At 58.8% G+C, this 56119-nt stretch carries 58 protein-coding genes and 5 pseudogenes (2 of these 63 only partly in view); 31 read left to right on the top strand and 32 right to left on the bottom strand.

Features of this window, described 5'->3' with window-relative positions; all coding sequences use genetic code 11:
* The 4 genes from RIdsm_RS26880 to RIdsm_RS26860 form a co-directional block, all read right to left on the bottom strand.
* Nucleotides 1–4, bottom strand: partial view of a hypothetical protein gene (locus RIdsm_RS26880; RefSeq protein ID WP_057816990.1) — the start only. The gene continues 1097 nt to the left of window position 1, outside the view; 4 of the gene's 1101 nt are visible here — the first part of the coding sequence; the start codon lies at nt 2–4; the stop codon falls past the left edge of the window.
* A 661-nt stretch (nt 5–665) separates the two neighbouring features.
* Nucleotides 666–1061 carry a helix-turn-helix domain-containing protein gene (locus RIdsm_RS26875; RefSeq protein ID WP_143100520.1) on the bottom strand — a complete coding sequence of 132 codons (396 nt, stop codon included), beginning with the start codon at nt 1059–1061 and terminating at the stop codon, nt 666–668.
* Between the two features lie 593 nt (nt 1062–1654).
* Nucleotides 1655–2080, bottom strand: coding sequence for a hypothetical protein (locus tag RIdsm_RS26870; RefSeq protein ID WP_057816988.1), 426 nt, complete (start codon nt 2078–2080; stop codon nt 1655–1657).
* A gap of 614 nt (nt 2081–2694) precedes the next feature.
* Nucleotides 2695–3336, bottom strand: coding sequence for a hypothetical protein (locus tag RIdsm_RS26860; protein ID WP_143100522.1), 642 nt, complete (start codon nt 3334–3336; stop codon nt 2695–2697).
* Between the two features lie 346 nt (nt 3337–3682).
* Between RIdsm_RS26860 and RIdsm_RS26855 the strand changes: the two genes are divergently transcribed.
* The gene (locus RIdsm_RS26855) at nt 3683–3928 is read left to right on the top strand and encodes a hypothetical protein (protein ID WP_057816986.1); all 246 of its coding nucleotides are present in this window, start codon (nt 3683–3685) and stop codon (nt 3926–3928) included.
* Between the two features lie 14 nt (nt 3929–3942).
* Nucleotides 3943–4239 carry a CcdB family protein gene (locus RIdsm_RS26850; RefSeq protein ID WP_236553266.1) on the top strand — a complete coding sequence of 99 codons (297 nt, stop codon included), beginning with the start codon at nt 3943–3945 and terminating at the stop codon, nt 4237–4239.
* Here RIdsm_RS26850 and RIdsm_RS26845 read toward each other — a convergent pair.
* Nucleotides 4236–4658, bottom strand: a complete 423-nt coding sequence (locus RIdsm_RS26845) for a hypothetical protein (RefSeq protein ID WP_144435875.1) — start codon at nt 4656–4658, stop codon at nt 4236–4238. The genes RIdsm_RS26850 and RIdsm_RS26845 overlap by 4 nt on opposite strands.
* 286 nt (nt 4659–4944) lie before the next feature.
* Between RIdsm_RS26845 and RIdsm_RS26840 the strand changes: the two genes are divergently transcribed.
* The 3 genes from RIdsm_RS26840 to RIdsm_RS26830 all read left to right on the top strand — a co-directional run bounded on the left by RIdsm_RS26840 (nt 4945) and on the right by RIdsm_RS26830 (nt 6231).
* Entirely contained in the window at nt 4945–5190 is a 246-nt protein-coding gene (locus RIdsm_RS26840) for a type II toxin-antitoxin system CcdA family antitoxin (protein ID WP_057817275.1), read from the top strand.
* Nucleotides 5190–5486 carry a CcdB family protein gene (locus RIdsm_RS26835; protein ID WP_057816984.1) on the top strand — a complete coding sequence of 99 codons (297 nt, stop codon included), beginning with the start codon at nt 5190–5192 and terminating at the stop codon, nt 5484–5486. Before RIdsm_RS26840 ends, RIdsm_RS26835 begins: the two co-directional genes overlap by 1 nt.
* 262 nt (nt 5487–5748) lie before the next feature.
* Complete coding sequence (locus tag RIdsm_RS26830) at nt 5749–6231, top strand: hypothetical protein (protein WP_057816983.1); 483 nt, start codon at nt 5749–5751, stop codon at nt 6229–6231.
* Between the two features lie 325 nt (nt 6232–6556).
* Here the strand turns inward: RIdsm_RS26830 and RIdsm_RS26825 are convergent, their stop codons facing one another.
* Both RIdsm_RS26825 and RIdsm_RS26820 read right to left on the bottom strand, forming a co-directional pair.
* The gene (locus RIdsm_RS26825) at nt 6557–7000 is read right to left on the bottom strand and encodes a hypothetical protein (RefSeq protein WP_057816982.1); all 444 of its coding nucleotides are present in this window, start codon (nt 6998–7000) and stop codon (nt 6557–6559) included.
* The gene (locus RIdsm_RS26820; protein ID WP_143100524.1) at nt 6997–7569 is read right to left on the bottom strand and encodes a hypothetical protein; all 573 of its coding nucleotides are present in this window, start codon (nt 7567–7569) and stop codon (nt 6997–6999) included. Before RIdsm_RS26820 ends, RIdsm_RS26825 begins: the two co-directional genes overlap by 4 nt.
* Nucleotides 7570–7726: 157 nt before the next feature.
* On the opposite strand from RIdsm_RS26820, the gene RIdsm_RS30825 reads away from it, so the two are divergent.
* From RIdsm_RS30825 to RIdsm_RS26790, 8 genes are all read left to right on the top strand, one after another.
* Nucleotides 7727–7852, top strand: a complete 126-nt coding sequence (locus RIdsm_RS30825) for a hypothetical protein (RefSeq protein ID WP_276509284.1) — start codon at nt 7727–7729, stop codon at nt 7850–7852.
* 15 nt (nt 7853–7867) lie between these two features.
* The gene (locus tag RIdsm_RS26815; RefSeq protein WP_057816980.1) at nt 7868–8260 is read left to right on the top strand and encodes a hypothetical protein; all 393 of its coding nucleotides are present in this window, start codon (nt 7868–7870) and stop codon (nt 8258–8260) included.
* A 479-nt stretch (nt 8261–8739) separates the two neighbouring features.
* Nucleotides 8740–9321: a hypothetical protein gene (locus RIdsm_RS26810; protein WP_057816979.1), complete on the top strand. Its 582-nt coding sequence runs from the start codon at nt 8740–8742 to the stop codon at nt 9319–9321.
* 66 nt (nt 9322–9387) lie between these two features.
* Nucleotides 9388–9954: a hypothetical protein gene (locus RIdsm_RS26805; RefSeq protein ID WP_057816978.1), complete on the top strand. Its 567-nt coding sequence runs from the start codon at nt 9388–9390 to the stop codon at nt 9952–9954.
* A gap of 135 nt (nt 9955–10089) precedes the next feature.
* A complete protein-coding gene (locus tag RIdsm_RS30275; protein WP_160325857.1) occupies nt 10090–10233 on the top strand; it encodes a hypothetical protein in 144 nt (47 codons plus the stop codon).
* Between the two features lie 284 nt (nt 10234–10517).
* Nucleotides 10518–12071, top strand: coding sequence for an IS21 family transposase (gene istA, locus RIdsm_RS26800; RefSeq protein WP_057822085.1), 1554 nt, complete (start codon nt 10518–10520; stop codon nt 12069–12071).
* A gap of 24 nt (nt 12072–12095) precedes the next feature.
* Entirely contained in the window at nt 12096–12878 is a 783-nt protein-coding gene (gene istB, locus RIdsm_RS26795) for an IS21-like element helper ATPase IstB (RefSeq protein WP_057822083.1), read from the top strand.
* Between the two features lie 197 nt (nt 12879–13075).
* Entirely contained in the window at nt 13076–13249 is a 174-nt protein-coding gene (locus RIdsm_RS26790; protein WP_160325921.1) for a hypothetical protein, read from the top strand.
* Nucleotides 13250–14007: 758 nt separating this feature from the next.
* Here RIdsm_RS26790 and istB (RIdsm_RS26785) read toward each other — a convergent pair.
* From istB (RIdsm_RS26785) to RIdsm_RS26775, 3 genes are all read right to left on the bottom strand, one after another.
* Nucleotides 14008–14778: an IS21-like element helper ATPase IstB gene (gene istB / locus RIdsm_RS26785; protein WP_151175226.1), complete on the bottom strand. Its 771-nt coding sequence runs from the start codon at nt 14776–14778 to the stop codon at nt 14008–14010.
* A 12-nt stretch (nt 14779–14790) separates the two neighbouring features.
* Nucleotides 14791–16320, bottom strand: coding sequence for an IS21 family transposase (gene istA / locus RIdsm_RS26780; RefSeq protein WP_151175227.1), 1530 nt, complete (start codon nt 16318–16320; stop codon nt 14791–14793).
* Nucleotides 16321–16476: 156 nt separating this feature from the next.
* Nucleotides 16477–16821, bottom strand: coding sequence for a hypothetical protein (locus RIdsm_RS26775; RefSeq protein ID WP_057821789.1), 345 nt, complete (start codon nt 16819–16821; stop codon nt 16477–16479).
* On the opposite strand from RIdsm_RS26775, the gene RIdsm_RS30425 reads away from it, so the two are divergent.
* Entirely contained in the window at nt 16820–17023 is a 204-nt protein-coding gene (locus RIdsm_RS30425; RefSeq protein ID WP_160325915.1) for a hypothetical protein, read from the top strand. The two genes, RIdsm_RS26775 and RIdsm_RS30425, sit on opposite strands and share 2 nt — an antisense overlap.
* Before the next feature lie 208 nt (nt 17024–17231).
* Here RIdsm_RS30425 and RIdsm_RS30820 read toward each other — a convergent pair whose 3' ends face one another.
* From RIdsm_RS30820 to RIdsm_RS26745, 7 genes are all read right to left on the bottom strand, one after another.
* A complete protein-coding gene (locus RIdsm_RS30820; RefSeq protein ID WP_276509283.1) occupies nt 17232–17357 on the bottom strand; it encodes a hypothetical protein in 126 nt (41 codons plus the stop codon).
* Between the two features lie 136 nt (nt 17358–17493).
* Entirely contained in the window at nt 17494–17727 is a 234-nt protein-coding gene (locus tag RIdsm_RS26770) for a WGR domain-containing protein (RefSeq protein WP_057821791.1), read from the bottom strand.
* Nucleotides 17728–18252: 525 nt separating this feature from the next.
* The gene (locus RIdsm_RS26765) at nt 18253–19884 is read right to left on the bottom strand and encodes an HIRAN domain-containing protein (protein WP_057821793.1); all 1632 of its coding nucleotides are present in this window, start codon (nt 19882–19884) and stop codon (nt 18253–18255) included.
* 135 nt (nt 19885–20019) lie between these two features.
* Entirely contained in the window at nt 20020–20439 is a 420-nt protein-coding gene (locus RIdsm_RS26760) for a ubiquitination-like system serine protease family protein (protein ID WP_057821795.1), read from the bottom strand.
* Entirely contained in the window at nt 20436–21641 is a 1206-nt protein-coding gene (locus RIdsm_RS26755) for a ThiF family adenylyltransferase (RefSeq protein WP_057821797.1), read from the bottom strand. Before RIdsm_RS26755 ends, RIdsm_RS26760 begins: the two co-directional genes overlap by 4 nt.
* Nucleotides 21601–21852 carry a multiubiquitin domain-containing protein gene (locus RIdsm_RS26750; protein ID WP_074940809.1) on the bottom strand — a complete coding sequence of 84 codons (252 nt, stop codon included), beginning with the start codon at nt 21850–21852 and terminating at the stop codon, nt 21601–21603. Before RIdsm_RS26750 ends, RIdsm_RS26755 begins: the two co-directional genes overlap by 41 nt.
* A gap of 96 nt (nt 21853–21948) precedes the next feature.
* Nucleotides 21949–22167: a hypothetical protein gene (locus RIdsm_RS26745; RefSeq protein WP_074940807.1), complete on the bottom strand. Its 219-nt coding sequence runs from the start codon at nt 22165–22167 to the stop codon at nt 21949–21951.
* A gap of 124 nt (nt 22168–22291) precedes the next feature.
* Between RIdsm_RS26745 and RIdsm_RS26740 the strand changes: the two genes are divergently transcribed.
* A complete protein-coding gene (locus RIdsm_RS26740; RefSeq protein ID WP_057821799.1) occupies nt 22292–22684 on the top strand; it encodes an antitoxin Xre/MbcA/ParS toxin-binding domain-containing protein in 393 nt (130 codons plus the stop codon).
* Nucleotides 22665–23411, top strand: coding sequence for an RES family NAD+ phosphorylase (locus RIdsm_RS26735; protein WP_057821802.1), 747 nt, complete (start codon nt 22665–22667; stop codon nt 23409–23411). The genes RIdsm_RS26740 and RIdsm_RS26735 overlap by 20 nt, the downstream gene beginning before the upstream one ends.
* 88 nt (nt 23412–23499) lie before the next feature.
* Here the strand turns inward: RIdsm_RS26735 and RIdsm_RS26730 are convergent, their stop codons facing one another.
* The 6 genes and pseudogenes from RIdsm_RS26730 to RIdsm_RS30810 form a co-directional block, all read right to left on the bottom strand.
* Entirely contained in the window at nt 23500–26886 is a 3387-nt protein-coding gene (locus RIdsm_RS26730; RefSeq protein WP_057821804.1) for a UvrD-helicase domain-containing protein, read from the bottom strand.
* A complete protein-coding gene (locus RIdsm_RS26725) occupies nt 26883–29537 on the bottom strand; it encodes a PD-(D/E)XK nuclease family protein (RefSeq protein ID WP_057821806.1) in 2655 nt (884 codons plus the stop codon). Before RIdsm_RS26725 ends, RIdsm_RS26730 begins: the two co-directional genes overlap by 4 nt.
* A 2-nt stretch (nt 29538–29539) precedes the next feature.
* A complete protein-coding gene (locus RIdsm_RS26720) occupies nt 29540–31717 on the bottom strand; it encodes a DEAD/DEAH box helicase (RefSeq protein ID WP_074940805.1) in 2178 nt (725 codons plus the stop codon).
* Between the two features lie 5 nt (nt 31718–31722).
* Nucleotides 31723–33030: an ATP-binding protein gene (locus RIdsm_RS26715; protein WP_074940803.1), complete on the bottom strand. Its 1308-nt coding sequence runs from the start codon at nt 33028–33030 to the stop codon at nt 31723–31725.
* Complete coding sequence (locus RIdsm_RS30815) at nt 33023–34648, bottom strand: tellurite resistance TerB family protein (protein ID WP_276509282.1); 1626 nt, start codon at nt 34646–34648, stop codon at nt 33023–33025. The genes RIdsm_RS26715 and RIdsm_RS30815 overlap by 8 nt, the downstream gene beginning before the upstream one ends.
* Before the next feature lie 109 nt (nt 34649–34757).
* A pseudogene (locus RIdsm_RS30810) lies at nt 34758–35030 on the bottom strand (TerB N-terminal domain-containing protein); the annotation flags it as partial.
* A 938-nt stretch (nt 35031–35968) separates the two neighbouring features.
* Here RIdsm_RS30810 and RIdsm_RS26705 point away from each other — a divergent pair.
* From RIdsm_RS26705 to RIdsm_RS26695, 3 genes are all read left to right on the top strand, one after another.
* Complete coding sequence (locus RIdsm_RS26705; protein ID WP_236553434.1) at nt 35969–36550, top strand: plasmid pRiA4b ORF-3 family protein; 582 nt, start codon at nt 35969–35971, stop codon at nt 36548–36550.
* A gap of 246 nt (nt 36551–36796) precedes the next feature.
* The gene (locus RIdsm_RS26700; RefSeq protein ID WP_057822070.1) at nt 36797–37627 is read left to right on the top strand and encodes a type IV toxin-antitoxin system AbiEi family antitoxin domain-containing protein; all 831 of its coding nucleotides are present in this window, start codon (nt 36797–36799) and stop codon (nt 37625–37627) included.
* Entirely contained in the window at nt 37617–38534 is a 918-nt protein-coding gene (locus tag RIdsm_RS26695; protein ID WP_057822068.1) for a nucleotidyl transferase AbiEii/AbiGii toxin family protein, read from the top strand. Before RIdsm_RS26700 ends, RIdsm_RS26695 begins: the two co-directional genes overlap by 11 nt.
* 166 nt (nt 38535–38700) lie before the next feature.
* Here the strand turns inward: RIdsm_RS26695 and RIdsm_RS26690 are convergent, their stop codons facing one another.
* Nucleotides 38701–39006, bottom strand: a complete 306-nt coding sequence (locus tag RIdsm_RS26690; RefSeq protein WP_074940799.1) for a hypothetical protein — start codon at nt 39004–39006, stop codon at nt 38701–38703.
* Nucleotides 39003–40358: an ISKra4 family transposase gene (locus tag RIdsm_RS26685; RefSeq protein WP_151175245.1), complete on the bottom strand. Its 1356-nt coding sequence runs from the start codon at nt 40356–40358 to the stop codon at nt 39003–39005. The genes RIdsm_RS26690 and RIdsm_RS26685 overlap by 4 nt, the downstream gene beginning before the upstream one ends.
* A gap of 127 nt (nt 40359–40485) precedes the next feature.
* On the opposite strand from RIdsm_RS26685, the gene RIdsm_RS26680 reads away from it, so the two are divergent.
* The 4 genes from RIdsm_RS26680 to RIdsm_RS26665 all read left to right on the top strand — a co-directional run bounded on the left by RIdsm_RS26680 (nt 40486) and on the right by RIdsm_RS26665 (nt 44543).
* Complete coding sequence (locus tag RIdsm_RS26680; protein WP_244955868.1) at nt 40486–41421, top strand: Mu transposase C-terminal domain-containing protein; 936 nt, start codon at nt 40486–40488, stop codon at nt 41419–41421.
* Nucleotide 41422: 1 nt separating this feature from the next.
* Entirely contained in the window at nt 41423–42304 is an 882-nt protein-coding gene (locus tag RIdsm_RS26675) for a TniB family NTP-binding protein (protein WP_038147410.1), read from the top strand.
* On the top strand, nt 42301–43092 hold the full coding sequence (locus RIdsm_RS26670; RefSeq protein ID WP_038147409.1) for a TniQ family protein: 792 nt from the start codon (nt 42301–42303) through the stop codon (nt 43090–43092). Before RIdsm_RS26675 ends, RIdsm_RS26670 begins: the two co-directional genes overlap by 4 nt.
* Before the next feature lie 95 nt (nt 43093–43187).
* Nucleotides 43188–44543 carry an ISKra4 family transposase gene (locus tag RIdsm_RS26665; RefSeq protein ID WP_151175244.1) on the top strand — a complete coding sequence of 452 codons (1356 nt, stop codon included), beginning with the start codon at nt 43188–43190 and terminating at the stop codon, nt 44541–44543.
* Nucleotides 44544–44572: 29 nt separating this feature from the next.
* On the opposite strand, the pseudogene RIdsm_RS30935 reads toward RIdsm_RS26665, so the two are convergent.
* From RIdsm_RS30935 to RIdsm_RS26650, 3 genes and pseudogenes are all read right to left on the bottom strand, one after another.
* Nucleotides 44573–44695 (bottom strand): annotated as a pseudogene (locus RIdsm_RS30935) (MerR family transcriptional regulator); the annotation flags it as partial.
* A pseudogene (locus RIdsm_RS26655) lies at nt 44696–45115 on the bottom strand (helix-turn-helix domain-containing protein); the annotation flags it as partial.
* A gap of 223 nt (nt 45116–45338) precedes the next feature.
* The gene (locus RIdsm_RS26650) at nt 45339–46037 is read right to left on the bottom strand and encodes a hypothetical protein (protein ID WP_057822020.1); all 699 of its coding nucleotides are present in this window, start codon (nt 46035–46037) and stop codon (nt 45339–45341) included.
* 667 nt (nt 46038–46704) lie between these two features.
* Between RIdsm_RS26650 and RIdsm_RS26645 the strand changes: the two genes are divergently transcribed.
* Together RIdsm_RS26645 and RIdsm_RS26640 are read left to right on the top strand one after the other, a co-directional pair.
* Nucleotides 46705–47148: a L,D-transpeptidase gene (locus RIdsm_RS26645; protein WP_338049636.1), complete on the top strand. Its 444-nt coding sequence runs from the start codon at nt 46705–46707 to the stop codon at nt 47146–47148.
* A gap of 427 nt (nt 47149–47575) precedes the next feature.
* Nucleotides 47576–48238 carry a L,D-transpeptidase gene (locus RIdsm_RS26640; RefSeq protein WP_074940853.1) on the top strand — a complete coding sequence of 221 codons (663 nt, stop codon included), beginning with the start codon at nt 47576–47578 and terminating at the stop codon, nt 48236–48238.
* 47 nt (nt 48239–48285) lie between these two features.
* On the opposite strand, the gene RIdsm_RS30615 is transcribed toward RIdsm_RS26640, so the two are convergent.
* Nucleotides 48286–48555, bottom strand: coding sequence for a hypothetical protein (locus RIdsm_RS30615; RefSeq protein WP_074940851.1), 270 nt, complete (start codon nt 48553–48555; stop codon nt 48286–48288).
* A 157-nt stretch (nt 48556–48712) separates the two neighbouring features.
* On the opposite strand from RIdsm_RS30615, the gene RIdsm_RS26630 reads away from it, so the two are divergent.
* Both RIdsm_RS26630 and RIdsm_RS26625 read left to right on the top strand, forming a co-directional pair.
* Complete coding sequence (locus RIdsm_RS26630) at nt 48713–51067, top strand: heavy metal translocating P-type ATPase (RefSeq protein ID WP_244955867.1); 2355 nt, start codon at nt 48713–48715, stop codon at nt 51065–51067.
* 66 nt (nt 51068–51133) lie between these two features.
* Complete coding sequence (locus RIdsm_RS26625) at nt 51134–51595, top strand: L,D-transpeptidase family protein (RefSeq protein ID WP_074940849.1); 462 nt, start codon at nt 51134–51136, stop codon at nt 51593–51595.
* On the opposite strand, the pseudogene RIdsm_RS26620 reads toward RIdsm_RS26625, so the two are convergent.
* Nucleotides 51506–51706, bottom strand: a pseudogene (locus RIdsm_RS26620) (ISKra4 family transposase); the annotation flags it as partial. The gene RIdsm_RS26625 and the pseudogene RIdsm_RS26620 overlap by 90 nt on opposite strands.
* Nucleotides 51707–51820: 114 nt before the next feature.
* Here RIdsm_RS26620 and RIdsm_RS26615 point away from each other — a divergent pair.
* The 3 genes and pseudogenes from RIdsm_RS26615 (at nt 51821) to RIdsm_RS30930 (ending at nt 53803) form a co-directional block, all read left to right on the top strand.
* Entirely contained in the window at nt 51821–53176 is a 1356-nt protein-coding gene (locus tag RIdsm_RS26615; protein WP_151175244.1) for an ISKra4 family transposase, read from the top strand.
* Between the two features lie 23 nt (nt 53177–53199).
* Nucleotides 53200–53454, top strand: a pseudogene (locus RIdsm_RS26610) (L,D-transpeptidase); the annotation flags it as partial.
* Between the two features lie 40 nt (nt 53455–53494).
* Nucleotides 53495–53803 carry a type II toxin-antitoxin system CcdA family antitoxin gene (locus tag RIdsm_RS30930; RefSeq protein WP_143100596.1) on the top strand — a complete coding sequence of 103 codons (309 nt, stop codon included), beginning with the start codon at nt 53495–53497 and terminating at the stop codon, nt 53801–53803.
* Between the two features lie 527 nt (nt 53804–54330).
* Here RIdsm_RS30930 and RIdsm_RS26600 read toward each other — a convergent pair.
* A complete protein-coding gene (locus RIdsm_RS26600) occupies nt 54331–55080 on the bottom strand; it encodes a hypothetical protein (protein WP_074940857.1) in 750 nt (249 codons plus the stop codon).
* 710 nt (nt 55081–55790) lie between these two features.
* Between RIdsm_RS26600 and RIdsm_RS26595 the strand changes: the two genes are divergently transcribed.
* Nucleotides 55791–56003 carry a helix-turn-helix domain-containing protein gene (locus RIdsm_RS26595; protein ID WP_057822028.1) on the top strand — a complete coding sequence of 71 codons (213 nt, stop codon included), beginning with the start codon at nt 55791–55793 and terminating at the stop codon, nt 56001–56003.
* A gap of 32 nt (nt 56004–56035) precedes the next feature.
* On the opposite strand, the gene RIdsm_RS26590 is transcribed toward RIdsm_RS26595, so the two are convergent.
* Nucleotides 56036–56119, bottom strand: partial view of a hypothetical protein gene (locus RIdsm_RS26590; protein WP_057822029.1) — the end only. Its footprint extends 168 nt past the window's final position; 84 of the gene's 252 nt are visible here — the last part of the coding sequence; its start codon lies beyond the right edge, outside the window; it ends in the stop codon at nt 56036–56038.

The raw sequence follows: 56119 nt of genomic DNA, 5'->3' as shown, positions 1-56119 counted from the left end.
ACATGGCGCTGACGATTGCAGCCAAGACATGCGCAATCCGGCAATAGTCCCGCCAAAGGGTGGGGGCCTGGCGTCGGTCGGGCACGCCCCAACGCGCCGGGTATTCGGTATCGCTAGAGCGTTCGATGCCTGTGGGCCCTGGGCGCCGAAAAACGACCCGCAGGAAGGAAACCTGCGGGGCGCTCCGAGATCCCGGCGCAAAGCCACCGGGTCTTTCGACCAGGGCAGACAGGATCAGGCGCCGCCTGTTCGGCGGAGAAAGATTGAGGCATTGAGGCCTGGAAGCCCCTGCCCGTTGGGAGCCCGAATATCGGGTCAGGCACCAAGGTCTCGCGACCGGATTCGATTGCTAAGCCGCCTGTTCGGCGGCGAATGTTTCATGGCGCGAGGGCTCTGGAGCCCCATTCCGCTGGCCACACTTGTTGTTCGAAGGTCACCGCGGTTTGCCACCACGATTTTCTAAGCCGCCTGTTCGGCGGAAAATCTGAAGGGCCCAGTCATGCGCCCCCTGCCTGGACAGCCGGTTCGGCGGGCCTTCCCTTGGCGAGTCACTCCGCTGCTGCAGACATTGATGATAGGGGGTCAGCCGCGATGACACGGAAGCCGAAATCGCAGAAGGCGCGATAAGCTGCTGATTATTATTGTTACTTTTTTGTCCTCGGGAGTCACGGCCAAGTCTTGAGCCAACGGGCAACTTCCGCGGGAACAAATCGCCAGGCCGTGCCGATCCGGCGGGCCGGCAACACACCCTTCCGGGCACGATCGAGGATCGTGCCCCGTGTCAGCGGACAGCGCGCCGCGACGTCGTCCGGTGTCATGAGATCCGCACGATACGCCTCGAGAAGGCCCTTCGGCGGCCGCCCGCCTTCGAACGCGAACACGTCGCCTTCCGCATAGCCCGTCCGACGCCCGTCGCGATGTGGCAACAGCAGGCCATCGCGCTCCGCGCGCCAGAACAACGCATCACTTCCGCATTGCCATCGCCGGATCAGCTGCTTGCGGCTGAGCAGCCGAAGGTCGTCACATCCTGAGTTTTTCGAACAGCACATTGGCTTCTCCACGTCTTTTCGTGGAGAAAGGTCCCGGCCAGGGAGGTTTCAAATTGCACGCGCAAAACACCTCCCGCAAAAAAGGCGGCTGGATTGCGGGTGCTTCCCGTTTCGCCCATATCGAGCGGCGCGCTACTACTGGCAGAATCCGCAGAAGTTCTTCATGGGTCCAATCCGAATGAACTCAAGTCGTTCGAATGACGAGCCGCCCGCAGTTTGCCCTGACCAGAGCTACCAGACAGCCCATGTTACTGCTGCCTGCCGCCAGGGTACGCGATGCGAGATGGTCCGCCATCCAGCGTTACGACGCAATGCCCTGCTTCGGGCCAAGGTTCCGTCGAAATCTTGTTCAACCGTGGAGTGCGGGCTCTTGAAACGTTTGATAATGGAAATCAGTCAGATTTGACCCTTCGGAGATTCTGGACGGGGGCGGAGGCCCAACGGGCGCCGTGGGTAAGGCTTGTATTCCAGACTCGTGCAAGTCCAATGAGACATAGCGGTAGCAGGGCCCCCATCGGCGGCCCCGCCCCTATGGTGGCTGATGTCAGACGAAACCAAGGTGCGGTTTCGCCCTTTTTACACAAATGATCCGGGCATTCCCGGGGTCACGATGCCGGGAATGAGGGAAAGACCTGGACGGGCAGGTTCGTGACGAGGCCGCGTTCCGAATATACCAAAAGCCGACAGTGTTTCCGTGCAATCCGACGATCGATCATTTGCTTATTGATGGAGACGCAGAAAGGGCGGCGCGTGCCATCCTGGGCGACAATATCGAAATGCCCTGTGGCGATGATCGACGGTTCGATCGTCGCCCGTTTCACGGCCCGAAACTCTTTAAGAACCTCTTCCGCGCCGCTTGGGACGAGAAGTCGCCAATGACCGCGGCTGCCGCTCAGGTAGCACATGCCGCTTCTTGCAAAGGAAGAGTTCCAGTAATTGGTCGACCTCAGAAACCGGCCTTCGTTTACGAACCAGATCGGATCGCCTTGGTCTTTGGGGTCGGAATGATGAGTGGTTTTCTTAAGTTTCATCGAGTTCTCCTGTGTTGATATCCAAGAGTTCGGAATTGCTCGATGATCACGGAAACGATTGATCAGATTTTTTTCAATTCCTGAGCAGTTTTTTCCCATCAGAAGAGCGATCCACGTTTGAGGCATTCATGTGAGGGCCACGAACCACTTTGGATCTGTCGTGGGAGACTGCCGCTCCCTTGACTTTGTATCGTGTCGCGATTGAAAACCCTGTTGGCCTCCCTACTCGGTGAAGAATTTCGCTCCGAAGCCAGACGCTTAACGTTCGCAAACAGCTTGCTACTCAGGCACGCGACAACAGATTTTGGGGCCGGCTTCTCGGCCTGGAGCCACTGCGTTCAGAAAGACCGGCGCGACCCTGAGAAACCAGCCGTCCAGTCTAATCTCGAACGCGAAACCCACGGATTTAAGAAAAAAGGGATAGTATGTTCCGGGAGGAGAGGGACGTGCTAAAAACTGTTCCCGGCCACTGCAAGCGACACGGGATGGTAGTCTGTCCGTGGCCATCGGCGCATCCCTTCGATCTCGGGTTCGCTGAAAGCCAGGGACTTGTCGCTTCGCGAAAACCCCGAAGACCCGTCTGATCTCCGGGGCGCTCGCCTTAATTGCAGGGATCAGGATGCGATTCGAGACCTCCCACGCATGATCGTGGCTACGATTTGCCGATCCTCGACGCCATTGGCTCCGATCCATTCATGCACATGGCGCAGTTCTTCATCCCCGTCGTATTTGCCGGAAATCAAATTCCGCAAACGCGTCAGCCGTGCACTCAAAAGCTCCGGCAGATGTCCCCTGACCGGCGTTCCGGGCGCACACAGTTCGAAACGCCGGTCGCACAGCGAAACTCTCACACGCCGCGAGCACACGAACCGCGTGGGGCGGCTCAAGCCGCACACGTCAAGATCATGATTGACCCGTATTTCATAGCCCGTGTTGGCGCGCGTCCCGCGCGATGTTCCGTAGACGATCAGCGCGCTCTCCGTCTCCGGGTCGACTTCGGCGACGAGACAGGGCCGCGCGTTCGGAAGAGGATCAGACACACCCTCTTCCGGCTCGTCGAGATACGGGAAGCGGAACGAGACGATGTCGCCCGGGGTCAAGTGATGGCGGTCCAGGTTGTTCTGGCAGGGCGGCATACGGCAGTGGAGTGTCTTGCCTCGAGAAGAAGTATAGCTGCGCCGGGTGCTGGCAACACGGCGCGCCGTGTGAAGCCATTTCGTTTGCAGATTACATGAGGCGGATAAGGAAAGAGTCATGAAGTTCTCCTGTGGGGGTTGGGGCGTTCCACCCACAGGCATGCGCAGCGGCGAACCCTGGGTGGCACAGGCCACACCCGGGGTCGATCGCCAAAGCGTAACTATCAGATTCAGCACGGCGGTGCCGCGCACTGGTCAAAATGCATTACATGATGGGGAGGAATGAATAGGCCTTTAGAATCAGATGGTTGATCTGATTGCCCCCACTTCTTCCGACGCTAGAGTGCAGGCAAACCTCTCGAAGATGTCTTCGAGAGGTTTTCATTAGCAACGGCCCTTGTGCTGTATGTTGTATTGCTCTATGTGTATCAACTTGCACATTAATCCGCATGAAAGCGAGGTTATCATGCCTTCACCACTGAATATTCGTGACATTGGTAAGGATCGCAAGGCGGCCCTCGAATTGGAGGCGAAAGCCACAGGCAATTCTATTGCTGAGGTTGTTCGGGACTGGATCGACGCTGGCATCGCAAGGTCCAGGGCTGAGCGCGAGCGAGCCGCCTGGATCGCGTCTGCTAAAGAAGGCATCGCCGATGAAAGCTGCCATCTTGAGCAGAACGGACCCAGTCTCGCTCGGTTCAGACAGGTTTAAGCAAGAAAGATATGATGCAAGGAAACATCCATCGCATGCGCGATGGCAACGAAATTGTGTGCCGGGTTCAGAAAGATCTCGGCATTGAGACACCCTATATTCTTTGTGCGCCTGTCCTCCTTCGCTCCGAATGGGGAGCACTGATTCCAAAACTTCATATTCCCATTCACTTGGACGGCGTCCCGCACATCATAATCATGTCGCAGTTGGTTGCTATTCCGGGCGCACAAATCGGTTCTGTTATCGGTGATGCATCGGCCTGGCGCGACGAGATAGTCGCTGCCATTGATCTATTGGTTTCTGGTTTTTAGCCGACGAGAAACCTGTCAACATTTACCGACAGAGGCTGGCGCAGGGGGCCACACTCTCGCGCTGAAACCAGGACATACTCCAGAAAGCGCTGAGTATGATCGCGGTTTCGGCCGATTGACACCAGCTGGACATACTCCACCGACAATTGATCGAGCCGCTCGATCAGGCGCGCGTTTCCGTCAGCCTTACGTCGACGACGTCGCTCGATGAGATCCTCGTCCCTGTTTTCCAGCACCATGCGTGCCGCGCGAGCTTTTGCACAGGCACGGCTGCAATACAGCTTGTTTCGGCGTGTCTTGACAAAGCTTTCGCCGCACGCCGGGCATTTCGCACGAGCGCCATCTGGCGCAGAACGGACGAAGTCAGGCTCCAGAAATGTTTCTACGACCTCTCTCATGCGCGGCTTGAAAACAATCAATCATGGCAAGATTTGCCTCTCGCGAATAAGATACAGCTTGGTTTTTCCCGAGAATGCGCAAGCGGAGTGGCGTGTTCGAGCTCCCGTCGGTCGGTTCTTCAGGCACAAGTGCCCGGTTGCAGCATGAGCGAATTCCTCTTTCTCCGAGGTATCCGTTCACGGACTTGTCGCTGAATCCCGCGACCTACAGCTTGCTGCCGCTCGTCTCACTTGGTCGTGGATCATGGGGCATCTATTGCGTTACACACTTGAAGTGTGTATTTCTAATATGCACATGGAGGCCTTTATGCCGAAACCCACTTCTGAAAAACAACGCACAAACGTCACCCTGACGGCGGCAAATCTCGCTGCCGCGCGGGAATTGGGTCTTAATGTTTCGGCTATCAGTGAAGCTGCGGTTGCCGAAGCCGTTCGTAAAGCGAAAGCAAATGCCTGGGCCAAGGAGAACGCAAATGCAATTGAAGAGCGCCGGGCATGGATAGAGGCGCATGGGACACAGTTGGCTGACCTTCAGGTCTTGAAAATGGGCTGATGGCGCAATTCCAGGTTTTTCGCACGGCCGGCGACAGGCTTGTGCTCGATCTTCAGACTGATTTGATCGACACTGGAACACGCGTGGTGGCGCCGCTCTTGCCGGCGGCTTCTGGTCCGACAGCCATCAGGCGCCTTGAACCGGTCTTCAAGATCGAAGGGTCGGATTACGTTCTGCATACGGCCGAGATGGCTGCGATCCCGTCAATACTGCTTAAGGGAGAGCCTGTCGCCGATCTTTCTGTTGCCGATTACGAAATCCGAGGTGCACTCGATATGGTGTTCTCCGGTTTCTAATCACTTCGAGTGTTTGGTTGAGCGACGCGTTCAGCCACGCCGTATGGATTCCACGATCCAACTTTCTTGGTATGTCATAGACATGGAGACACCTGACGATCGTCCGGCGCCTCCTCTTATGCACCGCCACACGGAAAACGTCAGAACTGCAAAACGAACATTTCTGCGGTTTTCATTTCTGCCGTAACGAATGCGCACCGATTTCGTGGTCAGCCGCTGAAATGGCGGCTTACCCCACCTCCAAATACAAAGGATCGCAAGGATGCGCATCAAACTGACTGATACCAACAAAGACAAGCTTCAAGCCGCATTGGACAAGGTGAACGAACGGGCCAAGTCATTTACCGTGACCGACCCCGAGAAGATCAAGGACCACGCCGCGGCCGCCGAGGCCAAACTCACGGGAATTCTTCCCAAAGCGGCATGGAAAGGCGCACGCGTCTTGTGCCGCCCGGCTGGCCCCCCCGCCAGTTCTTATGGCTATTCAGCGAAATCCACGGAGTTGATCCTGGAGCGTGGCGCGCGTGATTGGTTCCTGGTGAATGTGGCGGAAGCTCGCGTCCGGTCCGGCGACCGCAGGCTCTGCGATGTGTCCCTGACGGCCAGACAAACGCTGGCGGCGGAACTCTATGCAGCGAAGAAGCTGCGCGCGAATTTCAAGGCGAAGGACATGACCTCGGACATCTCGGCGCATGAGCGCGTCAAGATCGAGGTCGACGCGCGCAAGATGGCGGGCGTTTCATAACACCGCGGCGCGCTTTCTCCGCAATCCCCGAACTTCACTCCAGACCCGCCACTACAGGCGGCAGTTCACAGCGGAACGCAATGAAAGGCGCGGCACCCTGAAACCGGCGACCAAGGTCCCTCGCCTGATCCGCGCTTGCCATAAACGTGGCCAAAACACCTGCGCAACCGCGAGTTCGGCTGGTTTGGAGTTTCAGATGTGAAGTGTCACCGACACCGGTTTGTCAGCTTGAATTCGGCGGGCGCGCCTTCTCCCAAGTGGCAGCAGAAGTGGTGTAGTGAAGGCGCGCCCGCCTTCTCGGGCAAATGCCCGATCAAATGAAAGGTTAGATGCGTTGGCGCATCTTCTCCAGTTCCCGTTGTGCGCGCATCAGGTCATGCACAGCTTGAAGGGACGTCTGGAAAACAAGCAGCACGGTTAGGGCGCGTGCCATGTCTTCCGCCTCGCGCGATCGATGCGTGTCGGTCCACGAGGGATTTTCGGAGAAACAGAAGGGATGGTCGTCAACGCGTCCGATTTCGGTCGTTCCGTCGGCGATCAGACGGGACAGCTTGTCGATGAGTACGTCGAGTTCGACGAGCGTATCGTCGTCGAGAACTCGGCGGCCTTCGATCGCTCTCAAGAGCCGCTCCGGCCCCGTTCTGTCTCGGGGCGCAAGATTGGGAATAACATCTGCGCGCAGCGCAGTCGCGGAGACGCGGGCGTCGGCAAAAGCCTCGGCGGCGAGACCTTCGATGTTCTCGAACGTGATAGGGAGGGGTTTGTTCATCGTGTGTATCCTTTTTCCAAAGTTGCGATGGCGCCGCGCAGGGAGCGGTTCCGTTCCGGGAAACCGCCTCCCTCGCGCCGCCAACGCAGTTCCTCGCGACGACGCTCCTCGCGAGCATCCGCGACGATGTCCGCTTCGGCTTGAAGCCGGGCCCGTACCGCGTTCATCCGCGCCACGAGAGCTCCTTCGAGTTGACCGATGACAGGGGAGCCAGTGTTAGTGTTCGGTTTGAATCCAGGGTGATCGAGGCCAAGGAGGACCGTTCGCGCGCAATTGAAACGCGTCGGCTGATCCAGCCCGGCCGTCCTGCGCGCACCGGGTTCACGAACATCGACATCGTAGGCTCTCCCGGACTTCACGTCTTCAGACGTGCCCCGGGCCATCATTGCATAGCGCAAGCGGCCGCGTTCAAACACGTCCAGCACAAGATACGAAGCTGGCTTTGAAGCACGGCTCTGATCGGCATTTTGGAGCGGGAATGAATACTGAAGAACGTCACCTCGTCTCAGCGACTCTTGCCAGGTGGCAGGACGTGGATGTGACGGGTTTAGGGACTTGTCGAACGGCATATACGCCTCCTTTGTTGGGAAAGACGCAAGCCGGAAAGTCCCCACGCGATTGGTCTGCGCGGTCCCGGTCTGTGCGTCACGAACAAGCGCACAGACCGGGACCGCGCAGGCCCAAAAGCTGGAATGCGAAAGTTATCGCATGACATTGGCCGGGAGCGTGATCGTCATCGCCGAAGCAATTTGGCAGCAAACGCCGTTGACGCCACGTCATGCGGAGGCGGATTTCCGGCGGCACGGCGTCGGATACACCTCTCGTTCAGCAGCCATGAAGGCCCGCTTTTGAAACAAGAGGACACCAATGTTCAATCTCAAGACTTGCGAACTTCCCGTCAATCCGGCTCTGGAAGACTGCTTCCTGAACCTCTTGCTCGAGGCCCTGGAAGACAAAGGGCTTGTGCCGGAAGAAACGCCGGATATCGGCTATGGAGACTCCTACGTACGAGAAAATCTCAGCCATCTCACGGTCGAGAAAGTGCCGGGCGGCTGGGTCTGGAACATCCTATTCAAGCCACGTAGCGGTTACGACAATGACTGCATGACTGCTCCCATGTTCAAACCGTTCCAGAGTGCCGCAGAGGCTCTCGTTTTCGGTGCGTCCACGGTTTGCGAAATCGTGACGGGGTCTTCCGAATTGCCGTTCACAGTGGCGGGCAACATGCTCGTGATGGCGAGTTACGGCGATGCGACATAGGCGCGCCGCCGATGTCATTGGAGACTGAGAGCGGCTTTGCACCGCTCTCGGCGCCAAACAATGCTGTCGTCTTCTTTTTGCGGCTGGTCAGCCAGATTTGTCCGGACGGATATTGCGTCTCACGGACAGCATCCTGCAATGGCCCACCGGCGGTCAATTCGCACGAGTCGCGACGGCAGCCCACGGGAGGCAGGCAGGCCGCGGTGTGCCCCTTATTTCTTGCCCCCGTCCCGTCGCGGGCGCGCTGCGACCGCGAATGAGATCAACCGCCGCGGGCTTCACGTCATCATTTGGCGGGTTTCCGAAAGCCCGGGACCGGTACCATTTCCTGTTCAGCGGGCGCGAGGAGCCATTTCGAAACCGGAGGCACGTCCACGGTTCAACCCATGAACTGCGGATCCGACCGGGAACACGCCAGGGACGACTGCTTCGCTCGGCGATGAACAAGCCTGACTGATACCTTTTGAGAGGACCGTGCAATGACTTTGCTGCCCATCCATCCCGTCCGACGCGTCTACGAAGATCATACACTTGAGGTGATCGAAGACGTGATCGGGGGAGGCCCGTTCGATCAAGCAAGCGACGCAATCGCCAGCCAGCGTCTCGACCCGGAGACCTGGAGATCCATGCACAAGGGGCCTCTGATCATGAAGGCAGACATCGAGGCGGAGAAATGCTGGGCATTCGCCCGCGCGATTGCGTACGATCGCTACCTTCCCACGGTCGTCCTGCCTCGCGCCCAGAACATGCTGCAGTCAGGCCAGATCCATGGTCCTATAGAGGTGGTGTATTTTCCCGACGCGATCGGCATCCTGAACCAAAGCCTCAGAGTAAAGCTCGATGGGACCGCCGAAGCGACGATGTGTCTTGTCACACGTGACATTCATCGCACGCAGGACTTTCTCGCTCGCAACGATCCGTTCGACAGAACAGTGCGGCGCTGGCTCGATTACCTGCACGCCGAGTCCGTGCCGTGCGACGGCCTGAAACTTCCGCGGGTTGAACATCTTGCGCGCAGCGCAAAGGCCGCACCCCTCGACTTCACGCCAGACAGACATTGAACGAAAAGGCCGCGGCAACCGCCAAGCCCCCTCAACCTCCAACACACACCACCCAAGGAGCACACAATGGGAAACGACCTCAGGCACAAGGGCCTGCTACTGGACGAAGCGGATTTCGCGCTGCCGCAGGACTGCGATATGGCAACGCTCATCCAGGCCGTCGAAGCCTTTTGCAAGGCGGAGTTTCGCAACGAGTTCGATCACCCTTCCCTCGAATTCTTCGGTGTTGTCTCGGAAAGATTAGAGGACACATCCGCCAACCCTTTCGACAGTTTTTTGAAGGCGGTATGGGTCAAACCGGAAACCAGTTTCCAAGACATATTCCTTAAAACGGCCGAAGACCTTGGGATCCCTGAACCCCTGGCCATCGAGGCGATCGAGACGGGCCACACCGAGAGTATCGAAACACAATTCAAAGACAGGATCAGGGCGCATCTCGACGCTCGGGACTATTACAGTGCCGACCGGCTGATGCAGTACCTGCCAGACCTCCTATCCATCGGCCTTCCGGGAGTGAAGGGCGCAGACGAATTCGATACGCGCGGTCAGGACATGATCGTCGATTTCCGTGTCAACACCTACGGTACGGGCCGGCGGATCCTGGTCGAGATCGCATTCAACTGGGGCCAATAAAGAGAGCGAGCCATTCTCATCGGGTAGCCGGTAAAATCGCGGAAAACACGCTCAATGATCACGCATGCCTGATGCCGGACAGCACTGCGCCGTAGGTGAGCTTCGCAAAAGGGTGCGCCGATCACCGATCAGCTGATGGACGATCAAGGCAACTCAGCGACGGGTATTCCAGAGGAAGAACTCGCCGAGACCCTGGATGCAGACGCCAGGCAGATTCCCGAAGCTGTCGCGGGAATTTATCAACTCCGGGAAGAAAACGAATATAATGCCGGCCCCTAACTCCAAGTCATGCTTAAAAGAAATTGCGGCCCGACCGATTTCCATGAACGCTGTGATGTGGTCTTTTGGTTCACTGGGCATTTGATCGTTGTGAAAGATGCAGATACTGCGGGTTTCGCAAATTCCCGGACACGGATTTCAGTAATTCCCGGACAAGCGTTTCGGTAAATCCCGGACAGGGATTTCGCTAATTCCCGGACAGCTCCGGGGAGGCTCGGGGACGGTTGGTCATCGCCTGCGCCGTCACGGCATTCTGCCGGTCTTGAACAGGACCGGGAGGGATCATGCCGAGACGGAAGCGAGCGAGGCGCACGACCGTGCAAGACATACGAACGATACTGCGTTTGACGCATGAACAAGGGCTTTCGGCGCGTGAGGTTGCCGCGCGTCTGAAGCTCAGCAAGACGACGGTGGCGACCTACCTGAACCGGGCCCGGGAAGCGGGGCTGAGTTGCTGGCCTCTTCCTCCGGGCCGGGATGGCGATGTGACGCTGAAGCAGGTCCTGTTCCAGCGCGTTGGCCGCCCACCCCGGGATCTGACCGAACCGGACTGGCCGAAGATGGCCGCGGAGATGAAGCGCAAGGGCGTGACGCTGGCGTTGCTCTGGGAGGAATACCGGGCGGCGCATCCCGACGGCTATGGCTACACCTGGTTCTGCGAGCACTACAGGGCATTCGAGAACCGGATCAGCCCTCGCTATCGCAACCGCCATGAGGCCGGCGCGGTGATGCAGACCGACTATGCGGGCCATACCATCCCGGTGATCGACCCCGCGACAGGTCAGGAGCACCGCGCCCAGATCTTCGTCGCCGTACTCGGCGCATCCAACTATACATTCGCATGGGCGAGCCTCAGCCAGAAGCTGCCTGACTGGATCGAGGCCCAGGTCCGCGCGCTGAAGTTCTTCGGCGGGGTGCCCAAGGCGATCGTGTGCGACAATCTCAAGGCGGCCGTGGCCAAGCCGCTCTGGTTCGAGCCGTCGGTGACCAAGACCTTCTCCGACATGGCGGCGCATTACGACACGACCGTATTGCCCACGCGGCCGCGCAAACCCCGCGACAAGGGCAAGGTCGAGGGCGCAGTGCTGATCGTGGAGCGCTGGATCCTGGCCCGGCTGCGCAACCGGCAATTCTTTTCCATCGAGGCGCTCAACGTGGCCATGGCCGAGTTGCTCGAGGATCTCAATGCGCGGACCATGCGTCGGGTGGGGCGTTCGCGGCAGGAGCTTTTCGAAGAGATCGAACGCGCCGCACTGAGACCCTTGCCCGACACGCCGTTCGAGTACGCGGAATGGAAGCAGGCCAAGGTGCATCCCGACTACCATATCGAGGTGCTCCATAGCTTCTATTCCGTGCCGCACCGCTTGATCGGCCGGCAGGTCGATGTGCGCCTGACCCACCGCATGATCGAGATCTTCCACAACACCCAGCAGGTGGCCGTGCATCGCCGCCGCGGCCCCCGGGGCGGCCACACCACCATCAAGGAACATATGCCAAAGGCTCATCAGCGCCATGGCGGCATGACGCCGGAAAGCCTCATCCGCCGGGCCGCCCGCACCGGCTATCACACGGCCGTGCTCGTTGAACGTCTGATGCGCGACAGGCCGCATCCCGAACAGGGGTATCGATCGGCCCTCGGCGTACTCGGCCTGCAGCGGCAGTTCGGGGCGGACAGGCTGGAGGCCGCCTGCGAACGCGCCCTGACGGTCGGAACCGTCAACTATACCTCGGTGCGCTCCATCCTGATCACCGGACTGGATCGGGCCCCGGAACCGCCAGACCCGATCACCGCGACACCCCTCCACGACAACATCCGTGGCGCCGGCTACTACCAGTAACCCTCAGCACAGAAGGATCATCACATGCTGACACATCCCACCCTCGAACAGATGGCCGCGCTCGGCCTGACAGGCATGGCCGACGCCTGGAAGGCGCTCGCCGACCAGGATCCGGGCCAAGCCCTCGATCGCAATGAATGGCTCGGGCTCATGCTTGATCGGGAAGCCTCGACGAGGGCCGACAAACGCTTCGCCAACCGGCTGCGTAACGCCAAGATGCGCTTCCCGGACGCCTGTATTGAAGACGTCAACTTCACCGCAAGCCGCGGCCTCGACCGCCGTCAGGTTCTCGCATTGGCACAGGGCGCGTGGATCAAGGCAAAGGAGCAGATTATCCTCACCGGCCAGACCGGCACGGGCAAAACCTGGCTGGCTTGCGCCTTCGGCCATCAAGCGGCCCGGCTCGATCACTCCGTCCTCTATGTCCGCATGCCGCGGCTCTTCGAGGACATGGCCATGGCCCGCCTCGACGGGCGGTTCCCAAAGCTGGTCGACAAACTGGCCCGCGTCCAACTGCTCATTCTCGATGACTGGGGGGCCCACGGACTGACCGATCAGCAGAGGCTCGACCTGCTCGAGCTGTTCGAGGAGCGCTATCAGCGGCGCTCCACCATCATCACCGCCCAGCTGCCCGTCTCGGGCTGGCATGACATGATCGGCGAACCAACAATCGCCGACGCCATCCTCGACCGGATCGTCCACAACGCACACCGCATCGACCTCAAGGGAGACAGCATGCGAAGAGCAGATCAAAACAGAAACTTGACCCACGCCGAAAACACAGAAACGATGCAAACCGAAACATGACCACAGGCAGAGGATCAGCCGCGCCCGAACTGTCCGGGAATTACTGAAATGGCTGTCCGGGAATTAGCGTAATCGCTGTCCGGTAATTCTGAAATCCGCAGATACTGATCCCGAGCCAGACAGTAGGATGGTGGCATTTGAAAATGTCCCCGCTTTCCGGTTGTCCATCAAATGTACGCCCTGCTACTGCTTCCCAAATGGCCTATCAAATTAAGCGCAATGCGAAGAAAGACCCCGAGGGGCGTCTCATCATGCTGTTCGAAGTAGTCGATATCATCGACGGCCAGGAACATCATTCGGGCGAACGTCCGCTCTTCGATTCAAGGCAGAAGGCACAGTATTGGATCGACCGGCACCAGCCAAGAAGCTGACGCGGGCCCTCACCCAATCGGATGTTGGATGGTGGCCCGCGCCAAAGGGTCTGGGTCCAGCGCGCCAACGCTGTGAATTGAAGGCACCATTCCCTCAAGCGCAGGCTGCATCACCCCGCGACGACTTGGCAACCCATAGGGTATGTGTACTTTCGCCTTTCCCGTAAAAACCGGCTGCTGGGTGTCATGTCATCACCCAGCCGCACTGGCCAACATCAAAGGCATCCGGGGTTTCGCTGGCGCATCCTTTCGGACAGGCAGAAAGAACACGCCAGCGAGGCAGGGAGAACCTACCGCCTGCCGTTGCTTGGGGATGGAACGCCAGGCGAGGTTTTGTCGCTCGCCAGCGCGACTGCGCACAACAACGGGTTTTGCAAGTCTCGCCAATTTGTTGCGAAATTGATACACTTGAAAGTCACCTTTATGTGGCCGTATATGCAGGCCCTCGTCCGCACCAACCCTCCAAGTCTGTCGGTTCGTCCCGGCACAAAAAATCCCCGACCCGCCGTATGATCCGGGATTAAGCGAGTTATGGGGCCCTCTAAACGCCGTTCACTGTTCCGTATCAGCGAGTGCAGATACTCTGTCCCTCTTCCGTCGACGAAACATGATTATCGGAGGCAGGGTTGAACCTTAATGCCGCGACGTTGTGTGCGCATTCCGGGCTTCGCGGACAGCCATTCCAACGGCACGCGGACAGTCATTCCGGGGTGCGCGGACAAAGTTCGCGCGGGATGCTGAGCGTTTGATTTGACATCTCAGGTGTCGGTTTGTTCGTCAACGGTTTTGGTCGCGGGGGCATCGCGGGTCTTGCGCATCGACGGGCCATCGAGAGGCAATCTGTGCGCATTGTGGATCAGGCGATCCAGGATAGCGTCCGCGAAAGTCGGTTCGTCGATGATGTTGTGCCAGGCATCGACCGGCAGCTGGCTTGTGACCAGCGTTGCGCCGGACCCGTATCGATCCTCGATGATTTCCATCATATCCCGGCGCTGTGGCGCGGTCATGCGTTCCGGCCCCCAGTCGTCGAGAATGAGCAAGTCCGCTTTGACAAGCTGGCGGAACATGCGTGGGAAGCGTCCATCGTCATGCGCCAGTTGCAGTTCCGAAAACAGCCTCGGCAGGCGCTTGTAGATCACGGTGGCGTTGTCGCGGCAGGCTCTTTGTCCCAAGGCGCAGGCCAACCAAGTTTTGCCGACCCCACAGGGGCCGGTGATCAGCAGGTTGCGCTTTTCCTTGATCCATCGGCCAGCGGCGAGCTGTTGGAACAAAGCCTTGTCGAGGCGGCGCGCGGCGCGGAAATCGACATCTTCGACGCAAGCGCCACCGTGACGAAGCTTGGCGGCGCGCAGCCGGGACTGGAACCGCTTGGTCGTGCGGTTCGCCACCTCCCGGTCGATCAGGAGGCCGAGCCATTCGGCATGGCCCATGTCGGCGGCGCTGTCCTGGGATTGCAGTTCGGTGAAAGCGTCCGCCATGCCGTCCAGCTTGAGCTGGCGCAGCAGGTCGTGGGTTGGATGATCAAGCATGTGTATCCTTTCTCAGTGGAAATAATCGGCGCCGCGAATGTTGGGGTGGGTGATCGCCGGTTCCTCTGCGGGCCGATCCGGGGCCCGGCGATATCTCTTGTTCTTCAGGATGGATTGCAGGGAGCCGTAGGAATGGGCGCCGATGGTGAGCGCGTAATTTGCGGCCGCTTCAAACTCGGTTGCCGCGTATCCCTTGGACAACCGCAGGATGCCCAGGCAGGCGCGGAACCCCTGCACGGGGTGTTTGCGTTCGCGCATGATGACCTCGACGAGGGATGCCGTGTTGGGGCCGACCTTGGACGCCCACCGGCACAGGCGCTCCGGGGTCCAATCGGCATAGGCTCGGTGATTGGACGGCATGTGATCCATCACCGTAGTGTGCTTGCGGTTGCCCGATGTCCGGACATGCGAGGCAACGCGCTGATCTTTATGGAATATCTCGATAGTCCGACTGGTGATGCGCGCCCAGACCTCGGCCTTCAGCAGGGTGTGGGGCACCGAGTAATAATGCCGGTCGATCTCGACGTGGTAGTCGAGCCCCACCTTGCGGCAGCGCCATTCCGCGAACTCGTATGGCTCCAGCGGAAGCGGCTGGAGGGCGTGGCGTTCGATCTGTTCGAACAGCTCCCGGCGGCTGGCCCCGAGATGACGGGTGCGCCGGTTGTTGAAGCGCTCCAGAAGCTCCCGGATCGCCGCGTTCAACTCCGCCAACGAGGAAAAGCGCCGGTTCCGCAGCCGCGCATGGATCCACCTCTGCGCGAGCTGCACGGCCACCTCGACTGTGGCCTTGTCGCGAGGCTTGCGCGGGCGGGCCGGGATGATGGCGGTGTCGTAATGTGCCGCCATGTCGGCGTAGCTGCGATTGATTTGTGGATCGTGGAAGCAGGCCTTGGTGACCCCGGATTTGAGATTGTCCGAGACCACCGTCGTGGGCACGCCGCCCAAGAATGCGAAGGTTCGCGTGTGACTGCCGATCCAGTCGGACAGGCCTTGTGTCCAGGTGGCTTCGGCATAGGTCAGGTTCGACGCGCCGAGGGCTGCGACAAAGAACTCGGCCTGGCGCACCTCACCAGTCTCGGGGTCCACTATCTCGAAGGTTTGCCCGGCGTAGTCCACGTAAAGCGCTTCGCCCGCCACATGATGCTGGCGCATCACCGGGGCCAGCCTGCCCTCCCAGCGGCGGTAAAGCTCGCAAAAACGGCTGTAGCCATAGCCCTTGGGATGCGCCTCCCGGTATTCCTCCCAGAGCAGCGACAGGGTCACTCCGGGCCTGCGCAACTCGCTATGCACATGCGCCCAGTCCGGCTTCGGGTAGGTGGTAGCTGCATCTGGCGGTGGGACCGGGAACAACAACGCTTCCAGCGCAGCATCCGTCAGATCATCCGGCAGCGGCCAGGACAAACCCGCCCGCGCCGCCCGGCCGACATACTCGCTGACCGACGTACGGCCGACGCCGATGCTGTCGCCAACCTCCCGGGTCGTCAGGCCGCTTGCGCGCAGCCTCAAGGCTTCTCTGATCTTCCTCATCGGCAATCTCGCCATTGGGTCCCTCCCGCTCTCAAAAGAGCGAAAGGCTACCCGCCACGTGATTGCTCAGCACCCCGCCAAAGGGCTCCGCGATCTTGTCCGCGAACCCCGGAATCTTGTCCGCGCTAAATCGGAATGCTTGTCCGCGTCAGATTGGAATCCTTGTCCGCGCTACCCCGGTGCGCGCACCATCGTGAACGGCAACGCGCGGCTTCCCGTGACAATCTCGCAAAGGATGCCAGCGCCGTGCAGGAAGGCATCCCGGGGCTCACGGTACGGCATGATATCCGGCGACCCTAACGCGTTGGGCAGTCCGTCCGGTATGTCGCGAAACCGGACCGTTGAAACCCACCCACCGTTCAGTTCCTCGACATAGAAGTCGGTGACCCTATCAGCCGTGAACGCGTCCGGAAAACCTGTCTCGGGCTGTGTGGTGGGAATGCGTCCGGTCGCTTCGAGCGCTCGCATCACGATCTCCAACAGCGAGGGGCTTGAGCCAGTCTCGGATGTGCTCATGGATTTCGTTGAATGTTGCATGAAATTTTCCTTTTCCTGGGTTCTTGAGGGACAACCTTTTCGGCGCCCGGGAATGACGTCGGATCGAATGGCCGAGCGGCAAAATGCGATGGACGATTTTCTTGAGCGCAGGATGTTTTTCCCGAAGCCGGTTCCAAGGTTTTTCGCATTGGCTAATTGGCTGAAGGCTCCGGCCGCATAAAGCGAGAACGGGGGATCAACCCACGCTGTCCCCTGCCCTCATGCTCAGCAGACGCTGTGGCAAACCTCAAATCGGGCTCGTGGCCAGGCTCTCATGGCGCAAAGTAACCTGCACGGTTTCAAGTGCGCCTTCCAAATGATCAAACTATGCGACGGGCGCCCTCACTCTTTGGTAGAAAGAGAGAACGGCGGCCTCGCTTAAGGTCTGTTTACGGTTGGTTGCTCTGGCGCATCTTCTCCAAGTCTCGCTGCGCATTCATCAGATCATGCACAATTTGTAGAGAGGCTTGGAAGCTCAACAGCACGGTAAGCGCACGCGTCATGTCTTCGACCATGCACGTCCGATAGGTTTCTGTCCAAGAGGAATCTTCAGAAAAACAGAAAGGGTTATCATCGACGCGTTCGACTTCCGTTGTGCCGTCCGAAAGATGAGAAAACCAGCACTGACCACGCTAGTGGCCATCGGCACTTTCAAGATCCATACCCGCGCTTTCGTTTCACGGCTTCAAGTCTACGCATCGAGACTACCGCTTCATCCGCACCGGTGTGCCTCTCAATCATCAATTGGCCCCGACGCCCGATCCGGCCCCATTCGCGCACGAGGTCGACACCACCAAACAGATCGGGCTGCAAGGCCATGCGATAGAAGCGTCGCATGTTCAGAGACGGATCAATGCGCTTGAGATCAACGCTGGTCTGCGTCATGCAGCAACCTCCCGTGTAATCGCATATATTGCGAGTAAATTTCTAAACACAACAATATCAGGTAGACACCCGCGTTTCCAGTATGTTCTACTTTGGTTCGCATCGCCCTTTCGCTGGCGGTATTGAATTCGCATTTGCGTAACTGTGGACCCGGGCAATCAACTTGATTGTAGAACAAAAGAAGCATCCAGTTTCTTCCAAATGTGGGTCAGTTGCATGGAGTTTGGCATGCTACGGGTTATTCCGGCAGCGGAAATACGATGACACCCCAGTTTAAGGCGGAAGGCGGCCCTTCAGATTCTCGAGCTGCCCGGAGGTGAAACAGCATTCAGCCAGACATCTTTTTCATCGCGATCGTGGTATCGGAAGCGGCTGTGGTTCCTTCCATTTGTTGATGCCATGTACCGAGCGAAGGATCTAAGGAGCTGTTTGAACAGGCGTCGATAAGAGGGGCCATTATCGTTTCCGCTCCGACCGACAGATACCTCTGCTACCACGGGCTCGCCAAACCACCTCTACCAATTTTCATGCCGGTGGTATGGCACCCTTCTTACGCGCCCGCTCGACCAAGTCCGCATAGCGCTGCCCGATACCAATTTCTGAGAAATGCCTGCACCAGGCGGCTAGGAAAGCCTTCTCTCGCTCAACTTCTTTCTGCTTCGAGAGGATTACAGCAATCCGGTAGGAATAGTACGGCGCGGGTGTCATGCCGGAGCGTTCCCATCCATCGAGTCCCTCGCTGACGATTTCCACCTGCTTGGCGAGGTCGTTGTCGTATTGCTTGATGCCATCAGGATCCTCGAGAACCGAAGGTGATCTGTCGGCCTCCAGTTCGGCCAACTTGCGCTGAATCGTAGCGTCGTCGTCCTCGATGAAATCGATCCTGTTCGTTTTCTGCCTCGCGGCCGCCTGCTTCGCTGTGAGGGCAGGCATCGCATTCATGCGCTCGATCAATTGATCGAGCTTCTCGAGTGCATTCTCATCCACTCTGGTGACAGGCTTCGATGGGGCTTTCTCAAATCCCAACTCCCGTCGCTGCTTGGCCGGTGGCCACAAACCTGCGCAGTTCAAGATGACGTCGACCTCCCCGATCCGGGACTTCTTCAGTTCCACGGCAATTGGCATCCCCTCCGGAAAGCTTGCGACCTCGGCCACGGCATCGGCGGGCACATAGCCCAAGAAGACCCGTGAGGTCGGCGCTTCGTGCGGACCGAGGATGCCGATCACCTGCATGGCGTTCTTGTCATGCTTGTTGTCAGGCTCCGGCTTGAGCAATGCCCCGAAAGGCTCGCCGCGCTCGTCGGCTTGGGCTGCCAGCCGAAGAAACTCTCTTACTGCCTCCTTGCGATTGAAGAGACCTTGGACATCGAACCATCCGCTTCCGATCTTCCACTGTACCCAGTCGCCCGCGGGCGCATTGTCGCCAAACTCATGGACTTCCCAACCCATCGAAACCGGAGCCCGCAAGCGGCGTTGCGTGGCACGGGAAGGCCCCTTGGGTTTTGCCTCTTTGATTGAAGGCCGGGCCTCATCGTGATGCCGGCGGTGTCGGGTGGTCTTACTCGGCTTCCAGGCCCCGATTCCGAGAATGACGAGAACGACACCGCCAATGATCCACCAGAACGAAAAACTCACTCGCTTCCTCCATCCGACAAGCGCCCTTTTACTACCAGCTGCACAATGAAAGCGTAATACCGCACTTGGCACTGCCAGACGTAAGCGCGCCTGGTCGATGGTCTGAATGGGTTCCCGTCCGCCTTGGTCCTCGGTTGCACCAAGAATCTTCGCCAGCCGTTCGGCCCCGTCTGACAACGCCGAAATCGCCTGCTGCAGAGCCACGATCCGCTCATCGAGACGCTGATGATCGGTGTGCAGCCGAAGTAGGTTCCGCAACTGTGGAAGAGCAGTCCGGACCCCCTCGACCGAGCGATCCGATAGCGGCAAAGAGGAAGTCAACCGTTCGAACTCGAGCTCCGCCCGCTTTATTTCGTCCTTCTTTAATAGCGCATCGTCGTCCAGTTTGTCGATGGCCTTCTGGCTGTCCTTCCATTTACTCCAGGCCTTGCGATCACTTTCTTCCAGCGTCAGGACCCTTTGCACCCGGGCAGCCATATCGCCCTTGCCCACGCCGAGATTCACGGCGCGGGCTGCTTCCATCAGTTAGGTGCGCAAGGCTTCTTCGCGGTGGCGGCGGGTAGAGACGGAGCCGCTCCGGGTCATTGTGTATATGGTGGGCCATTGTCGTTCCCGGATGGGCCAGCACGGCTAGTGCCTATCGCCACCTCTCGATGATCAATGTGAGCGCCCGCCTAGAAAAACCGCCAGCAACTTCTTGACGAAACCGGACAGAACGGCCGCGGTTCGACGCAGCCAGGACGCGGGTTCTGGATCTTGAGAAGCGTGGCGCGCAATCTGCGCCTGCATGATCCTGGTTGCCTGAGCGCCCGAAAATGCCGGGAGCCACTGAACGTTTCCAGCGCGAATTACATAGTGGGACTTGCATGGCGCATCAAAGACGCCGACTGACGGTTGAATGGTGGCATATCCACCTTCATCCCAAACCCTGTGACTATCTGGAACGATAAGCGTGATGCGGTGGTTGCATCCGCATGCACAAAGTAGCCCTGCGAGTTCAAATTCCTCGGTGTGGTAGACGACGCCCTCCTCCATCTGTTTCGGGATCCGATCCACAAGCTGATAGCGAAACCTCATTCGACGAGCATCCTCCGATCGATCTCCAACGACGTGGTTTCCAAGACGCATGACATCGCCGCATCTTCGCGGTCGTAAATCCCAAAGTGCTGCTTGAAGCGAAGGACGGCCAGAGCTGCATTAAGTGCATTCAACTCGGCTATCTGACCTTGTCGGCGGTACTCGCCTTCTTTTGGGTCCTCACCTGGAAGGAAGACAGTGCCAGCCGTTTCTTCGTAAGCAGTGCGATCCACACCTGTCACTCTCACAACACCGTTCAAGCCTGTAGCTACTCGGTTCAAGCCCATTCCGCAGTCCACGAAGGGCACGCCGTTCGCACTGAGCCAGTCCGTTATTGTGATACGTGACGGGCCGTTGTCGATCGACACAAACACAAAATCCAATTCGCGAAGTTGCTCAATATTTTCCTTCGTAACCCGTTCCGGAATCGGTGTGATGCTCGAATGCCAATTTCCATACTGCTGCGCCAACGCGTCCACTTTTGGCGTTCCGATCGCGCGGGGAATAAAGCCCGGAAACCGAAAGATCGTATGAACATGTACCTTGTCGTCGTCAAAAAGAATGATCTCGGCGAGGTGGGTTCGCGCACTGAAATCCAGGATGTATGAGCCAGTGCCTCCGAGTCCAACGATCGCCACGCGTTTCCCTTCGAGCAGCCTCGACAAGTCGTTCATGTGATACCTGGCGGACAACGTATCTGGGAACTTTAGCGGGGTGCCTTGCTCTTTTGCCCGGACCTCGATTGCCTTTAGCGGCGTGGCCTCGGAATAGGCCGCCATGGCAGGCGCAGTGATCGTATCGACATAGGTGCGTAACTTCTCTTCAAACGAATGATAAGTCCGCATCTGACCTTTGTCGTCGAGCAACTTGTACGAGAAGGATTGGTCGGACTCGAACCCGTCCGCGACCCTCACCTTGCTTGCGCCGCCACCCAACCGAAGCTGACGTCGATTCTGGTCGTGCGGCCGGCTTCCTCGGAACCAAACCTGGTGATTTGAAGGAGGGTCAATGAGCCCGTCGTTTGAAAGATCGACCGGGCTGGCCAGATCGCCGTGCAGGAGTTTGCCGTCTTCTGCTAGGTAGGGCAAACCATAGACCAAGAGGTAGCCCCCGACAAAATCAAGGAGGTAGCCTTCGTCTTCCAGGTCCTGGATGAAGGGATTACGATTCGCCAGTTCCCGAAACTCTAAAACGCATGCCATCTTTCACCATCACCTCGTTGCCAGGCGCGAGCGTGCCGCTCACGTTTCCCGAATTTCCGCGCGAGTACTTGATTAGGTATTCGTTGGACCCGCTTCCTCCATCTGAGAGGTACAGCGCGACCACTTCCTCATAAGAAATCTTCTCTTTTGCCACTTCATGGTCGTCCTGATTGACCGTGATGTTGGCTGTCTTTTCGGGTTTCCCTGCCATGTCAGCTTTCCTCTTCATAAATTGTAACTGTGGCTATTCGCGTCGTGGCGAACGGAGGTCATTGCCGAGCCAGTGGACTAACACTGCTCAGCCCACCTACTTCTCCCGGACGGTGGTTTTCGGGTTCGCTTTGCCGTGCTTCGCGGTGACAAACCGGCCGCTAATGGCGCTGCGATAGCTTCCCCCGGTCGATCCGCTCTTCCCTGAAGCTTCCTTCACGGTTGTTCGCGGATGCGACTTACCGTACGCCTTCGTCACGTAGCGGCCTGAATTCGCGCTGCGGTAGCCGCCGCCTCCTTTACCTTTTCCTGCCATAACGTGCTCCTTTTCGTTGCATTTCGGCAAAATTGGACTAAGAGTGGCTCTGAGTCCCTATGTGGACTGTCTGCATTTGGACCACTATGGCCGTCAAGTCCAAACTTGGACAATAGGAGGATCAATGCAACCACACACAGGTTCTGCGCCCGAACACGGCGCGGACGCATTCAGGATTCCAGCTGTCATGGATGCTTTCGCCAAACTTGCCGAGGACTGGGAACTCTCGACCGATGAGCAGATCACGCTGCTCGGCTCACCAGGCCGATCCACATTTTTCAAATGGAAGAAATCCGGTGGCAATCTCCCGCACGACACGATCGAACGCATCTCCCACCTACTGGGTATCTACAAATCACTCCAGATCGTCCTGCCCGACCCTGCAGCGGCCGATGCCTGGGTCAAGAAGCCGAATACCTACTTCGACGATCGCAGCGCTCTCGACGTGATGCTCGAAGGGAACGTGGTGGATATCTACAAGGTGCGAGAATACCTCGATGCACAACGCGGCGGATGAGTTCAACGTCGAAGAGGTCAACGACGTCTTCTACATCCTAATTCCATCGCGGTTCCCACCGGTACCGCTCTACCGTCGCATCGCCGGCGGTTACGATGACGAGATTGCAGCGGTTGCCGAACTCCACAATCCCCGTGTGAAGGAGAAACAGAGGCTGGTCGGGCGATCCGGGGTCGACGTGGACGATACATCGCCGCGCTTCCAGAATTGGAACCATGCGCCTTTCGCGTATTCCAACCCGGAGGGTAGCTGGTTTTTTGGTCCACTCGTACGCTGTTTGGAGATGTCGCAAGACAAACAAACTGCGCTCGCGGTCTCTGTGGCAAAAAGGGAGCGCTTCCTTTTGCGGACGACGGAGGCTCCGATCGGCTTGGACATGAGGATGCTCAGTAGACGGGTCCGCGGGTCGTTTCTCGATGCCCAAGGTTTATCCACAGATCTCGCGCAGGACGAGCGTCGCGAGCTAGGCAAGAGGCTCTTTGATCGAGCAAGATCAGAGGAACTTTCTGGGGTTCTCTTTCGATCCCATGAACGTCCAAGCGGCACACGGATCTGTGTACTTGACGGCAACGTGCTTGAACGCGCTGTGCAGGGAGAGCACTTCCGATACACATGGGATGGTGAACGAGTTTCGTCTCTCTACACCTTCAACAGCTCCGGCAGCGACGAAGACAATCTAATCGACCCCCGAGATTTGAGCGGGTCCGTGGACATTCTGGCGGCGTAGTTTGCTGAAAATGACCAAACACGAGAACCAGTTGCAACTATGAAACGAATTGGAACAGATGGAATGTTCCTTACCCGAATTACGGGGCCTAAGGAGAGCGTGAGGGAAAGACGGTGATCACCGTCCCGTTTGTCATCAGAACGATCAGGCCCCGTTCAGCGCCGGTCATGTCGAGATAGGCACGCACCTGAGCCCGATAGTGATCAAGTGTTTCCTGGGTGGGATTCACGTCGCTCTTCCAGTCGATCACGACGGCTGGCTGACCTTCCGGACCAACCGTAAGCGCATCCGCGATGCCCGCCGTCGCAACCAGATCGGCATCCTCTTGCTGAAAGGTATAGACCGGAAATTCAGCGAGCAATGAGGGACGCAAGGCCGCCACCTCTGGCAAGGACAGCGTTCGCGTCACGCAACCGGCCAGTTCCTCAGGCGAAAGCCCGTTCGCCGGATCGGAGGAAGGCTCCTCGCCGAGCGCACGGATGAGGTCAGTGGCACGCGCGGTGAGCGCCTCGCCGGTCTCGTCGCATTCCCCTGTCAGGACTTCTTCGATGAGCTTGTGAAGGATCAGTCCACGCTCGCGTCCGCCCCGGACGGAGGCGGGCGTTTCTGCGTCTGGCGCCTGAGCATCAGCCGAACCGGCCCAAATGTCCGGTTCTTCTTCCTGAAGCACCGAACCGGTCGCGGTCTCGTCGCGGCTCGGCGCAAGCCAGGTGAGGTGCATCTGCCTTTTGGCAATCGCACCGGCCTCAGCGGCGAAACCCTCCCGTGTCTGATCGTTTGCGGCATCGCCTGTCACCGCGATCGGGTCGAGCGGCAGATGCGATACATCGAGGTGAGGAAGATCTGTCAGGGACAGGTCGACCAGGCCGATCCAGGCTGATTTCGAAGGCGTTGCGTCGAGCCGCGGAAAGACCAAGAGTTCCCGGGCGCGGGTTGCCGCGACATACCAGAGCCGCACCCGCTCGCGGTCCAGTTCATCCTTCTCTGCCTGCCGCGCCGCGTCGTAACCGGACGGAGGGACACCCAGAACCGGGCAGTAGAAGGTATCAGTCTGGCGATCGGTCACGGCGCTATCAGGCGCCATCACCCCAGTCATGGTGTTGATGGGGATGACGACCGGCCATTCAAGTCCTTTCGCGGCATGCATCGTGTAGAGGGCGATGGCTTCTTCCTGAGCATCAGGCCGGCCTTCCACCGCGCGGGCCTCATCCGCCCATGCCGCCGTCATTGCCTCGGAAAAGGCCCGCAGACCCCGTACCGCATAGCTGACGGCGAGGCTGAGATAGAGATCGACATTGGCAAGCGCTCGTTCTGCCTGACCGCGATGCCGCTCCAGAAGAACCGGGCGTACCCGAAGGACGTCGACGGCCTGCGAAAGAAGATCGTGTGGTGTCGTGCTGTTGGCGCGTTTCTGGAGCGCTTGCAGCCGCTCGATCACATCGCGCGCCAGCGGATGCACTATTGCCGCGGGGTCGACGCCGAGGTCGAGCCGCGGGACCCGGTCGGGTTCATCTTCCGAACGCGGAAGCGCCCAGACGATGTCCAGGAGTTCCTCTTCGCTGAGCCCGACAAGCGCGCCGCGCAGCAATGCGCCGAGCGCCAGCGTATCACGACGATCGGCGAGAACCCGCGTGATCGCGATAAGGTCCTGCACTTCCTGCCGGCGAAACAGACCTTTGCCGGCCTGGGTTGCGACCGGGATGCCCCGGCGCTCAAGGGCTTCTTCATAGCGCCAGAGTTCCGCGCCGGTCGGGGCGAGCAAGGCGATGTCGCCCGGCTGGCAGGGGCGTTGTGCACCGGCTTTGCGATCCTGGACCGGATGGCTGCCGATCAACCGTGCGCAAAGTTCAGCCACCGCTTCGGCTTCGGCGTCGCGTCGTTGCTCGGCACTGGCCTTGCCGTTCTCGTCAGCGACCGCGATATCGATCGCCGCGACGCAGACGCCGTCTTCCGGATCGTCGTGGAAGGGATCAAGCGCTGTGAAGCCGGGCTGGCCATCAGCCGACAGGACAGTCTCGAACCGTTCGTTGACGAAGGTGAGGATCGAGGCACAGGAACGGAAATTGGTCGAGATCGAGACGAGGCCGTCCGCGTCCTGTGTCGAGAAGGCCGTGCGGGCCTGGACGTAAGCGCCGACATCCGCGCCGCGGAAGCGATAGATTGCCTGCTTGGGGTCGCCAACCAAGAAGAGTGCGCCCGGCCGAATCCGGAAACGCGTCCAGTCCTGTGGATCATCACCGGGATCACCGCATAGACGCCAGAAGATTTCGGCCTGGAGCGGGTCGGTGTCCTGAAACTCGTCGACCAAGACCTTTGAATACCTCTGGCCGAGCGCCCGTCGCACAGTTTCATGGTCGCGCAACAGGTCGCGCGCGGCGTAGATGAGATCGTCAAAATCGAGCTGGGCGCTGGCGCGCTTGTGCTCACGATAGCGCGCAAGGATTGTGCGTGCTTCGTCGATCAATGTCGTAAGGACCTGGCCGGAAACCGCCTGGAGCAGTGCGGCCCATGCGGCACAGCACGCTTCGTACAAACCGCTGGCCGTATCGTTCAGCCTGTCGCCGTCTGCCTTGGACAGCCCTGCCTGCTTTGCCGCTGCCGCCCATTTGCCCTTCTTGCGGTAGGCGTAAAAGCTGCCCGTCCCGGTCGTAAGGTCGGGATGCGGGCGTGCAACCAGCAACCTGACGAGCCCGGCGGGCGTGGAACCATCTGCAACCGATGGAAGGGCAGCCGCCATTTCAGAAAAGCGCACGGCGAAGACCTCCGTTTCCGGCTCATCAACGCCGGCGCATTGCACAAAGGCCGAAAGTTCGTCGGCCGCCTGCTGGAAGGCTTGCAGGTGACCTGCAAAGGGCATCGCCTGCGGTGCGACCAGTTTCCTCGACCGCCGGAGGGCTTCGGCGATCTTGTGCATCAGAGCGACGGTCTCTCCCGGGTTATGCAGCACCATCTCGGCGAGGACGCCGCCCTGATCGCCAGACAATCGTTCGCGCAGCCAGCCGTCGACGATTTCGAGGAAGTTGAGATCGGCCTGGTTGCGGTCGATAACCGCTGCGCCCGGATCGATATCCGCTTCCGCCGGGTAGGGCTTGATCAATCGCTGGCAGAAGCCGTGGATGGTCGAGCAAGTGATTTCGTCGATCGCCGTGCTGGCCGACATCAGATTCTCGCGCTGTGCCGCAGACAGTCCCTCCGGCAGGCCGGCGCGGAGCTCCGGTGCAATATGGCCGGCGGCGAGATCTTCGACGAAATCCCGAACCCGCAGGAGGAGCTCGCTGGCCGCCAGTTCGGTAAACGTGACTGCCGCGATGGAACTTGGCGCGACACCCTGCGCCAGTGTGACAGCGATCCTGCCGGCCATCACGGCGGTCTTGCCCGATCCCGCGCCGGCCTCAACCAGAATGGATCGGTCGTGACGGCTGATCGCGTCATGCCGGGCGCCATCATCATTCAGAACTTTCACGCTGCTCATCATTCCGCCTCCCAGATCGGCGCGACCTCGCTGAGCCGCTCGGTCGAGGCGGCTTGTTTGCGTTTGCAGTAGGTGGCGCCTGCGTTTGCCGGCAGGGCAAAGGCGAGATCGTCGTAGTCGCCTCCGGTATCCGGCCCGGGCAGTGCCGCGCCGCTGGCCAATGCGGTTCTCGCCGCCCGCAGATATGCCTTGATTTCCGCCAGGACGATGTCCGGCTCGTCGAGCTGGAGATCAAGCGGTTCACGCGGATAGAGCAGCGAGGCGCTAATCGCGATGTGGTCGCCCAGGAGCGCCTTGACGGCGAAGGCATAAAGGCAACGCTGAAGCTCTCGGCCGCCGTTCACTCGTATGTCGCCTTTGGGCGGCTTGCCGGTCTTGTAGTCGCGCACGAGTGCCCGGCTGCCGTCATCAGCGATGTCGAGCCGGTCGATATAGCCGGCAATGTGAAATCCGGTGTCGGGGATGATCACCGGCACACTGGCGTCCCAGGGCAATGCCGCCTCCGACTTGGGCTCGGACCCGCCGAACGGGACTTCGCCAAAGGATCGGCTGCCCGGCAAATGATCATTGCCATAGGCAAGCGCCTGTCCGGCAACAGCGCGCGCGTCCCCAAGCGTGCGGCCCCAGATAACAGCGGGCGGAACGGGCCGCTCGGTTTCCCACTCGGCAGCCACGGCACCAGCGGCTTCGTCTACCGCAGCCTGAATGGCAGCCACGTCTGCCAACGCCAGGCCGCCCGTCGCTTCGAGGTTTCGCAGGGCGCAGTCGAGCACCAGATGGATGAGGTCGCCGGTTTGCAGGGCGTCAAGCACGAGCGGCTCGACGCTGCCTTGCGGGGATTTCCAACCGAGAGCGTAGCGCCAGAGGAAATTGAGGGGACTGCGCAGCAGTGTTTTGAGCGAGCTCGCCGATTGGGTCCGCTCGAGGATCGCGAGAACCAAGGGATGATCGGACCTGACCAGGCCATCATGAGCTGTCACATCGGCCATGCGCCAATCGCGCCAGCAGGAACGCGCACTCAATGCCTGGGGATCGGCGGCGAATTCCTGCGGCCGCGCCATCAGCCGGTCGGTTTCACTGAAGGCATGGGCGGGAACGGCGTTGCGCCGCAGATAGGCATCCTCGTCATAGGTGGCGAAGACGGGGCTGCGACCCAGCAGTCTGCCGTCGCTGTCGCGTCGGGCGCGGGAGAGGACGACGTCGCTGCCCGTGGTGGCGAGGATTGTATCAAAGTCACGGCGATCTGCCAGATTGACGGGAAGCGGGTCGAGCTCGCCCGTTGGAATGATGTGGTCCGGGATCAGCCGGTCTTCGGCGATCCCGCGTGGCCAGCGGGAGGAATTGAGACCGATCAGCCGAGCGAAGCGTCGCGGCGACGCGGCGAGGGCGCTGGCCGGCATCCAGGCCACGGAGACGGAGGCCTCGAGCCCGTCATCCTGTTTCAGTGATTCCAGCGTGCTGTCGATCGCGCCGGCGGGCCCTGCCAGAAGGGCTTTGCGCCAGATGGACAATGCCCGGCCCATAAGGAAGGCTTCGCCGATCTCCTGTACCGCGTCCGGTCCTTTTGCCAGCAGATCGACCGCAGCACGCAGCACTGGGGCGTGATCCATGCCGTCAGGCCAGTCGTCCGGTGCGAGGCGCGCCAGCAGTTGGTTCCAGGCGGACTGCGTTGACAGGGGTGCATCGCTTGGAAGGATGCGCATCCAGCCATCGGGAAGGGAAGCCAGAGGTGCAGAAGCGCGGCACAGGGCGGCGAGACGGCGCAAGCGCGACTGCGAAAGCCCGCGCACGACGATGTCGGCGAGTGCCGCTGCCGCTTGTCCGTCACGTGTGGTGACGGCCGGGACGCCATGAACGAAATGCAAATCGATATTGGCATCGGCGCGCAACGCGAGAAAGTGATCGTCGTAGTCGGCTGGCGACGCGGTGGCGATTGCAATGTCGGCGGGCGATACGCCCGACGCGAGCAGCGACCGAACCCAACGCAGTGTCTCGACTGCCTCATGGTAAGCGGTCGCGGCGCTGACGGATCGAATGGCCGGCTCCTCAGCGTCGCCTCGAGCGACAGCAACGCCGCTTTCCTTGAGCCATGCCGGGACAGGGCGAGGACCTGACGTCCATTGCATGGGGATGTGCTCGGCGAGCGCCTTCAGCAGAGGCCGCCAGCAGGGAGACAGTTCGGTCAGTCCGACGATTTCCATCGAGCCGAATATGGCGGGCGCATGGGTGATCCGGCTGATGGCTGCGGCGACAATATCGACCGGACGCATCATTCCGCCCGGAAGTTCGGTGAGAACAGCGGCCTCCAGGCGAGCGATGGCTTCAAGTCTTGGATGATCAGCTGACCGGGAGGCAAGATCGATACCGGCCCGCCACGCCTTGTGCAGTGTGTCGGCGGCCGCGCCGATCATGCCCGGCAGCATCTTGATATCTTCCAGTTCGCCCATCGGTGTTTCAGGGAGGACCGTCTGGATCGCCGCGCGCAGGCTTTCTTCGTCGATTGCGCGGGCGAAACCGCCCGCGAGCCGCACCGCGGCTTGTTCGAATGACATGATCTGGAGGCCATGTTGACCGCTGCGGGCTGCCACAAGGCGGGCCTCCCGCATTGCGTGTCGTCCATAGACAATAAGCGTGGACCGGCACATTGTGGACATCTTTAAGTTCCTTTTTGAAGAATAGTTTTGACCAAATCGGGAAGTGCTTGTGTCGAAAGCTTTGAGGATTCAGCGTCCCGAACCAAAAGTTCGATAGTAAGAAATTGATGGAACTTCTCTGATATCAGATTGCCTGCGCCTGCGAACAAATCGACGGGTGCGCCAGATCGAATATCTTCCAGCGCCGATCGAAGATCGGGCGTTTCGTCCCCGGCCTCTACGATCAGAAACCCGTCATGCTGTTCGACCGAAAACCCCTTGCTTCTCATTGCTAGCGCGAGGGTTGATGTCTTCACCGTCCCGACCCGCGTCGCAATGACTGATGTATGCTCGCCAATGCTGTGCATGTTATTGGCCCTAAACCCCAGCTGTTCATAGTGAGCACGCGCTTCCTCGAGCATCATCAAAGAGACTGTGTCCATGTAAAGTGGGCTGGAATCCCCCTCGAGCACGGCGAACAGTCGGTCAATTACCTTGTCATGAATGTCCCCTGTATCGCCGCCGAAGACTGGAGGCACACCAGCCTTCGCGGGCTTGACGACGATGACCTTTTCACGATCATGGATTTCTTGAACAACCCAACGTCGCCCGGAGAATATTAATAGCATCCCAGGAGCAAGAACATTGTCGATTGGCAAGGTTCCAAGATCCCGCCCCTCTGCGACCAACCGGAATTCCTCAGGCGTCTGGAACACCGCATAGAAGCTGTAATGCTCGACCAGCTTTTCGCCTGTCGGTCCCAAGAGTAACAGCCCACTTGCGGCCTGTTCGATCAAGCCGGTTTCAGGATGACCGATCGCACGCAAAACATCTGCGAATACTTCGGTTGTGACCTTCCGAAAGGGGCCTTCGCGGCAGAGCACATTGTAGACCACGCTTGCAGACGCACCGCCGCGCTGCGCTATGACTGACAGTATCTGATGAATGAGCGTCGAGAGATGAAGCGCTTGGGGTTTTGGAGGTTCGCACCAGCCTTCCAGCAGCAGGTCTATCATCGCGATGGACCTGATCAGGCCGAGGCGAAGACGATCCACGAAACTGCTCTCCGGCGTCAACTTGGCTTCGACAGCGTACTGCCTGAGAATGGCCGGCTGTCCTTCACGGCGGCCTGATCGGCCAAGCCGTTGTCGCAACGCCGCGACGCTGAATGGCGCACCGATTTGAGCCACACAGGTCACGTCACCGATGTCGATTCCCAGCTCAAGCGTCGACGTGCAAACGGCTGTCGTCGGTTTCGCAGGGTCCTTCAAGCGCCGCTCAACGAAGTCACGGTGTTCTCGGGAGAGGCTCGCGTGGTGGGGATAGAATTCCTGTGGCAGGTGCTCCCGTTCGCAAAGCTCCCGCAACCGATCTGCGTAAATCTCGACCCGTTGGCGCGCTCCGGCGAAGACCAGGTTATCGCTGCCTCGAAGATGCTTGAACAGATGGGCTGATATCGCGTCCGTTGCGGATGGGCTGTTTTCATCTTCATCGCCGGAAAGGTAACCGCGAAGCTGAAGCTTCAATTCAGCCTCGCCGCCATCTGCTTCGATCAGCTGGACAGCGTTTGCGGCGTCAGGGCGAAGATAAGCCTTGGCGAGGTCCATGTCGCCCAGAGTAGCTGACAGACCTACCCGACGTATTGGGCGCTTTATCGCGAGCTCGAGCCTCGTGAGCAGTGAACGAAGCTGGACCCCGCGTTCGCTATCAAGAACCGTGTGCAGCTCGTCGATCACGACCGCCCGCGTGGCCCCAAACAGGCGTGCAATTTCCAAACCGCGACGAATGAAAAGCGCCTCAAGGGACTCTGGGGTTATCAGAAGGATCCCTTTTGGAGATTTCAACGCGCGCGTCTTGATCGATTGCGAGACATCCCCGTGCCAGGGAACAACTGGAAGCTCTGCTTCCTGGCAGATGCCCTCCAGCCGCATGGCCTGGTCCGTGATCAAGGCTTTCAGCGGACCGATGTAGAGCAGGTCGAAACCGGTGCCGCCCGACGCCTCGTCAAGCACCTGTGAAATTAACGGCAGGAACGCCGCCTCGGTCTTTCCGCCCGCCGTGGACGCCGCAACGATCAAATCGGCGTTGGTCTCGTAGATCGTCCGGATGGATCGCGCCTGGATGTCGCGAAGTTGGCGCCATCCTTTCTGGCGTATCCATTTCTGCACAGGCCTCGCCAGTTTGTCGAACGCACTGCTCATCGGCGTCAGAGCTTGAAGCTGATCAGATCGTCGTCACCGGGGTCTTGGGCGCCAGTCGACTCGTCGACCTCAGTCAGGTCTTCGCCGAGGTCTTCGGAGACTTCGGTTTTTTCGATCAGATCGCTCCACTCGACACCGGGGTTTTGCTCGAGCACGGAAAGCAGGTTCACGAAGGCCGTCACCGTATTGCGCGGGGTGCGGAAGTAAGCTTCACCGATCCGGTCCGAACAATGCGCCATGAAGGCCTCGAGCGCGTCGTCCGGCAGAGCTCCGGCATCGTCCTGCATGATCCGCCGCACATTGGCCAGAAGAACGAAGAGATCTTCAGGGGTCAGGCTGGCCAGCCGGACAACCGGTCCTGAAAGGTCGACCAATCCGTCTCGCGCGAAGGTGTTCTCGGCCAAACGCGATTGAAGGGCTTCGTAGCTATAGAGCCCTCGACGGGTGTTCATCAGAAACTCCGGGGTTCCACCCATAAGGAATCCGAGGTTCTCGGCGCTACCCTGCAGCACATCGTTCAGGATCCGGAGGATCTGTTCGTAGTTTGCATTGCGGGCCTGCGACGAAGTGAGCTTATAGAGGTTCACCATCTCGTCGAGGCCGACCAGCAATCCTTTATACCCGGCCTCGCACACAAATGCCGACATCAGCTTCAGATGTTCATAGACACTGGCGTCGTCGATGATCGTTCGCACACCAAGCGCCTTGCGCGCGTCGGTGCGTGTCGCGAACTCGCCGCGCAGCCATCTCAGGGCTGCGGATTTCAACTCGTCGTCGCCGGTCTCATGGCCTTCCCAATATCGACGGATGACTTCGGCGAACTCAAACCCTCCGGTAAGTTCTTCAAAGTGGCCAAGGCGTTCACGAATGACGGTCCCCGTGGGCAAATCCCGTTCTTCAGCATCTCGGTGAGCCTGGCTGACAAACCGTTCCACCACGCTGGCCAATGCCCCGCCATCGGGCTTTGTCCGCGTCGAGAGGTTTCGGGCCATCTCGGCATACAGCCCCCGAGCTTGTCCGCCGGTCGCGTGAATGCGCCGATCTGGCGCCAGATCCGCGAACATTACGACCAGACCTTTCTCCAGAGCCACGAGGCGGATCAGGTTCATGAAGAACGTCTTGCCCGATCCGTATTCCCCGATGATGAACCGGATCGCCGATCCGCCATCGGATATCCGGTCCATGTCCTTGACGAGCTCCTCAATCTCTCGGACGCGGCCAACCTGAATATGGCGCAAACCAAGCTTGGGCACGACCCCGGCCCGAAGCGCTTGTACGATTTCATCGCGTTCGCGTGGTTTCAACTTAGACATCCCTGCCCTCCGCACTCATCTTTTCTTTTACCGCCTCCGCAATTTCCAGAGACACGTCATATCCATCATACTCGTCGAGCAGCGCTTCGTCGTGGGTCTCAAAAGCCCATTCATTCACGACTTCCAAAGCTCCGGACGCCATCAAGCCTTGCGAGGCGCAGATCGTCTCGAACTCGGTCTCAGACCAATGCTCCCGAGTCAGCAGTTCGAGGACGAGGGCGCCGTGTTTCGGGTCAAGCCCCGCCAGCTGGCTTTGGCTGGCGGGCCCGGACGCACCACGTTCTTCCTCTTCGACGTCGAAAATCTGCCCCAGGACGGACGACACACGCTCAGTGTCCGAACGGATTGCTGCGATCCGCGACGCGTCGAGTTTGGGTCCGCTGGCTTTTTCAAGCTCGGGTATCGCTTCGCCCGGGCGACCTGGTTGCGAGGCACGAACGGTGCGCGGACCATCCGCAACTTCACCAGCATGCAGGTCAGAGTAGGCAAGCGCGGGATCAAGTCCCAAAGCCTTATAGACCTTCTCAATGCTTGCGACTTCGTCGGAGTGAATAATGCCATCGGCATGTGCTGCACCAACCAGCGCTGCCCGCATGGCCGCCTGGTTGTCTTGGCCCACCTCCTTCAGTTTCCGCCGCAGAAGTGCCATGTCCGGTGGCACGGCCAGGAACCATTCAAGGTTTGCACGAAGCCTGCGGCGTTCCTGATCGCTGAGGGCCGCGGCAGAAACTTGATTTTCCAGCGCCCTGCGTTCAGGCTCCGCGATGCGACCATCAGCGTGGGCGACGAACGACCCAAGTGCCAATTCGATCAAGGCGCTTCTATAGCTGTCGGAAACTTCCTCCAGTCTTTCGATGGGTTCACCCAGACGAAACAGCACAACGGGCTCCTCCGCCTTGGGCGACCGGAGCGCAAACCGAGGGTCGGGCGCCAGACCGAAACCGAGGCGCGCGAGCGCGTCGGCGGCTCCTGTCATTTGCCGTTTTCCGATCTTCTCATTCGTTTCTCCCTCCAGTCGTCCGATCACCTCCTCAAGCGGCACCAATCCCCCCCGATCGACGATATCGCTTGCCCAAGATTTCAAGTGGTCCATTTCCTCTGATGGGAAGGCATCCCACAGTTCAGAAGGCAGCAAGGCATGCGCTTCAACGCTTCCGCGACCATCAGGATTTCGGCCCAGGAAGCGACTGAGCTTGTCGAGATCGTTCATCACCTCGTCAGCCAACTCCTGGGCAATCTCGACCGGTTTGCGCAGACCGGAAATATCCGGGACCGGCTTCCCGTCCACAGTTGGGCTGGCGGACCCCTGAAACTCGCTCGAGGCTGCCCTATAAGAAGCCGTGAGTGATTTCCGGGGTTTGGTCACTTTGAGCCCATCAGGAAAACGCCGATCAAACCGCATACGGAAAAGAGCGACGAACTCGTCACGGCACCGCGTCGCGGGAGTTCTCAGATTTGTTTCCGGATGGCAGATGAACCAACTCAGCAACCAGTCAGCTGTCAGGTTCTCGCCTTTGTCGATCCGAGCTCCGATTGCGTATTTGAGTGAGAACGGAAGTTCCCAGCCCTGCTTCTCGAACATCGGCTCGATAGCGTCGAGGTCGGTTTCGGCAAGCATCGCAATGTCGAGGAACTCCCCCAAATAACGCCTGACAGAGTGGTCTGTCAGGGTAAAGTGACTGCAGCCGCCGAACTTCCTGGACTATATCCTTGGCATCTTCGTTGGACTGATCGACGAAGAAGCGACGCTCCAGCCCGTAGAAGTACAGGAACATGTAGCCGGGGTTGTAGGAGGCGTCGTTGCGCCCGCTGGCCAACCAGTCGAGGTAGGTCGCCCGGCACCGAAGTGAGATATCCGAGTATCCGGGCCAGTAGGGCATACCTTCACCAGCTTTGTCGGCTCCAGAGCGCGCGACAGACAGGGATGGATCGATATAGGCTCGGCACTTGTCACGATACCCGTAGGTGTTCAGCAAGGGAGGCGTGCCGACATAGACCATCCCGCCGATGTTGCGGCCGGCGACGCTAGCTGTTTCGTTAGACCGGACCCACCCGCTTTTCGATGATCGGGCCGATGCGCTCGATGCCACTCGCGAGGGCTGGTTTCGTTCTGCGGCCGCTGCAAGTGCCGGCGCCGCAGACTTTCCAGCCCGAACGATTTCAGCGTAGTCCTGCTTTGGTGGGGAATAAGCCTGAACGGCAGCCGGCTCTTTGGACGCGATGGCTTCGCGAGTTCGTTCGCGCTCACGCTCGATACGCTTGTCGTAGGCACTTGGGCGCGGCACCGGCTCAGGTCGGGGGTGTAGGTTTTCAGAACTCCCCTCAGCTTGCGCCTTTGCAGCGACTTTCCGCGATCTCCGTTTTTCTTGCCACCAGACCAGAATGACGGGAACACCAAATGCAAACAACATCTGGCCGCCAATCGGCCAACCCTGAAGCATTGTGGTCACCACGACCATGCATAAGAAAAAATATAGGACGAGAAAGAATGTAATTCGGAAAAACTTGATTATTGAAGACATTATCGGAACCCTCTCCGAACCACACTATTTTGCACAGCCATCTTTGCAACGACTAACGTCATGGTTGAAGCACTTCCCATGCTTTATGCTTGATTGGGCCGATGGCCACATACATCTGTTCGCACCGTTGAGGGCACACCCTCGCCCCAGTGACCGTAACCGGAACGGCCAAGATGAAGCGTTGCCACGACCATGCGACGGCTGGTCGGGCTGGCTCCGAAGGAGACTGCACTGCCAGCGGCACGTCGCAGGGAGAGGCGGCGTTTCAGCTCGGGGAGGGCGGCTGCGTGCAGCCGACCGAGTAGGGCGCGGTCCTGACCAAAGGGCAGGAGGGGCCAATGTTCCCCTTGAATGCTTCAGCTTAAGAATCAAAAATTACTTCAACGGCAGGGCCATTGAGACAGGCGGAACACACTTTGATTGAGCTGAAAATCGAACTTTCTGGCATCAAACCACCCATCTGGCGCCGTATCCTCGTGCCGAATGACATCAGCTTGGACATCCTGCATTCTGTTCTCCAGGGCGCTATGCCTTGGCAGGACTATCATCTGCATGAGTTCGAGATTGGCGAAGACAGGTTCGAGGCCCGCGACGAACGTGACGACAGCTGGGACCCAAACGATGGCCGGAAGGACGAAAAGAAGTTTGCTCTTGGAGAGCTGGTCAAGAAAGGCAGTCAGTTCACATACACTTATGATTTTGGAGATGGCTGGCGGCATCTCGTCACCGTTGAGAAGATTAGCAAACCGACCGGAAGTCCAGATCTGGACTTTCCCGCCTGTGTTGCCGGAGAGCGAGCCTGCCCGCCAGAGGACTGTGGAGGACCCTACTCTTACGAAGAGTTTCTCGACGCGCTGACCGACAAACACCACCCGGAACATCGCGATACAAAGCAATGGGCGGGCGCGTTCGAACCGGAAGTGTTCAGCGTGCAGCAAGCCAATGCTGCCGTCGGTGCGATGTTTGTATGGGCAAAAGAACGCCACAATCGAAAGTGAAACCTGACTCTGGTTTGGCGCAGCGGCTTCGACAGGGGCACATAGCTTCAACTGTTCGATCCGAATGGCCGGATGTCTTCTCAGCCCTCCGAGGGCATCCACGCCCTGCTTTGCTGGTGAGCTTCAGAGCTGACAACCACCAGTCTCTTTGAAAATTCCAGAATTTGTCGATCCTTGACGGACTATCTCACAGGTTATCACAGAAACAAGTGGCGACATCTTTAAAAATACATCATTATGTCGCCCATGAGTGGACAAGAACACGAAAAACTAAAGAGCCTTCTTGAGGCTGTCCCCGCGGGGTTCCTCGTGGACTCCGCCTGGCTTGAGCACCACGGGATAGGCCGGCGTTCGTCCTACGCCTATGTCCAACGCGGCTGGCTAGAACGCCTAGGACGCGGAGTGTTCCGCCGCCCCTCACCAAGCAGCGCCACCACAAACACGCTCGACTGGAAGACCTGCCTGCTCTCGCTCCAGCACATCATGCACTACCCTGTCCATACCGGGGGGGCGACGGCATTGGGCCAGCAAGGCTATGCGCACTATCTCTCACTCGGCGACAAGAGCACGGTCTGGCTCTACGGCTCAAAAATCCCCAACTGGCTCGAAAAACTGCCGCTCAACGCCGAATTCCGCACACGCGGCGTATCGCTGTTCTCCGATCCAGAGTTGGGTGTCAATGACGCACGAAAAAATCTCAACGAGACAGCATCGTCCCTGCCATGGGACTGGAAACTGGTGATGTCCTCGCCGGAACGCGCGATCTTAGAGGCGCTGGACGAGTTGCCGGATCAGGAGAGCTTTCACAACCTCGACATGGTGTTCGAAAGCCTGACGACGTTGCGCCCAAGAACCCTCTCGGCACTGCTCAGAAGTTGCAAGAAGATCAAGGTCAAACGCCTGTTCTTCGTGTTTGCCGACCGCCACGACCATGCCTGGCGCAAGCGTCTCGATCCGGAAGAGTTCGACCTCGGCAGCGGGGATCGCGCATTGGTCAAAGGCGGCAAGATACATCCGCGCTACAGGATCATGGTGCCCGAAGAGTTTGTAAGAAAGGAACGTGGTGATGGCGCGTGAAGACTATGCCGCCCAAGTGGCCCTGCTCGTGCGGGTACTTCCCTATGTGGCGAAGGAGGAGATATTTGCGCTCAAGGGCGGGACGGCCATCAACCTCTTCTATCGCGACCTGCCACGCCTGTCGGTCGATATCGACCTAACCTATCTGCCTGTCAAAGACCGCGCCGAAAGCCTTGTCGAGATCAGCGACGCGATGGACCGGATTGCCGCCGCCATCGAAGGCGGCATCACCGGTGCCAAAGCGCAGCGCATTGCGGGCGGTGGCGGTGGCGCCACGCGCGCGCTCGCACGCCTCGGCGCAGCCGAAATCAAAATCGAAACCTCTCCCGTTACCCGGGGCGTCGTGCATGATCCGGAACAACGCGAAGTTTCCGAAGCCGTCGAGGAGGAGTTCGGATATGCGACGATGAACATCGTCTCCTTCGAGGATTTATTCGGAGGCAAGCTGCATGCGGCCATCGATCGCCAGCACCCGCGAGACCTCTACGACGTCAAACTGCTCTACGAGAACGAAGGGTTTACCGACACGTTGTTCCGTACTTTTCTGATCTACGTCGCGAGTTCACCCCGCCCGCCGCACGAACTTCTGAACCCAAACCTGATCGATCTGGATCAGCCCTATGCCCGGGAATTCGAGGGCATGACGAAGGGAGCGGTCGACCTTGCGGAATTGGTCTCAACGCGCGACCGCCTGATCAGTGATATCCAATCCCGCTTGGATGAGGGCGCGAAGAGGTTTCTGACAACCCTGCATGACGGCGATCCGGACTTCGACGCGATCGACCGCCCTCAAGCGGCCGAGCTTCCAGCGGTCCGATGGAAGCTCATCAACGTGAACAAGCTGAAAGCAGAAAACCCCAAGAAGCATTCCGCCCAAGGGGAAGAGCTGGAGAAGCTCCTCGGCTGAAGATTGATCAGAGATGACTGATTTCGAGAACGACCCCGACTACGAAGAATGCCTTGTGACCGTTTTTGATGTCCTCGGTTTCAGGAACCTACTGCACACGCGAAGCGGTGCAGAGATCAGGGACCTGCTTTCGATGTTTCGCAGGGTCTCCGAAGGGGATGCCACGTCACTGACCCGTTCCGATGAAATGCGGATGATCAGCGAAGTCCATGCCGAGATTGTGTCTGATGCGATCGTCAAAACCAGAACCCTTGAAACTCAGTACCAGGCCGGCCCCTTGGTCTGGGAGCTCATCGATCTGCTGCACATCCAGATCGAATGCGTGGCAAATGGCATATTGGTGCGCGGCGCGATGACGATCGGCCCCATGCATCTCGGCATCGATTTCAGTGGTCCGGTGTTTGGGCCTGCCCTCGTTCAGGCTTATTTCATGGAAGAAGGCGAGGGGGAGTGGGCAAAACCTGGGGGTCACGCGGCTCTTTGGTACGCGCCGGTTAGCCGACCGTCGAGAACCGCGGCGCGGACAACGGCCACGCGGTGGGCTCCCTTGGGCGACCATCTCATGCGGCGGCGCTTGCCCATGCGGGTGTTCCCGATGTCGTCCACGCAGCCCTCTGCCCGGGACGAAGAAATCGGAAGACCCGCGCGGTACCGCCGACCATAGTCGGTCAGGCTGTCCATGTTGTTTGCAAGGTATGAGTACAGATCGCGGCACCGGGCTTGCACTCGCCGGGCCGCATCAGTCGCCACGCGGTCATCTGTAGCCAGCCGCGTGCAATCGACCATCAACCATTGGAGACTGGTCGTGGCCGTTAGAACTTTTCCATGCCAAAGGTACCATCGCAGCGTTTCGGCGGGACGTTTGAACAGCACTGGAATGCCGGAGAAGCCCCTGCTCTGCAGCAGGCCCTTTACGGCGTTCTCAACGTGCTGAATGCGCATCGAGATATGCCACCAGTCGAGAATGTGGCGAACCTTTCCACCGACGGCGACGCGCACGAGGTTCGGCAGGGCGGGTTCCCCGTCCGAAATCACCGTGACGGTTTGTTTGTGATCCCAACCGAGAGCCCTCAAGTCCTGGCGAAGCTGGCTGGCAGGTGACAGGACTGCCTGCTGAACAAGGCCGAAGCGGCGGCACTTGTCGTGGCTTTCGATCTTGCCAACCACAACATCGAGGTGTCGCTTCTGGTATTCCGGTCGGCATCGGATATGCGCACCGTCCAGGAAAACCGTCAACGCAGACGCCTCTTCGGCGGCCGAAGGAATTACAGGCTGAGTCTGCTCGCTGTCGCAGATCTCCCGGGAGACTTTGCCCAGACGATTGCGCACCGATGTATTCACCTGCTTCGCGCAAGGCAGGAAGGTTTCCAGGATTCGTGCCGCTTCCCGGAAGGAATGCCGTGCCCCAAGTTCGGCCTGAAGGCGTTGCAGTTCCGGAGTCGACCGGTCCGGAAAAAAATGAGCGAGTGGCGAAAGCGGTCCGCCCAGGACGTCGTCGGATTTTGTATCGCAGGCGCAGCGACGAATGCGCGGCGCCTTGACCTGGAACCTGCCGAAGAGGGTGTCGAGCACCCGAGGCCGATAATCATGTATGGCTCGGACCTCGTCGCAGTCAGGACATATTCTGCTGGCTTCGGAAACTTCCTCGATCTGGTCGAGCAGGATCGCATTCTGTAATTGCCCCAGGATCGTCTTCGCATCTTCGAGTAACAACCCGAACCCCTCAGGCTGCGTGCGTCGAAACGGGCGGGACAAACGGCCGAGAGGATGCCTCTTTGTGGTTCCGTTCTCAAAGGTCGTCTCGACTATAATCCGCACGTCCATGGCAGTTCCCCTCTCAATGAACCACCAACATACACAGACACCCCCAGGTTTTGCCCACTCCCCCGGATATTACACCTCTCTCGAGGCACCTTCGCGTCTGTCAGTGGCGCTTTGCCTGACACAGGCGGTGGCCCTCAAGGAGGAACTTCTTGCGGAATTGGCGTGCGATGTTCCTTGGCCGGCACAGGGCAAACCGCACAGCATCCACGTCGATAACGGTCGCGATTTCCGGTCGCGCGCCTTTCGGTCGGCCTGTGCGGATTGGGGGATCGATCTGGTCTATCGACCGCCAGCAAGTCCTCACTTCGGTGGTCACATCGAACGGTTGATCGGCACCATGATGGGGGCCGTTCACCTGTTGCCGGGAACAACGCAATCCTCGATCGCGGCAAAGGGCGACTATGACGCCGAAAGCAAGGCCACGATGACGTTGAGCGAATTCGATCGCTGGTTTGCTCTGGAAATCTGCCGTTACAACAACAGCATTCATTCAAGTCTTGGCTGCACGCCCGTTGCCAAATGGGAGGCGCTCTCAGAGCAAATGACAGGCGACATCCCCTTCGAGATGGAAGCCTTTCAGGTGAGCTTCCTGCCGAGTGAACTGCGCAAGATCAGGCGTGACGGCATCCATCTGTTCCAGATAAGGTACTGGTCCGATGCCCTTGCAGGCCACATTGGGCGCGGGGATGGAAAGGTGGTCGTTCGCTACGATCCTCGCGATATCTCAATGATCTGGGTCGAACTGGACGATGGCCGGTATGTTGAGGCGCGGTACAGAAACCTGGAAATTCCGCCCGTCTCGCTCTGGGAATATCGCGAAGCGATGAGGAAGGCCCGTGCCCTTGGCAAGTCCGGGTCTAATGAGCTGGTGCTGGCTGAGCTGATCCGACAGCAACGCCAGATCGAAGCTGAAAGCCGGGGCCTGACGAAGGCCGAACGCAGAACCCGTGAAAGAAAAGGGACATTGAAGGGCACGAACTCGGCCGTCTCGACAACCGAAGGGCTGCGCCCGATCGATACGGGTGATACATCGCGCCCATTGTTCAAGGTGGAGAGATGGTGAATTGAGGGCAGGGACAACTGAAGAAGACGGCCGGATCGCCCTCATTCAATCGGATATCTGGATCGGCTTTCCTCGGGCGGAACAGGTGTTGGACCGCTTGCAGGGCATGATCGAAGCGCCACGACAAACCCGTATGCCTGGGCTTCTTGTGCATGGCGCCTCCGGGATCGGAAAGACGATGATTGCCCGAAACCTGTCGCGCAAGTACGCACCAGAATACGATCCGGCGTCGGGCATCACCCGCACACCGCTTCTGCTGTTGCAAGCGCCGCCCGCACCTGATGAACGGCGGTTTTACCTGCACATCCTGGCCGCCGTCGGCGCCCCGGCGACGGCTCTTAGCGCCCGCGCTCAAAATGTGGCTTCCCTCGAAGTCCGTGTCATCGCGCTCTTACGCGACCTTGGCCTGCGGATGATCATGATCGACGAGGTCCACAATCTCTTGGCCGGGACCCACCGCGAACAGCGCCGATTTCTCAATGTCCTGCGGTATCTCAGCAATGAACTCGAGGTGTCACTGGTCTGCCTTGGGGTCAGCGAGGCCGTCGATGCTATTCGCGGTGATATCCAGCTTGCCCGACGGCTGGACGAACATCATCTGCCAAACTGGCGCGACGATGCCGAGTTCTCGGACATGATCCAGACCCTTATTGCTGCCATGCCACTGGAAAAGAAGTCCAACCTGAAGGTCAAATCTCTCAAGCAGGTCTTGGCACTGACCGGTGGGGTGACCTCGCGCATCTTCGCTCTGGTCAAGGATCTTTCCATCGACGCCATTATCACAGGCGAGGAATGCATCACCGATGACGCAATCGCAAAATGGACGCCGGTTTGGTCGCGCCATGCGAACCCCCATCGGCGGCTCCAGAAGTCCCGGGTGTGAAGCCGCACCCGCTGCCCAAGACTGTCGCGCCGCTGCCAGACGAGTTGTTGTCAGGTTGGTTGTCTCGGCTGGCGGCGGCCAACTACTGTGATGATGCGGAACTACTGGCTCATCTCAGAATCGATACCGCGCATGGCACCGCCTTGGACTTCAACGTCGACGCGGCTGCGGCGGCGAAGATTGCCAACGCCGCACGGGTTAACCCAGATGTTGTTCGATCTTTGACCTTTCCGGCAATGACGCCACGAGAAGCCTCGCTGACGGCTCAGATGCCATTCCAGCATTGCATGCAATGCGCCAGAGAGGGTCTTTCGCTCAGGCATTGGAGGCGGGCCTGGGCATTTGACTGCCAAGTTTGCGGGACGAGACTTGTGCAGACCCTTGGCAAACTCCGTGAGGAACAAATATCTGGAAAACTGATATACCGAGCGCGCCGCGGGGCAGAGATGCTTGAGTGCGCCGCGCGCTCGCGCGGCCCCAAGCAACTTCGGCGCGCAATGCGCGCAGTCACCTTTGCCATGTCACTCAAAACCTTCCGCGGGGATCCGTCGTTCGCTGTCCAGAACCCCAGATCGGAAGTTAGGCTGTTCTGCCTCGCCGCAATCGCCGCCGCTCGATCTCATCCCTTGGCTAAGGCAGCCATCGTCAGCAAAAGCATCGACGACTATGCAAGGGTTGCTCTCTTGCGCGCCTTCGAGAAGGAGCCTCGATTGCTTGCCGCGGTTGATCACATCGCGCAAAGGTGCGCGAGAAACAGGGGCCCCATGACAGCCGTATCTCACAATTAAGGGCAAAAATTGTCGCCAAACGCGTCGCGTCTCGGGAGTGGGCAAAACCTGGGGGTGTCTGTGTATGTTGGTGGTTCATTGAGAGGGGAACTGCCATGGACGTGCGGATTATAGTCGAGACGACCTTTGAGAACGGAACCACAAAGAGGCATCCTCTCGGCCGTTTGTCCCGCCCGTTTCGACGCACGCAGCCTGAGGGGTTCGGGTTGTTACTCGAAGATGCGAAGACGATCCTGGGGCAATTACAGAATGCGATCCTGCTCGACCAGATCGAGGAAGTTTCCGAAGCCAGCAGAATATGTCCTGACTGCGACGAGGTCCGAGCCATACATGATTATCGGCCTCGGGTGCTCGACACCCTCTTCGGCAGGTTCCAGGTCAAGGCGCCGCGCATTCGTCGCTGCGCCTGCGATACAAAATCCGACGACGTCCTGGGCGGACCGCTTTCGCCACTCGCTCATTTTTTTCCGGACCGGTCGACTCCGGAACTGCAACGCCTTCAGGCCGAACTTGGGGCACGGCATTCCTTCCGGGAAGCGGCACGAATCCTGGAAACCTTCCTGCCTTGCGCGAAGCAGGTGAATACATCGGTGCGCAATCGTCTGGGCAAAGTCTCCCGGGAGATCTGCGACAGCGAGCAGACTCAGCCTGTAGTTCCTTCGGCCGCCGAAGAGGCGTCTGCGTTGACGGTTTTCCTGGACGGTGCGCATATCCGATGCCGACCGGAATACCAGAAGCGACACCTCGATGTTGTGGTTGGCAAGATCGAAAGCCACGACAAGTGCCGCCGCTTCGGCCTTGTTCAGCAGGCAGTCCTGTCACCTGCCAGCCAGCTTCGCCAGGACTTGAGGGCTCTCGGTTGGGATCACAAACAAACCGTCACGGTGATTTCGGACGGGGAACCCGCCCTGCCGAACCTCGTGCGCGTCGCCGTCGGTGGAAAGGTTCGCCACATTCTCGACTGGTGGCATATCTCGATGCGCATTCAGCACGTTGAGAACGCCGTAAAGGGCCTGCTGCAGAGCAGGGGCTTCTCCGGCATTCCAGTGCTGTTCAAACGTCCCGCCGAAACGCTGCGATGGTACCTTTGGCATGGAAAAGTTCTAACGGCCACGACCAGTCTCCAATGGTTGATGGTCGATTGCACGCGGCTGGCTACAGATGACCGCGTGGCGACTGATGCGGCCCGGCGAGTGCAAGCCCGGTGCCGCGATCTGTACTCATACCTTGCAAACAACATGGACAGCCTGACCGACTATGGTCGGCGGTACCGCGCGGGTCTTCCGATTTCTTCGTCCCGGGCAGAGGGCTGCGTGGACGACATCGGGAACACCCGCATGGGCAAGCGCCGCCGCATGAGATGGTCGCCCAAGGGAGCCCACCGCGTGGCCGTTGTCCGCGCCGCGGTTCTCGACGGTCGGCTAACCGGCGCGTACCAAAGAGCCGCGTGACCCCCAGGTTTTGCCCACTCCCTCGCGTCTCAGATTAAAGGGCAACGCGACACCAGCTCGCGCGCACGCATGATGAAGCGCAGACGCGCGACGTGCCTATCATCGTAGACGCGATAGTTTTTGCTGGAGCGCGGCGGCTCTGGCATGACGCAGATGTTCTCATAGTAGCGAATGGTCTCGAGGTTGCAGCCGGTCAGCTTGGCCAGATCTGCGCGCCTAAGGGTCTTCACCGATCTGTGGCGCAGGATGCGCAAAACCGTGGCGTCAGACAGTTTGATGTCGTGATAGCGCTCCAAGTACCAGACGATCCGCATCGGGCCGAGGTGATACTTGCGTCGAAGATAAAGTACCTTGTCCTCGCGCTCAGGCGGCGTCCGATTGGCATGCCACTTGGGAATGGGCGGCGCGTTGATCAGGCCAGCTTCGCCACGCTCCGCATAGGCTTGACGCCAACGGTAGAAGCTGGATCGACCTATCCCGAAGTAGCGGCAAGTCCTCGCGACGTGACCGATCTCCTCCGCATGTCGCAGTATCCGCAACTTGCGTTGGATCTCGCGTTGATCCTTGGTCATGAACATCTCCTTCTTCCCAAACCTGGGAGGTTAAAGAAAATGTCCCGCGAGTAACGGCTTATCTACAATCTCGACCAACCAGATGCGCCAGACCCTCACTTAGACCGGGCCTCCATTTCTCCCCGAAATCCCTGACGAAGGACTCCTGCTATCACGAGTCCGAAGCCTAAAAGGATATCGTAGTTGCAAAATAATGAGAGGCAAAGGGAAAGCGAACCATTGATCAAATATCACGCCCCAAGAAGGTCGTGTGTTTTCTGTTCTGCGGCAGGAGGAAGATCGACGTTACCAGTAGCGAGAAGACCAACTCGTAGACCTCCCATTTGCGAGGAACGTCGATGACCGCGATCAACAGGCTTGCTGCAACGGCGAGGATCGCGTGACGTTTGCTGGGCACCGGAGCGGCAATGCGATTGGCCGCGAGTTTAATCCAGCCGACGCGCGGGTAGAGCAGCGGCAGCACGGCGAGGTAGACCAGCACGATTAACGTCAGGATCGGGCCGAAGAGCGTCTTGGCGAGGTGGAAATCGCCCCAAGGGGTGGGCACGATCAGATTGTGCACGTTGGTCTCCTGCTGCTTGTTGATCTCCTGGAAGGTCTCGCCGGTTTCCCAACCGAATATACGCTGGCCCCAGGAAATCTCCTCGCCCGCAGCGAAGAAAAAGAGGAGCGCGTAGAACAGCGTACAACCCAGCGCCAGACGCGCGCCGCGCGCCTTGAGCGAACGGGCGTTCATAATCAGCACGAAGCTGGCCACGAAGAGAAACAGGGCTGTGCCGTATTCCACGAAGCCGTCCTCGCGCGCGTAGATGAGCGCGAAATATTCGGTGCTGTAAAAATAGATACCGAGCGTAAGGAAGAGCACGGCGGCGACAATGCCGAGCAGGATCTTGTCGATACGCAGGAATGCGGACAGAGTCATATGACACGTGCCTCTTTCAAAAGACTTTACGCGGGAATATGCGAGGCGGGATCGCGCATCAAGCGTAAAGCATTTTATCGCGTTGAAGCTCCGTGCGCCTCAGGTGTGAAACCACCCAATAAAGCCGGACACACGATAGGCCGAAGCAAAATCCACCCATCGACAAGTCAGCTTTCAATAACGAGCTTTCAAACGTCGTGGGCTTTCCAGCAGCACTCACTCCTGAGTAGAATGGAAAATCAAAGGCAAGTCGACGAACCAGTCTCTCTCGAAATACGTAAGCGTCTCGCCGATATCGCCGGCGACAGAGAAAGCAAGCTTGGATCACGCTAGAGAGTGGTACGACAACAATGGTATCGGCTATGCGCTCGTAGTGCTTTGGGCAAATCAATATTCTGATTGAGCTCGGATCGTACCCTCGAAGCAACAAACAAACCGTTTGCAATTGTTATCACACGATCGTGAGTTCTACAGAACGACGCTATGTGTTCGCAATTTCACTCAAGTCAAAATAGCAGGGTACATCATAATGACAAGTTTTAGCAGGCGAATGTTTGTGTCTGCCGGTGCGGCTAGCTTATTGACCCCGACGGGTAGTGCCGCAAGTCAATCCACATTTCCAGAACGGTTTCTCCCTCAACTCGTAAACGCGCGTCGGACGGATTGGTTGCCCGGTGACCTGCATGTAGTACCGGATGATTTTTTTCTCTATTTCATGCTCAAGAAAGGCATGGCGATCCGCTACGGAGTTGGGGTTGGGCGCAAGGATTTGTATGAATCGGGCGTGTTCACGGTAGCGCGCAAAGCTAAATGGCCGTGGTGGCGGCCGACCAACGCCATGATCCAAAGAGAGCCGAATAAGTACGCGCGATTTAGAAACGGTTTGAAGGGAGGACCGAATAATCCTCTCGGCGCGCGAGCGCTTTATTTATATGATGATGACGGCCGAGACACCTATCTTCGAATCCATGGAACCAACGCACCGGAAACCATCGGTTCGGCGGTTTCAAACGGATGTGCCCGCCTCACCAATAAGCATGTAAAGGACCTGTACGATCGTGTTGCGATAGGTGCACGCGTGTATCTTTACCCGAAACTAAAAGGCCCTTGACATAGCCACCTGCACCTCGAAGTCGGTGCAAGTCGCAACCCATAGGATTCAACAACGAGCAGTACGATGCAACCTTTTCCTAGCCGCATGTCAAATCCGGACTCAATTTTCAGGTCGCTGGTGCGAACGACGTGATGATCCCGATGGGGTTGGCGATGTCGACGGGCTAGGTGGGTGCGTTGTCATACTGGAAGTTCGGTGCATTTCCAGCTCTGGGAAGAATTGGATAGGTTCAAAGGCAACCGTGTTTTTGAAAGTAAACTTTTTCTTGAACCTCTAGTAGCTTTAGGAGTTAGAGCGACAATAATGACCAAACCCCGAGAAGGTTGCCAACGCTGCGTCTTTCCTTTTCGGGCTAGTAACGACTAACGACGCGTGCGGGATATAGCTTGTCCCGTCGTAAAATTTAGTGAAGGAAACAGAAAAGATGCTGACAAGACGTCACTTCATCCAAACGACGACTGCGCTTTTTTCAGCCTCAATCGCCAGCCCGCTCTTAGCCGACACGTGGCCAACAGAATCGCAAAAGGCGGCTTGGGACGAGCAAGTCACACCGCTTGGTTACGACTCAGCCACGACCAACCCGTGGGGTCTGCATCCACGATTTTTGCCGCAGCGCGTCGTTGCGAAGCGCAGCCTCGTTCCGGGCGACATCCACGTGGATGCAGTGGCGCGATACCTCTATCACATCGAAGAAGGTGGAACGGCAATGCGCTATGGCGTGGCCATTGCGAAGGGCGACCTTTATGAGCCGGGAACTTATGCGATTAAGCGGAAGGTGAAATGGCCTCATTGGACGCCAACCAAAAACATGATTGAACGCAATCCGGAGTACGAGCAATACGCAGGTGGTATGGAACCCGGCCCGACCAACGCACTTGGGTCACGTGCGCTTTATCTTTATGTTGGAAACCGGGATAGCTACCTACGGATCCATGGCACACCTTATCCAAAAAGTATTGGAGGTCGCGCAAGTTCTGGCTGCGTCCGGATGGTCATGGCCCACATCAATGAACTTTACCCGAACGTCAGGATCGGTTCGACAGCGTTTCTTTACTCGGCCGAGGATAGCGTGACAGCGCAAAGTTGAACGCGTGCGCCGAACACGACGTATCTGCGACACTGTGGATAAGCAAATCAGGACTGGAGAGAAGTGCAGATTGGACCGCCGCCGGCCGCGCGAAGAGGCACCAAAGTCGTCTCCACTGGTCCACTGTGCTCATACCAGTAGCAACCGTCCTCCGGAAGGCGACGAGCCGAAGTGAGATCCTGCCCAGGTGCAGCAAGGGCCGCGACAGACTCGGGAACATTACCAACGTTGTTCTGGGCGCCATCATCTGTCGGCGGCACCGCGCAGCCGGCGAGTACCAGAATTGCTGCAATAATAGGCGCGTGTCGTTTCTGCATTTCTAACCCACTCTTTCTGATTTCATCGCGCCTTAATAGCGCGGCGAACTTCCGGACGCCGCATTTTTCTGCGCGCAACGTCCCATTCTTACCCTTGAAGCTCTAGTTGCTGTAGGGACTACAACAATGTGGAATCAATGAATCCCGAGGTCAATCGATGTCTACCGACGGCAACCGCAACGATCACAGCCAACCGAGTGATCAAGAGCAATCTCACGCAAGAGGCAAATCCTGTTGCGACGCCAGCAAGGACGTCGCGTCCAAGGCGCCAGCGCCGTCCGGCGGAAGGAGCTTTCGGGTCTCCGGGCTCGATTGCGCCGAAGAGGTGGCGATCCTGAACCGGGTTGTCGGACCGAAAGTGGGCGGAGCCGAACACCTGGCATTCGACGTGATCAACGGGAGAATGACCATCCTCGATAGCGCCGAGAGGATACCAGACGACGAAGTCACGCAGTTGGTCGCAACGACCGGCATGAGCGCGAAGCCATGGGATGCCGACAACGCAGCAGAGGACCAGGCGGCGCATCTGGCACGTCAGAAGCGCTTTACCTCGTTGAGCGGCGGCTTCTGGGCGGCGGGATTCCTTTTTCACATTGTCGAGACCGGCATGGGCGGCGCGCTCGGGCTCTTTGCGGGCCATGGCGAGGTGCCTATGCCTATGGCGGAAGCAGGGATCTTCGCCGTCGCGATTCTTTTTGGCGTCTGGCTTGTCGCGCCCAAGGCCTGGTCTTCGGCGCGGAGGCTTAGCCCCGACATGAACCTGCTCATGGTGGTGGCCGTCGCGGGCGCCATCGGCCTCGGCGAGTTTTTTGAGGCCGCGACGGTCGCCTTCTTCTTCTCGCTCTCACTCTATCTTGAGAGCTGGAGCGTGGGGCGGGCGCGTAATGCGGTTTCCGCGCTCCTCGATCTGGCGCCGCCAACGGCGCGGGTTCTTTACGACGACGGTTCTGAATCCGACGTTCCGGCCGCGGCCGTGGCAGTCAATGCAAGGTTTATCGTGCGCGGCGGCGACCGGATCCCCCTCGACGGTGAGGTCGTGGACGGGGCAGGGGCCGTCGATCAGGCCCCAATTACTGGGGAAAGCGCGCTAGTGCCCAAGGAACCCGGCGACGAGGTCTATGCCGGCACGATCAACGGCGATGGCACACTGACGGTGCGGGCGACGAAGGCCGCCTCGGACACGGTGCTCGCGAAAATCATTCGCATGGTGGGCGATGCCCATGCCCGCCGCGCGCCGGTCGAACAGTGGGTGGCCAAGTTCGCGCGCATCTACACACCCATCGTGATGGCTCTGGCGATCGCCATCGCGCTGGTGCCGCCGCTCCTGCTCGGCGGCGCCTGGGACTACTGGTTCTACAATGCTCTGGTCCTTCTGGTCATCGCATGTCCTTGCGCGCTGGTCATTTCTACGCCGGTTTCCATCGTGGCGGCGCTGACCGCGTCGGCACGAGCGGGGGTGCTCATCAAGGGCGGCGCCTATGTCGAGGCGCCGGGGCGGACCACGGCACTGGCGATGGACAAGACCGGGACGATCACCATGGGCGAGCCTGAGGTGGCGGCGGTTCACCCACTGGTCGGCGTTTTCGCACGCGATCTCATGGCGCTGGCAGCAAGCCTGGAGGCGCGGTCTTCACACCCGCTGGCACGCGCCATCCTCTCGCGCGCCGAAGCCGATGGTGTTTCCGTGTCTGCCGCAGAGGACACCCGCACCGTGCCCGGGCGCGGTCTGGAAGGACGCGCCGACGGGCGCGCTATCTGGCTCGGCTCGGATCGGTTCGCCGAAGAGAAGGGGTTCGGCGATGCCATTCCGGCGGATCTGCGGGATCGGATCGAAGGGGCAGGGAGCACCCTCGTTGCCGTGGGTGACGAGACCGGCGTGACCGGCGTACTGGAGCTTCGCGACCGCATCCGCCCAGATGCAAAGGGGATCGTTGCGCGCCTGCATGCGCAGGGTGTGAAGACCATCGTGATGTTGACGGGCGACAACGAACGCACCGCGCGCGCGGTGGCAGCCGAAGTCGGCATCGACGAGGTGCGCGCCGAACTTTTGCCAGAAGACAAGGTGACGGCCATTGAGGAACTCGTCGAAAGCCACGACATGGTGGCGATGATCGGCGACGGTGTGAATGACGCACCGGCCATGGCGCGGGCGCATTATGCCATCGCCATGGGCGCTGTCGGATCGGATGCCGCTATCGAGACGGCCGACATCGCGCTTATGACCGACGACATCGGCAAGGTACCCTGGCTTATCGGCCATTCGCGCCGGGCCATGACGATCATCCACCAGAATATCGGCATATCGCTGGCGACCAAGGCGCTGTTCGTCGGGCTGACCGCGTTCGGGATGGCCTCGATGTGGGGCGCCATTGCTGCGGATGTAGGCGTGTCTCTGCTTGTCGTGGCCAACGCGCTTCGGCTCCTGAACGGCCACCGGGTCGAAGCGGGGCCTTCGGGCGGTGAACCGATTGGCGAGCAGATGGCGAAGGGAGCACTGGCGCACGGTCATTGATCCGGCGGTTTCGGTAGAGTAACGTCTGACATCAACCAGACCTCGCAAAAGGGGCGTCGAGCAGTGATGAATACCAGAATTCCACGGCGGGTCTTGCTGTTGGGCGGATTGGCCGCCCTCCTGTCAGGCTGTGCCAGCAAGTTCCGGTCCTACAACGGACCCGAAGTGACCCGGCTACGCATGTACAAGGCGCAGCGGCTGTTAGTTCTTGACGGCGCGGGTGACGTCTTGCGGACCTATCCCATCGGATTGGGCTTCGCGCCCGAAGGCCACAAGCAGTTTGAGGGGGACGGCCGCACGCCGGAGGGCTCCTACCTGATTGACCGGCGCAACCCAAACAGCCTCTTCCACCTCTCCATCGGCATTTCATATCCCAATTGTCGCGTAGCCCTTAATTGTGAGATGGGAAATCCAACGGGAGTGGGCAAAACTTGGGGGTCAGGCTGCTGCTCTGCGGTATGCGCCAGTCAATTGCCCATCAAGAACGGCGGCCCGCACGATGGCAACGTGATGCGCGCCCTTGGGTGACCATCTCATGCGTCGGCGTTTTCCCATGCGTGTGTTGCCGATGTCGTCCACGCAGCCTTCAGCACGGGACGAGGAGATCGGAAGATCATTGCGATATCGCCGCCCAAAGTTGGTGTCGCGTAGCCCTTTATTGTGAGATGAGAAATCCAACGAAATCAACGGCGGGAGTGGGCAAAACCTGGGGGTGTCTGTGTATGTTGGTGGTTCATTGAGAGGGGAACTGCCATGGACGTGCGGATTATAGTCGAGACGACCTTTGAGAACGGAACCACAAAGAGGCATCCTCTCGGCCGTTTGTCCCGCCCGTTTCGACGCACGCAGCCTGAGGGGTTCGGGTTGTTACTCGAAGATGCGAAGACGATCCTGGGGCAATTACAGAATGCGATCCTGCTCGACCAGATCGAGGAAGTTTCCGAAGCCAGCAGAATATGTCCTGACTGCGACGAGGTCCGAGCCATACATGATTATCGGCCTCGGGTGCTCGACACCCTCTTCGGCAGGTTCCAGGTCAAGGCGCCGCGCATTCGTCGCTGCGCCTGCGATACAAAATCCGACGACGTCCTGGGCGGACCGCTTTCGCCACTCGCTCATTTTTTTCCGGACCGGTCGACTCCGGAACTGCAACGCCTTCAGGCCGAACTTGGGGCACGGCATTCCTTCCGGGAAGCGGCACGAATCCTGGAAACCTTCCTGCCTTGCGCGAAGCAGGTGAATACATCGGTGCGCAATCGTCTGGGCAAAGTCTCCCGGGAGATCTGCGACAGCGAGCAGACTCAGCCTGTAGTTCCTTCGGCCGCCGAAGAGGCGTCTGCGTTGACGGTTTTCCTGGACGGTGCGCATATCCGATGCCGACCGGAATACCAGAAGCGACACCTCGATGTTGTGGTTGGCAAGATCGAAAGCCACGACAAGTGCCGCCGCTTCGGCCTTGTTCAGCAGGCAGTCCTGTCACCTGCCAGCCAGCTTCGCCAGGACTTGAGGGCTCTCGGTTGGGATCACAAACAAACCGTCACGGTGATTTCGGACGGGGAACCCGCCCTGCCGAACCTCGTGCGCGTCGCCGTCGGTGGAAAGGTTCGCCACATTCTCGACTGGTGGCATATCTCGATGCGCATTCAGCACGTTGAGAACGCCGTAAAGGGCCTGCTGCAGAGCAGGGGCTTCTCCGGCATTCCAGTGCTGTTCAAACGTCCCGCCGAAACGCTGCGATGGTACCTTTGGCATGGAAAAGTTCTAACGGCCACGACCAGTCTCCAATGGTTGATGGTCGATTGCACGCGGCTGGCTACAGATGACCGCGTGGCGACTGATGCGGCCCGGCGAGTGCAAGCCCGGTGCCGCGATCTGTACTCATACCTTGCAAACAACATGGACAGCCTGACCGACTATGGTCGGCGGTACCGCGCGGGTCTTCCGATTTCTTCGTCCCGGGCAGAGGGCTGCGTGGACGACATCGGGAACACCCGCATGGGCAAGCGCCGCCGCATGAGATGGTCGCCCAAGGGAGCCCACCGCGTGGCCGTTGTCCGCGCCGCGGTTCTCGACGGTCGGCTAACCGGCGCGTACCAAAGAGCCGCGTGACCCCCAGGTTTTGCCCACTCCCTGCGCCGGACTGGCGCCCCACACCTTCAATGCTTGAGCGCGACCCAACCTTACCAGAATACGTGGCTCCGGGACCTGAGAATCCACTCGGCATCAGGGCGCTACGTCTGAGTTGGCAGTACTACAGAATCCATGGCACTCAAGACACGCGAAAAATTGGCCGAAAATCGTCCAGCGGATGCATTGGCCTCTACAACCAACATATCGTAGAATTATTTGAGCTCGCTGCAGTCGGTACGCAGGTGAAAATCATATGACAGTGTTTCAATGATTTTGGCATAAAAATACGCGCATCTAATGTGCGCATATTCTGCTTGCCGGGTAGATCGCGATACGCCCTTCGCCGGCGTAAAAACCCATAATCTCACGATCGACAGCGCAATTGCGGATGCAAAAGCTCTGAGCGTCAATGTTTCTCACGCTACAGAAGAAAGTGTTCGCAGAGCCATTGTTCTAACACGGGAGGGACAGTGGCGCCGCGAATGCGTCTGCGCTTTATGGCTCGAATTCAATCCTAGGGCCGCTCAATGGTTTCCGACATGTCTGATGGCAAAACATTACGTCAATCTATGCCCGAAGCGCGATAATCTTCTGCTCGATGTCTAGGGGGAGCTACTTGACAAGTATAACGCCCGCGTGGTCATGGTTTTGATTGCTTCAAGCCAAGCACTGGTCCCGTCGAAGCGCAGCAATACCCAGTCTCCCCAATTGAAGGCAGAGATTACCTGATGGTGCTGCGGTTCATGGCCACTGCTATGCAGATAAGGGGAGTTTGAGGCCATCAGCTATTGACGCTTCGTCACTCTGAAACCTTTTCCCACTGATCTCAGTTCGTCCGGACCGTGCGCGATCACTTCGACAAGCCGCCAATCCTGAACAGCCATCGTACTAGATGGTTTCCTCGAAAATCAGACTATTCAATGCGGCTTATACGCATAAGTGATCGTCGATCCGCAGTTTCTCTTGAGACTAACTCAATCAGGGATTTGGTCCGGTCGTCAGAGCCTATAGATGTCCTGTTTCCCGCGTTTTATCCCCAGAATCTGTTAATAACTCTTTCGCCAGTCAACGGTCCTTGGCCTTTCTGCTTGACCTCCACCTAGAAGGAAGTTGCGAAGCGAGCGACACAAACACTAATAGTCTACCTGTTCAAACCCGTAGTTTCCTTCGAAATCCCGCCAATCAACGAAGACAGATCTGTTGGCAACGCGGGGGCAGTCGCCCCCCCAACCTTCGAGCCCCTCATGCGCGGGCGGCAGATCCGAGGGCGAAGAAACACGCCAAGAGAAGTCGCCCTGCATGCCATATCTGCCAAGATAAACGCTGGCATAGCGTCTGCACACTTCGGCCTCGCCTACTAATCTTTGAGAAGCGTAGCGCACATCGAAGACCCGAATCGAACGCACAAAATTGAATTCCGGCCCGCTGATATCGATATCCGCACGACCCTGAACCAATTGAAGCATGGTGCTGTCACCCAGCACCGCGCCCACGAATGCCGTCCCACGCGAAAAACTCGGCGTCGAAAACTCAAGAGTTGCCTCCCTAGGAGCGGATTGAAAAAGGCGAGGTTTCTCGCGCTGGCCCATGACATCGATAAGCTCCAAACCAGATCCCGAATCCCCCTCTTGCTCGAGCGTGGCACCCATCGGGCAACGCCAAATCTGTAGCGGCGGCTCCACCGGCCACGGAGTAATTCTGCGAATGAACTCGGCGCGGGCACGTGCGCACGGTTCGGACGCCGGCCAACCACCCGAAAGACATAGAAGGATGGCACAATCAATCGGATAGCTTTGTGCTGCGGCACGGTTCGCCGATATGGGCGATGTAAGTCCCGCAGCCGAGATGACAACAATCGCAAGTTTTCTAAGTCCTGGAACCATCCGCGCGCTCCCTATTCTCAAAACAATGCGAATACTAAACATTATTATACTATTGTCACGTGTAATATATTTTTAAGCGTATTTGGCACTCACCAGTGACATCGATTTCTAGTCAGGATCATGCGGACCGAATACAGGCATATCTTCGAGGAAGGTTGCAAGTTTCGTATCCCCAACGGACCTTGCCTGCGCGTAAACCTCCGCATCAAGCAGCCTGTCGATGCCAGAGACGTGACGATCCGCACTCATCCAAAGAATTCCCAACTCGCCAGTCTCCCACCGATACACCCAAGCGACAGTTCCCCGGGAATCTTCACCAAGGAGCCGGGCGATTGCCATTCCTTCTGCGCTGATTCCGTTCATCTCTCACGCTGCACTCGTTCGGATTAGACGGACCTCTCGTTGATGCTGGTCCGCCGTCCAGTCTGCTCGTGCTATGAGGAAGATCCGTGCTCCGAAGGCGCCCTCTTCGCACTGGCTCTAGAATTTCAAGACGTTTCGGCTACTTCCAAGGGTTGCTGTCGAGTAATTGAACAGATTCATCTCGCACCGCCGCAACCCAACCATGACTTGTACTCCTCCCTATTCACTCGCCCAGTATGGCGACGCAGGCCAATTCCGCAAAATTTTCATGAAAGGCAAGAGCCCAGAACCCGAATGTAGAATATATTGCGTGGTGGAATATTCTACATCGTGGCTCTGCCTAAGGCATGAAGCTGCGGATACAACTTGGTTTGAACGTACAGGAGATCCGCCGGTCCAGGGGGATCAGCCAGGAGGCCCTCGCACATGCTGCTGACATTGATCGCGGCTACGTAGGCAAGATCGAGAATGCGAAGCATGCGGCGACGATTGACGTGATCGAGGCAATCGCGAAGGCGCTGGACACAGAACCGATGGAATTGCTCAAACCAAGATGTTGACGTGTTCAGATGAGTGAACCGCGCGGTGAGAGCTATGGTTCGATCACCTTCAGAAATCGCCCATAGGCCTCGCTGACTTCGCGCGCTTCCTTGAATGCCCGCGCCCGTTCATCGTC

Origin of the sequence: Roseovarius indicus (assembly GCF_008728195.1) — a bacterium.
Lineage (GTDB): Bacteria > Pseudomonadota > Alphaproteobacteria > Rhodobacterales > Rhodobacteraceae > Roseovarius > Roseovarius indicus.
Note: the sequence above shows the minus strand (reverse complement) of the source record. Positions and strands in the feature narration are given on the sequence as shown.

Coding starts and splice junctions, on each gene's coding strand:
- RIdsm_RS26870 (WP_057816988.1), bottom strand. CDS start 2,080: ATGAAACTTAAGAAAACCACTCATCATTCCGACCCCAAAGACCAAGGC.
- RIdsm_RS26860 (WP_143100522.1), bottom strand. CDS start 3,336: ATGACTCTTTCCTTATCCGCCTCATGTAATCTGCAAACGAAATGGCTT.
- RIdsm_RS26855 (WP_057816986.1), top strand. CDS start 3,683: ATGCCTTCACCACTGAATATTCGTGACATTGGTAAGGATCGCAAGGCG.
- RIdsm_RS26850 (WP_236553266.1), top strand. CDS start 3,943: ATGCAAGGAAACATCCATCGCATGCGCGATGGCAACGAAATTGTGTGC.
- RIdsm_RS26840 (WP_057817275.1), top strand. CDS start 4,945: ATGCCGAAACCCACTTCTGAAAAACAACGCACAAACGTCACCCTGACG.
- RIdsm_RS26835 (WP_057816984.1), top strand. CDS start 5,190: ATGGCGCAATTCCAGGTTTTTCGCACGGCCGGCGACAGGCTTGTGCTC.
- RIdsm_RS26830 (WP_057816983.1), top strand. CDS start 5,749: ATGCGCATCAAACTGACTGATACCAACAAAGACAAGCTTCAAGCCGCA.
- RIdsm_RS26825 (WP_057816982.1), bottom strand. CDS start 7,000: ATGAACAAACCCCTCCCTATCACGTTCGAGAACATCGAAGGTCTCGCC.
- RIdsm_RS26820 (WP_143100524.1), bottom strand. CDS start 7,569: ATGCCGTTCGACAAGTCCCTAAACCCGTCACATCCACGTCCTGCCACC.
- RIdsm_RS26815 (WP_057816980.1), top strand. CDS start 7,868: ATGTTCAATCTCAAGACTTGCGAACTTCCCGTCAATCCGGCTCTGGAA.
- RIdsm_RS26810 (WP_057816979.1), top strand. CDS start 8,740: ATGACTTTGCTGCCCATCCATCCCGTCCGACGCGTCTACGAAGATCAT.
- RIdsm_RS26805 (WP_057816978.1), top strand. CDS start 9,388: ATGGGAAACGACCTCAGGCACAAGGGCCTGCTACTGGACGAAGCGGAT.
- RIdsm_RS30275 (WP_160325857.1), top strand. CDS start 10,090: ATGGACGATCAAGGCAACTCAGCGACGGGTATTCCAGAGGAAGAACTC.
- istA (WP_057822085.1), top strand. CDS start 10,518: ATGCCGAGACGGAAGCGAGCGAGGCGCACGACCGTGCAAGACATACGA.
- istB (WP_057822083.1), top strand. CDS start 12,096: ATGCTGACACATCCCACCCTCGAACAGATGGCCGCGCTCGGCCTGACA.
- RIdsm_RS26790 (WP_160325921.1), top strand. CDS start 13,076: ATGGCCTATCAAATTAAGCGCAATGCGAAGAAAGACCCCGAGGGGCGT.
- istB (WP_151175226.1), bottom strand. CDS start 14,778: ATGCTTGATCATCCAACCCACGACCTGCTGCGCCAGCTCAAGCTGGAC.
- istA (WP_151175227.1), bottom strand. CDS start 16,320: ATGGCGAGATTGCCGATGAGGAAGATCAGAGAAGCCTTGAGGCTGCGC.
- RIdsm_RS30425 (WP_160325915.1), top strand. CDS start 16,820: ATGGATTTCGTTGAATGTTGCATGAAATTTTCCTTTTCCTGGGTTCTT.
- RIdsm_RS26775 (WP_057821789.1), bottom strand. CDS start 16,821: ATGAGCACATCCGAGACTGGCTCAAGCCCCTCGCTGTTGGAGATCGTG.
- RIdsm_RS30820 (WP_276509283.1), bottom strand. CDS start 17,357: ATGGTCGAAGACATGACGCGTGCGCTTACCGTGCTGTTGAGCTTCCAA.
- RIdsm_RS26770 (WP_057821791.1), bottom strand. CDS start 17,727: ATGACGCAGACCAGCGTTGATCTCAAGCGCATTGATCCGTCTCTGAAC.
- RIdsm_RS26765 (WP_057821793.1), bottom strand. CDS start 19,884: ATGGAAGCAGCCCGCGCCGTGAATCTCGGCGTGGGCAAGGGCGATATG.
- RIdsm_RS26760 (WP_057821795.1), bottom strand. CDS start 20,439: ATGAGGTTTCGCTATCAGCTTGTGGATCGGATCCCGAAACAGATGGAG.
- RIdsm_RS26755 (WP_057821797.1), bottom strand. CDS start 21,641: ATGGCATGCGTTTTAGAGTTTCGGGAACTGGCGAATCGTAATCCCTTC.
- RIdsm_RS26750 (WP_074940809.1), bottom strand. CDS start 21,852: ATGGCAGGGAAACCCGAAAAGACAGCCAACATCACGGTCAATCAGGAC.
- RIdsm_RS26745 (WP_074940807.1), bottom strand. CDS start 22,167: ATGGCAGGAAAAGGTAAAGGAGGCGGCGGCTACCGCAGCGCGAATTCA.
- RIdsm_RS26740 (WP_057821799.1), top strand. CDS start 22,292: ATGCAACCACACACAGGTTCTGCGCCCGAACACGGCGCGGACGCATTC.
- RIdsm_RS26735 (WP_057821802.1), top strand. CDS start 22,665: ATGCACAACGCGGCGGATGAGTTCAACGTCGAAGAGGTCAACGACGTC.
- RIdsm_RS26730 (WP_057821804.1), bottom strand. CDS start 26,886: ATGATGAGCAGCGTGAAAGTTCTGAATGATGATGGCGCCCGGCATGAC.
- RIdsm_RS26725 (WP_057821806.1), bottom strand. CDS start 29,537: ATGTCCACAATGTGCCGGTCCACGCTTATTGTCTATGGACGACACGCA.
- RIdsm_RS26720 (WP_074940805.1), bottom strand. CDS start 31,717: ATGAGCAGTGCGTTCGACAAACTGGCGAGGCCTGTGCAGAAATGGATA.
- RIdsm_RS26715 (WP_074940803.1), bottom strand. CDS start 33,030: ATGTCTAAGTTGAAACCACGCGAACGCGATGAAATCGTACAAGCGCTT.
- RIdsm_RS30815 (WP_276509282.1), bottom strand. CDS start 34,648: ATGCTTGCCGAAACCGACCTCGACGCTATCGAGCCGATGTTCGAGAAG.
- RIdsm_RS26700 (WP_057822070.1), top strand. CDS start 36,797: ATGAGTGGACAAGAACACGAAAAACTAAAGAGCCTTCTTGAGGCTGTC.
- RIdsm_RS26695 (WP_057822068.1), top strand. CDS start 37,617: ATGGCGCGTGAAGACTATGCCGCCCAAGTGGCCCTGCTCGTGCGGGTA.
- RIdsm_RS26685 (WP_151175245.1), bottom strand. CDS start 40,358: ATGGACGTGCGGATTATAGTCGAGACGACCTTTGAGAACGGAACCACA.
- RIdsm_RS26665 (WP_151175244.1), top strand. CDS start 43,188: ATGGACGTGCGGATTATAGTCGAGACGACCTTTGAGAACGGAACCACA.
- RIdsm_RS26650 (WP_057822020.1), bottom strand. CDS start 46,037: ATGACTCTGTCCGCATTCCTGCGTATCGACAAGATCCTGCTCGGCATT.
- RIdsm_RS26640 (WP_074940853.1), top strand. CDS start 47,576: ATGCTGACAAGACGTCACTTCATCCAAACGACGACTGCGCTTTTTTCA.
- RIdsm_RS30615 (WP_074940851.1), bottom strand. CDS start 48,555: ATGCAGAAACGACACGCGCCTATTATTGCAGCAATTCTGGTACTCGCC.
- RIdsm_RS26630 (WP_244955867.1), top strand. CDS start 48,713: ATGTCTACCGACGGCAACCGCAACGATCACAGCCAACCGAGTGATCAA.
- RIdsm_RS26625 (WP_074940849.1), top strand. CDS start 51,134: ATGAATACCAGAATTCCACGGCGGGTCTTGCTGTTGGGCGGATTGGCC.
- RIdsm_RS26615 (WP_151175244.1), top strand. CDS start 51,821: ATGGACGTGCGGATTATAGTCGAGACGACCTTTGAGAACGGAACCACA.
- RIdsm_RS30930 (WP_143100596.1), top strand. CDS start 53,495: ATGTGCGCATATTCTGCTTGCCGGGTAGATCGCGATACGCCCTTCGCC.
- RIdsm_RS26600 (WP_074940857.1), bottom strand. CDS start 55,080: ATGGTTCCAGGACTTAGAAAACTTGCGATTGTTGTCATCTCGGCTGCG.
- RIdsm_RS26595 (WP_057822028.1), top strand. CDS start 55,791: ATGAAGCTGCGGATACAACTTGGTTTGAACGTACAGGAGATCCGCCGG.